General features: G+C 38.5%; 58 protein-coding genes (1 of these 58 running past the window's edge). 26 read left to right on the forward strand and 32 right to left on the reverse strand.

Annotated elements, in window-relative coordinates; genetic code table 11:
- A partial coding sequence (locus ACXITR_RS05830) for a zinc ribbon domain-containing protein (protein ID WP_457996293.1) occupies positions 1 to 381 on the forward strand: 381 nt, incomplete at its 5' end.
- Between the two features lie 38 nt (positions 382 to 419).
- Here ACXITR_RS05830 and ACXITR_RS05835 read toward each other — a convergent pair.
- Positions 420 to 1,409 (reverse strand): NAD(P)/FAD-dependent oxidoreductase, encoded by a 990-nt coding sequence (locus ACXITR_RS05835; RefSeq protein WP_457996294.1) that lies wholly within the window; start codon positions 1,407 to 1,409, stop codon positions 420 to 422.
- A 193-nt stretch (positions 1,410 to 1,602) separates the two neighbouring features.
- Between ACXITR_RS05835 and ACXITR_RS05840 the strand changes: the two genes are divergently transcribed.
- Entirely contained in the window at positions 1,603 to 2,184 is a 582-nt protein-coding gene (locus ACXITR_RS05840) for a thioredoxin family protein (protein ID WP_457996295.1), read from the forward strand.
- A gap of 83 nt (positions 2,185 to 2,267) precedes the next feature.
- On the opposite strand, the gene ACXITR_RS05845 is transcribed toward ACXITR_RS05840, so the two are convergent.
- From ACXITR_RS05845 to ACXITR_RS05905, 13 genes are all read right to left on the reverse strand, one after another.
- Positions 2,268 to 2,912 (reverse strand): response regulator transcription factor, encoded by a 645-nt coding sequence (locus tag ACXITR_RS05845; protein WP_457996296.1) that lies wholly within the window; start codon positions 2,910 to 2,912, stop codon positions 2,268 to 2,270.
- 15 nt (positions 2,913 to 2,927) lie between these two features.
- On the reverse strand, positions 2,928 to 3,497 hold the full coding sequence (locus ACXITR_RS05850) for a DUF2854 domain-containing protein (RefSeq protein ID WP_457996297.1): 570 nt from the start codon (positions 3,495 to 3,497) through the stop codon (positions 2,928 to 2,930).
- A gap of 178 nt (positions 3,498 to 3,675) precedes the next feature.
- Complete coding sequence (gene psaD, locus ACXITR_RS05855; protein WP_457996298.1) at positions 3,676 to 4,110, reverse strand: photosystem I reaction center subunit II; 435 nt, start codon at positions 4,108 to 4,110, stop codon at positions 3,676 to 3,678.
- A 149-nt stretch (positions 4,111 to 4,259) separates the two neighbouring features.
- Positions 4,260 to 4,880: an imidazole glycerol phosphate synthase subunit HisH gene (hisH, locus tag ACXITR_RS05860; protein ID WP_457996299.1), complete on the reverse strand. Its 621-nt coding sequence runs from the start codon at positions 4,878 to 4,880 to the stop codon at positions 4,260 to 4,262.
- Positions 4,881 to 4,989: 109 nt separating this feature from the next.
- Positions 4,990 to 6,285: an adenylosuccinate lyase gene (purB, locus tag ACXITR_RS05865; protein WP_457996300.1), complete on the reverse strand. Its 1,296-nt coding sequence runs from the start codon at positions 6,283 to 6,285 to the stop codon at positions 4,990 to 4,992.
- A 231-nt stretch (positions 6,286 to 6,516) separates the two neighbouring features.
- Positions 6,517 to 6,798 (reverse strand): hypothetical protein, encoded by a 282-nt coding sequence (locus ACXITR_RS05870; protein ID WP_457996301.1) that lies wholly within the window; start codon positions 6,796 to 6,798, stop codon positions 6,517 to 6,519.
- Positions 6,788 to 7,084: a BrnT family toxin gene (locus ACXITR_RS05875; protein ID WP_457996302.1), complete on the reverse strand. Its 297-nt coding sequence runs from the start codon at positions 7,082 to 7,084 to the stop codon at positions 6,788 to 6,790. Before ACXITR_RS05875 ends, ACXITR_RS05870 begins: the two co-directional genes overlap by 11 nt.
- Positions 7,085 to 7,126: 42 nt before the next feature.
- A complete protein-coding gene (locus ACXITR_RS05880) occupies positions 7,127 to 8,257 on the reverse strand; it encodes a quinone-dependent dihydroorotate dehydrogenase (protein ID WP_457996303.1) in 1,131 nt (376 codons plus the stop codon).
- 111 nt (positions 8,258 to 8,368) lie between these two features.
- Positions 8,369 to 9,658 (reverse strand): ArnT family glycosyltransferase, encoded by a 1,290-nt coding sequence (locus ACXITR_RS05885; RefSeq protein WP_457996304.1) that lies wholly within the window; start codon positions 9,656 to 9,658, stop codon positions 8,369 to 8,371.
- A gap of 326 nt (positions 9,659 to 9,984) precedes the next feature.
- Complete coding sequence (gene argS, locus ACXITR_RS05890) at positions 9,985 to 11,733, reverse strand: arginine--tRNA ligase (RefSeq protein ID WP_457996305.1); 1,749 nt, start codon at positions 11,731 to 11,733, stop codon at positions 9,985 to 9,987.
- 113 nt (positions 11,734 to 11,846) lie between these two features.
- Positions 11,847 to 12,038, reverse strand: a complete 192-nt coding sequence (locus ACXITR_RS05895; protein WP_457996306.1) for a hypothetical protein — start codon at positions 12,036 to 12,038, stop codon at positions 11,847 to 11,849.
- A gap of 403 nt (positions 12,039 to 12,441) precedes the next feature.
- Positions 12,442 to 12,798, reverse strand: coding sequence for a dihydroneopterin aldolase (gene folB, locus ACXITR_RS05900; RefSeq protein ID WP_457996307.1), 357 nt, complete (start codon positions 12,796 to 12,798; stop codon positions 12,442 to 12,444).
- Positions 12,799 to 12,904: 106 nt separating this feature from the next.
- Complete coding sequence (locus tag ACXITR_RS05905) at positions 12,905 to 13,192, reverse strand: YggT family protein (protein WP_457996308.1); 288 nt, start codon at positions 13,190 to 13,192, stop codon at positions 12,905 to 12,907.
- A 94-nt stretch (positions 13,193 to 13,286) separates the two neighbouring features.
- Between ACXITR_RS05905 and psbX the strand changes: the two genes are divergently transcribed.
- From psbX to ACXITR_RS05940, 7 genes are all read left to right on the forward strand, one after another.
- Positions 13,287 to 13,403, forward strand: a complete 117-nt coding sequence (gene psbX / locus ACXITR_RS05910) for a photosystem II reaction center X protein (protein ID WP_193799834.1) — start codon at positions 13,287 to 13,289, stop codon at positions 13,401 to 13,403.
- A 212-nt stretch (positions 13,404 to 13,615) separates the two neighbouring features.
- Positions 13,616 to 14,467, forward strand: a complete 852-nt coding sequence (locus tag ACXITR_RS05915) for a Ycf66 family protein (RefSeq protein ID WP_457996447.1) — start codon at positions 13,616 to 13,618, stop codon at positions 14,465 to 14,467.
- Between the two features lie 14 nt (positions 14,468 to 14,481).
- A complete protein-coding gene (locus ACXITR_RS05920) occupies positions 14,482 to 15,021 on the forward strand; it encodes a TolB family protein (RefSeq protein ID WP_457996309.1) in 540 nt (179 codons plus the stop codon).
- Between the two features lie 155 nt (positions 15,022 to 15,176).
- Entirely contained in the window at positions 15,177 to 16,757 is a 1,581-nt protein-coding gene (gene serA, locus ACXITR_RS05925; RefSeq protein WP_457996310.1) for a phosphoglycerate dehydrogenase, read from the forward strand.
- 88 nt (positions 16,758 to 16,845) lie between these two features.
- Entirely contained in the window at positions 16,846 to 17,721 is an 876-nt protein-coding gene (prmA, locus tag ACXITR_RS05930; RefSeq protein WP_457996311.1) for a 50S ribosomal protein L11 methyltransferase, read from the forward strand.
- Positions 17,722 to 17,735: 14 nt separating this feature from the next.
- Positions 17,736 to 18,641, forward strand: coding sequence for a sulfotransferase (locus tag ACXITR_RS05935; protein ID WP_457996312.1), 906 nt, complete (start codon positions 17,736 to 17,738; stop codon positions 18,639 to 18,641).
- Between the two features lie 21 nt (positions 18,642 to 18,662).
- On the forward strand, positions 18,663 to 18,821 hold the full coding sequence (locus ACXITR_RS05940) for a 50S ribosomal protein L11 methyltransferase (protein ID WP_457996313.1): 159 nt from the start codon (positions 18,663 to 18,665) through the stop codon (positions 18,819 to 18,821).
- 13 nt (positions 18,822 to 18,834) lie between these two features.
- On the opposite strand, the gene ACXITR_RS05945 is transcribed toward ACXITR_RS05940, so the two are convergent.
- The 4 genes from ACXITR_RS05945 to thrS form a co-directional block, all read right to left on the reverse strand.
- Positions 18,835 to 19,782: an NAD-dependent epimerase/dehydratase family protein gene (locus ACXITR_RS05945; protein ID WP_457996314.1), complete on the reverse strand. Its 948-nt coding sequence runs from the start codon at positions 19,780 to 19,782 to the stop codon at positions 18,835 to 18,837.
- Between the two features lie 57 nt (positions 19,783 to 19,839).
- Positions 19,840 to 20,706 carry a shikimate dehydrogenase gene (locus ACXITR_RS05950; RefSeq protein WP_457996315.1) on the reverse strand — a complete coding sequence of 289 codons (867 nt, stop codon included), beginning with the start codon at positions 20,704 to 20,706 and terminating at the stop codon, positions 19,840 to 19,842.
- 90 nt (positions 20,707 to 20,796) lie between these two features.
- Positions 20,797 to 21,666, reverse strand: a complete 870-nt coding sequence (gene pheA, locus ACXITR_RS05955) for a prephenate dehydratase (RefSeq protein ID WP_457996316.1) — start codon at positions 21,664 to 21,666, stop codon at positions 20,797 to 20,799.
- A 192-nt stretch (positions 21,667 to 21,858) separates the two neighbouring features.
- Entirely contained in the window at positions 21,859 to 23,676 is a 1,818-nt protein-coding gene (gene thrS, locus ACXITR_RS05960) for a threonine--tRNA ligase (protein WP_457996317.1), read from the reverse strand.
- A gap of 171 nt (positions 23,677 to 23,847) precedes the next feature.
- Between thrS and ACXITR_RS05965 the strand changes: the two genes are divergently transcribed.
- Positions 23,848 to 25,122 carry a DUF4335 domain-containing protein gene (locus ACXITR_RS05965; protein ID WP_457996318.1) on the forward strand — a complete coding sequence of 425 codons (1,275 nt, stop codon included), beginning with the start codon at positions 23,848 to 23,850 and terminating at the stop codon, positions 25,120 to 25,122.
- 34 nt (positions 25,123 to 25,156) lie between these two features.
- Positions 25,157 to 26,029: a bile acid:sodium symporter family protein gene (locus ACXITR_RS05970; protein WP_457996319.1), complete on the forward strand. Its 873-nt coding sequence runs from the start codon at positions 25,157 to 25,159 to the stop codon at positions 26,027 to 26,029.
- Between the two features lie 103 nt (positions 26,030 to 26,132).
- Here the strand turns inward: ACXITR_RS05970 and ACXITR_RS05975 are convergent, their stop codons facing one another.
- Positions 26,133 to 27,521, reverse strand: coding sequence for an amidohydrolase family protein (locus ACXITR_RS05975; RefSeq protein WP_457996320.1), 1,389 nt, complete (start codon positions 27,519 to 27,521; stop codon positions 26,133 to 26,135).
- A 191-nt stretch (positions 27,522 to 27,712) separates the two neighbouring features.
- On the opposite strand from ACXITR_RS05975, the gene ACXITR_RS05980 reads away from it, so the two are divergent.
- The 3 genes from ACXITR_RS05980 to ACXITR_RS05990 are packed head-to-tail and all read left to right on the forward strand — an operon-like array spanning position 27,713 to position 30,087.
- Positions 27,713 to 28,753: a hypothetical protein gene (locus ACXITR_RS05980; protein ID WP_457996321.1), complete on the forward strand. Its 1,041-nt coding sequence runs from the start codon at positions 27,713 to 27,715 to the stop codon at positions 28,751 to 28,753.
- A gap of 44 nt (positions 28,754 to 28,797) precedes the next feature.
- The gene (locus tag ACXITR_RS05985; protein WP_457996322.1) at positions 28,798 to 29,643 is read left to right on the forward strand and encodes a mechanosensitive ion channel family protein; all 846 of its coding nucleotides are present in this window, start codon (positions 28,798 to 28,800) and stop codon (positions 29,641 to 29,643) included.
- A gap of 9 nt (positions 29,644 to 29,652) precedes the next feature.
- Positions 29,653 to 30,087, forward strand: a complete 435-nt coding sequence (locus tag ACXITR_RS05990) for a YidH family protein (RefSeq protein ID WP_457996323.1) — start codon at positions 29,653 to 29,655, stop codon at positions 30,085 to 30,087.
- 115 nt (positions 30,088 to 30,202) lie between these two features.
- Here ACXITR_RS05990 and proS read toward each other — a convergent pair whose 3' ends face one another.
- Positions 30,203 to 31,990, reverse strand: coding sequence for a proline--tRNA ligase (gene proS / locus ACXITR_RS05995; protein WP_457996324.1), 1,788 nt, complete (start codon positions 31,988 to 31,990; stop codon positions 30,203 to 30,205).
- Positions 31,991 to 32,755: 765 nt separating this feature from the next.
- Between proS and ACXITR_RS06000 the strand changes: the two genes are divergently transcribed.
- A complete protein-coding gene (locus ACXITR_RS06000) occupies positions 32,756 to 33,136 on the forward strand; it encodes a DUF7682 family zinc-binding protein (protein ID WP_457996325.1) in 381 nt (126 codons plus the stop codon).
- A gap of 67 nt (positions 33,137 to 33,203) precedes the next feature.
- On the opposite strand, the gene ACXITR_RS06005 is transcribed toward ACXITR_RS06000, so the two are convergent.
- A complete protein-coding gene (locus tag ACXITR_RS06005; RefSeq protein WP_457996326.1) occupies positions 33,204 to 34,055 on the reverse strand; it encodes a branched-chain amino acid ABC transporter permease in 852 nt (283 codons plus the stop codon).
- Between the two features lie 208 nt (positions 34,056 to 34,263).
- Between ACXITR_RS06005 and infC the strand changes: the two genes are divergently transcribed.
- Entirely contained in the window at positions 34,264 to 34,803 is a 540-nt protein-coding gene (gene infC, locus ACXITR_RS06010; RefSeq protein ID WP_457996327.1) for a translation initiation factor IF-3, read from the forward strand.
- Between the two features lie 102 nt (positions 34,804 to 34,905).
- Positions 34,906 to 36,147: a bifunctional ornithine acetyltransferase/N-acetylglutamate synthase gene (gene argJ, locus ACXITR_RS06015; RefSeq protein ID WP_457996328.1), complete on the forward strand. Its 1,242-nt coding sequence runs from the start codon at positions 34,906 to 34,908 to the stop codon at positions 36,145 to 36,147.
- Positions 36,148 to 36,210: 63 nt separating this feature from the next.
- Here argJ and ACXITR_RS06020 read toward each other — a convergent pair whose 3' ends face one another.
- Positions 36,211 to 36,924, reverse strand: coding sequence for a DUF2232 domain-containing protein (locus ACXITR_RS06020; RefSeq protein ID WP_457996448.1), 714 nt, complete (start codon positions 36,922 to 36,924; stop codon positions 36,211 to 36,213).
- Positions 36,925 to 37,086: 162 nt separating this feature from the next.
- Here ACXITR_RS06020 and ACXITR_RS06025 point away from each other — a divergent pair, with 162 nt between their 5' ends.
- From ACXITR_RS06025 to ACXITR_RS06045, 5 genes are all read left to right on the forward strand, one after another.
- Positions 37,087 to 37,860 carry a M15 family metallopeptidase gene (locus tag ACXITR_RS06025; protein WP_457996329.1) on the forward strand — a complete coding sequence of 258 codons (774 nt, stop codon included), beginning with the start codon at positions 37,087 to 37,089 and terminating at the stop codon, positions 37,858 to 37,860.
- Positions 37,861 to 37,912: 52 nt separating this feature from the next.
- Positions 37,913 to 38,962 (forward strand): glycosyltransferase family 4 protein, encoded by a 1,050-nt coding sequence (locus tag ACXITR_RS06030; protein ID WP_457996330.1) that lies wholly within the window; start codon positions 37,913 to 37,915, stop codon positions 38,960 to 38,962.
- A 70-nt stretch (positions 38,963 to 39,032) separates the two neighbouring features.
- Positions 39,033 to 40,328, forward strand: coding sequence for a glycosyltransferase (locus ACXITR_RS06035; RefSeq protein WP_457996331.1), 1,296 nt, complete (start codon positions 39,033 to 39,035; stop codon positions 40,326 to 40,328).
- Positions 40,329 to 40,455: 127 nt separating this feature from the next.
- Positions 40,456 to 41,085, forward strand: a complete 630-nt coding sequence (locus ACXITR_RS06040) for a DedA family protein (RefSeq protein WP_457996332.1) — start codon at positions 40,456 to 40,458, stop codon at positions 41,083 to 41,085.
- Positions 41,086 to 41,173: 88 nt separating this feature from the next.
- On the forward strand, positions 41,174 to 42,199 hold the full coding sequence (locus tag ACXITR_RS06045) for an ABC transporter permease (RefSeq protein WP_457996333.1): 1,026 nt from the start codon (positions 41,174 to 41,176) through the stop codon (positions 42,197 to 42,199).
- A 46-nt stretch (positions 42,200 to 42,245) separates the two neighbouring features.
- Here ACXITR_RS06045 and ACXITR_RS06050 read toward each other — a convergent pair whose 3' ends face one another.
- Positions 42,246 to 43,427 carry a TRC40/GET3/ArsA family transport-energizing ATPase gene (locus ACXITR_RS06050; protein WP_457996334.1) on the reverse strand — a complete coding sequence of 394 codons (1,182 nt, stop codon included), beginning with the start codon at positions 43,425 to 43,427 and terminating at the stop codon, positions 42,246 to 42,248.
- A gap of 207 nt (positions 43,428 to 43,634) precedes the next feature.
- Between ACXITR_RS06050 and ACXITR_RS06055 the strand changes: the two genes are divergently transcribed.
- Positions 43,635 to 43,940 (forward strand): hypothetical protein, encoded by a 306-nt coding sequence (locus ACXITR_RS06055; protein ID WP_457996335.1) that lies wholly within the window; start codon positions 43,635 to 43,637, stop codon positions 43,938 to 43,940.
- 109 nt (positions 43,941 to 44,049) lie between these two features.
- Here ACXITR_RS06055 and ACXITR_RS06060 read toward each other — a convergent pair whose 3' ends face one another.
- Positions 44,050 to 45,156 carry a site-2 protease family protein gene (locus ACXITR_RS06060; RefSeq protein ID WP_457996336.1) on the reverse strand — a complete coding sequence of 369 codons (1,107 nt, stop codon included), beginning with the start codon at positions 45,154 to 45,156 and terminating at the stop codon, positions 44,050 to 44,052.
- A 395-nt stretch (positions 45,157 to 45,551) separates the two neighbouring features.
- Complete coding sequence (locus ACXITR_RS06065) at positions 45,552 to 46,280, reverse strand: Bax inhibitor-1/YccA family protein (RefSeq protein WP_457996337.1); 729 nt, start codon at positions 46,278 to 46,280, stop codon at positions 45,552 to 45,554.
- A 216-nt stretch (positions 46,281 to 46,496) separates the two neighbouring features.
- On the opposite strand from ACXITR_RS06065, the gene ACXITR_RS06070 reads away from it, so the two are divergent.
- Positions 46,497 to 48,176: an NAD(P)H-quinone oxidoreductase subunit 4 gene (locus ACXITR_RS06070; RefSeq protein WP_457996338.1), complete on the forward strand. Its 1,680-nt coding sequence runs from the start codon at positions 46,497 to 46,499 to the stop codon at positions 48,174 to 48,176.
- A gap of 157 nt (positions 48,177 to 48,333) precedes the next feature.
- Positions 48,334 to 49,206, forward strand: coding sequence for a transporter substrate-binding domain-containing protein (locus ACXITR_RS06075; protein ID WP_457996339.1), 873 nt, complete (start codon positions 48,334 to 48,336; stop codon positions 49,204 to 49,206).
- 407 nt (positions 49,207 to 49,613) lie between these two features.
- Here the strand turns inward: ACXITR_RS06075 and ACXITR_RS06080 are convergent, their stop codons facing one another.
- From ACXITR_RS06080 to ACXITR_RS06095, 4 genes are all read right to left on the reverse strand, one after another.
- Positions 49,614 to 50,168 carry a hypothetical protein gene (locus tag ACXITR_RS06080; protein WP_457996340.1) on the reverse strand — a complete coding sequence of 185 codons (555 nt, stop codon included), beginning with the start codon at positions 50,166 to 50,168 and terminating at the stop codon, positions 49,614 to 49,616.
- 20 nt (positions 50,169 to 50,188) lie between these two features.
- Positions 50,189 to 50,872, reverse strand: a complete 684-nt coding sequence (mtnC, locus tag ACXITR_RS06085) for an acireductone synthase (RefSeq protein ID WP_457996341.1) — start codon at positions 50,870 to 50,872, stop codon at positions 50,189 to 50,191.
- Between the two features lie 70 nt (positions 50,873 to 50,942).
- Complete coding sequence (locus tag ACXITR_RS06090) at positions 50,943 to 51,509, reverse strand: 1,2-dihydroxy-3-keto-5-methylthiopentene dioxygenase (protein WP_457996342.1); 567 nt, start codon at positions 51,507 to 51,509, stop codon at positions 50,943 to 50,945.
- Positions 51,506 to 52,138, reverse strand: a complete 633-nt coding sequence (locus tag ACXITR_RS06095) for a methylthioribulose 1-phosphate dehydratase (RefSeq protein WP_457996343.1) — start codon at positions 52,136 to 52,138, stop codon at positions 51,506 to 51,508. Before ACXITR_RS06095 ends, ACXITR_RS06090 begins: the two co-directional genes overlap by 4 nt.
- A 159-nt stretch (positions 52,139 to 52,297) precedes the next feature.
- Here ACXITR_RS06095 and ACXITR_RS06100 point away from each other — a divergent pair, with 159 nt between their 5' ends.
- Positions 52,298 to 53,236 (forward strand): DNA adenine methylase, encoded by a 939-nt coding sequence (locus ACXITR_RS06100; protein WP_457996344.1) that lies wholly within the window; start codon positions 52,298 to 52,300, stop codon positions 53,234 to 53,236.
- Positions 53,237 to 53,353: 117 nt separating this feature from the next.
- On the opposite strand, the gene ACXITR_RS06105 is transcribed toward ACXITR_RS06100, so the two are convergent.
- From ACXITR_RS06105 to ACXITR_RS06115, 3 genes are all read right to left on the reverse strand, one after another.
- Positions 53,354 to 54,751 carry a ferredoxin:protochlorophyllide reductase (ATP-dependent) subunit N gene (locus tag ACXITR_RS06105; protein WP_457996345.1) on the reverse strand — a complete coding sequence of 466 codons (1,398 nt, stop codon included), beginning with the start codon at positions 54,749 to 54,751 and terminating at the stop codon, positions 53,354 to 53,356.
- A gap of 177 nt (positions 54,752 to 54,928) precedes the next feature.
- On the reverse strand, positions 54,929 to 55,801 hold the full coding sequence (gene bchL, locus ACXITR_RS06110) for a ferredoxin:protochlorophyllide reductase (ATP-dependent) iron-sulfur ATP-binding protein (protein ID WP_457996346.1): 873 nt from the start codon (positions 55,799 to 55,801) through the stop codon (positions 54,929 to 54,931).
- Between the two features lie 658 nt (positions 55,802 to 56,459).
- Positions 56,460 to 57,671, reverse strand: partial view of a diguanylate cyclase gene (locus ACXITR_RS06115; RefSeq protein ID WP_457996347.1) — the 3' portion only. Its footprint extends 198 nt past the window's final position; only the last 1,212 of its 1,410 coding nucleotides appear in the window; its start codon lies beyond the right edge, outside the window — the gene reads right to left on this strand; the stop codon is at positions 56,460 to 56,462.

The raw sequence follows: 57,671 nt of genomic DNA on the forward strand, positions 1-57,671 counted from the left end.
CTTAAACAGAAAATTCGTCAGGTAGCTGAAAAGTTTGGACATATTTTCCTAGAAGTTGACCCCAAATATTCCTCTCAAACTTGTTCTCATTGTGGATTTAAGGACAAGCAAAATAGACACAAGGAAAGTTTTTTGTGTCTATTTTGTAATACCCCTGCTGATGCTGATACCAATGCAGGTATTGTTTTGGCACAGCGTGGTATAGATATACTTGGCATCAGTTTGGATGCCCTACTGGGGGTCGCTCAGGAAGTTACGGGTAAGCCTGAATCAACAGGCTCGATTAGTCGGGATGTATCAGAAGCAGTAGTTTCTGAGCCTACCAACCCTCTGCAACTTGTGTTGCTTGAGTGGATGAACGGTCAAGTAATTGGCTGTTAGAATCCCTATCTTCAGCCGTTAGGCAAAGTTAGGGTACTTCAATTAATATTTTCTATCCATTTTCTAGGCTCACTTTTACGACGAATATTACGCCAAATTTGGGTGGCGGCTAAGGTGCCATCGGCTACGGCTACAGATACTTGATTTAATCCTTTTTTCAAGTCCCCTAGGGCAAAGATGCGATCGTGGCTGGTTTGTGCCATATCATTGGTGATAAGGTTTTCTCCATCCCATTCCAAGCCTTCAATGTCCTTGAGGTAATGATTATGGTAAATAGAACCCATATTGATTAGCCCTGTAGTAGCTTCAATAAATGTACCGTCTTCTAGCTCTACTCCTTGCATTTTATGGTTTTCGCCGACGAAACGGGCGATCGCACCTTCATATAAAGGATAACCATGGTCAGCCAATTTTTGCTTCATTTCATCCCCCACAGTACATAAACCATGGGTCAAAACAGTAATATAGGGAGTAAACCAATTGAGAACAAAAGCCGCATTAATTTGAGATTCCTTCCCAGCAATTAAAACCGCCTTCTGATCCCACATATCAAACCCATCACATATCATACATACATGGAGAGTATAACCAGCATAATCATAAACATTTTGCATATCCTCCAACTGAGGTAAAACATCCATTACCCCAGACGCTGCAATAATATATTTACTACGGAAAACAGGATAAACACTATCTTTTTTACCCACCTTCACCTTCACCGCAAAAGTATCCCCCTCATCCTTCACATCCTCCACATAAGCCCGAAGATGATCAGCCCCCCAGTCAAGGGCTTGTTTTGTACCGTGTTGAATCAAATCCCTACCCGGGGCATCAGGATCAATTCCTAAATAGTTGCGCAAATCCTGCATCCACACCGAGCGCCCCTTACCCTTCTCGATAATCAAACATTTTAGACCATATCTAGCCAAATAAATAGCTGCCGATAAACCCCCCATACCACCACCAACCACAATGGCATCATAAACCGTATCGAGGCGTGATTCGTAATTTTTGCTAGATAATCTCATATTTATAACTCCAAGAATATTGTTTATTTAAGAGACAAAATTTTTAACAAAGACAAGTTATATCCCTATAAAAACATTATATAGTCTATATTTTAACACCGATAAATAGGGCTCAGTTTCCCTTTACCACCAACAAAAAAAATAAAAAATCATGAGATAATGACCACAGTAAACCTATCAAAAATCAGAAATTATGGCACGTACACCCTCCACGATGTTGGAATTAGGCACCAAAGCCCCCGATTTTAGCCTCCCTGACACCGTATCAGGCAAAACAATCTCCTTACAAGACTTTGCCCAGTCCAAAGGCTTACTCGTTATCTTTCTATCCTGTCATTGCCCCTTTGTAAAACACGTTAGGGCAGAATATGCAAGATTAAGTAAAGACTATCTTTCCCAAGGTTTAAGCATCGTTGCCATTAGCCCCAACGACATTGAAAACTACCCCGATGATGCCCCCGAAAAATTAAAAGAAATGGCAGAAGAAGAAGGCTTTAACTTCCCCGTTTGCTACGATGCAACTCAAGAGGTAGCCAAGGCTTACCGTGCCGCCTGTACCCCCGATTATTATCTTTTTGATGGTGACTTAAAATTAGTTTACCGTGGGCAATTAGATGATAGTCGCCCCAGCCTCGATATTCCCGTTAATGGGGTGGATATGCGCAACGCCATCGAAGCCCTCTTATCAGGTAAAGAAATCGACCACAATCAAAAGCCTAGCCTTGGTTGCAATATCAAATGGATAAAAGGTAACGAGCCTGACTATTTCGGCTAAAGAGTAAAATATGGGGCGTTTTCCCTTGCCCCATGGTATATATCCTTAACCATGAGAAATTAAGCTATCTTAGAAAAATGATCCTAAACTAGCTGAGATTGAATCGCCCAACGGGATAACTCTGTACGGTTATGTAACCCTGTTTTATTAAGCATATTCGACACATGACTTTCTATGGTGCGCTGACTTACCCCCAACTCAATGGATATTTCCCGATTCGATAAACCTTGAGAAACCAAACTTACTACCCTCGTTTCTGTGGGGGTTAACTCCACTGATTTTGGTACTTGAATACGTTTCGTATCATTGCCTGCACCATAACTATTAATCAGACGTTGGCTATAATTGAGGGTTGATTTTACCTGTGCTACTAACTCTTCTGGCTCAAACGGTTTTACTAAATATACATCCGCCCCTAGATTTAACCCCTTAATCCTATCTTGGGTTTGGGTTTTGGCTGACAAAAAGATAATCGGTATTTGATTCCACTGAGGATTTTGCCGTATTTCCTCCACAAAGGTATAACCATCCATTTCTGGCATCATCACATCACAAATAATTAAATCGGGGATTTCCTTTTCCAAGATACTAAGGGCTTCCCTTCCCTGACTCGCTATCCAAACTTGATAACCATTAAATTCTAAATAGTCTTTAACCAACAAAATTAAGTTAGGATCATCGTCAATAAGGAGTAGTTTATGGGGGCTAGAATTTTGGGTGTCTTTCATTTTTCTGGGGTGTTGTTAGGCAACTTCAACAGGGCTAGATTGAGATGAGGCAATGAGGGCTAAATCAATTATATTATTATCAAAATTAAGAATTTGAGCGGTGATACCCGGACCAAAAAATTTGGTAATTTTATCTAATTTTTCTTCCCATATTTCCTTGCTAATTAAAGGGGTTTGAAATTGTAAAACTAAAGTGTATCTACCATCGGTTTCTATTTCCTTAATAGTAGTTAAAACCGGTCTTTCTTCATCGGTAGGGCTTAATCCTAAACGCTCTAGGGCATCGTCAAGGTGGGCTTCTTGTCCATAACGATAACGGGTTACATCTTTTCTGAGTTGATTTTGGGTATCGGTGGCTTGGGTTTCTCTGAGGGTAAGAACTTCTTTGGGGGTTTCTTTTGAGAAGGGGATAGGTTTTAATTCGGCTGCTTTGAGGGCGAGTCCTCCTAACAAAAGGGGAATACCATAGAAAAACCCTGCTAAATTTAGGGTAGAGTTTCCTTTTGCATATGCAACAAAGCCTACAGCTGTTAAGATTGAACCAATTATTAAACCAACTAATGCTAGGGGAATTTTACGCAACATAGATTGATGATTACTCTTAAAATAATATTTGATGGGATATTTATTCTCTTTATAATATCAAAATAATCGCCTCGAAAACTCTTACTATTTACAAAGTAATAAAAGAGCGGTATAAAAAAATCCCCTACTCAAAACCGAGAGAGGGGAATTATATTATGGTATTTTGTAAGCCTATTGATTAAACATCATAGGGGTTTTTACCAGAAAACTTGAGAGTTACAGGCTCAGGATTTCTGCCGATATTTCTATCTTTTTTGCCGTGGAATTCGCGCCCTTCATTTACTTTTTCAGGGAATACACCATCAGCGGGGTGGAGATACTGTACTTCACCGTTGGGATAGATGCGGTAAACTTTGTAGTCTTCCATTTTAGGTTTAAATTTGGTGCGTAATTGAGTACCTAGGGCTAAACATTGCTCTTTACGGGCAAAGTAAAATAGGTTTTCTCCTTCATTCATAATGGCAGCGCCACCAGTGGGCATTTCAAATACTTGCTCTTTACTGCTAGTCCAAGTAATAGCGTATTTTTCTTCTCTGTCGGCAGCGGAAAGTAAACCGCCAGTGCTTCCGCCAAATTTAGGCATTTGACCTGTTAATTGGATTGTTTCGCTCATAGAGATATTGCTTTTATAGAAATGACATTTACTATCTAGGCAATGCTATCACTGAGTTAACCCCTATTTACTATGTCTGTTATGAACTGTAACAGTTTGTTACCTTTTGTTATTTTAAAGTTAGGGAACAGGGAATGGGGAATTTCATATCAGCTACCGATTAAGTTAACAAAATTGGAGAGGATTTTTAGACCGTAATCGGAAGATTTTTCGGGGTGAAATTGTACTGCCATAAGGTTTTTCTGGGCGATCGCACTGGTAACTGTTTGACTACCGTGGGTTACTTCCCCCGCAATGACGCTTTTATCGGCAGGATCGACATAAAATGAATGAACAAAGTAAAGATAGGTTTCAGGGGGTAATCCAGCCCACAGAGGATGTTCTGGTTGAGTTTTTGCCATGGTATTCCATCCCATGTGAGGAATGGTTAAATTTGGTTCAGATTGAAAACGGCGCACCTTACCCTTTATCACCCCCAATCCTTCCTCCTTGCCCTCCTCTGAGGATTCAAAAAGGATTTGTAAACCTAAACAAATACCTAAAAATGGTGTTCCAGAGGCGATCGCCCTTTTGAGTGGTTCAACTAAATTCCGCTCCTTTAAATGTTGCATAGCAGGATCAAATGAACCCACCCCCGGCAACACAATCGCCTTGGCTTGGGCTATTATCTCGGCAGAATCGGTTATTTCGGGAATTGCCCCCGCCTTTTCCAAACCCTTGCATACCGAGTGCAAGTTACCCATATCATAGTCAATTACAGCAATTTTCATGGTTTTAGAGAAAAATGATTTTTCCTGATTTGTTCAGAAATCGGGCTAGAAGCCCGAACTATATAGAAACGTATTTATTCCCCCCTTATTAAGGGGGGCTAGGGGGGATCTAAATACCTAGTCTTTCATACACCTGATCAAGGTTTTTCAAATGCTGATTAGGATCAAAACAAGTTTTCAACTCATCTGCTGATAAATGTTTCTGAATATCAGGACTAGATTCGATTAACTTGCGGAAATTACCATCTTGGGTATTCCATGCTTGGTGAGCGCACCCTTGCACAATACGATAAGCATCTTCCCTGCTCATGCCTTTTGCCACTAAAGCCAGTAAAACTTTTTGGCTGAAAATTACCCCACCATATACATTCATATTCCGGAGCATATTTTCAGGATAAACTAACAAGTTTTGAACTAAATTAGTGGTTTCCTTGAGCATAAAGTGGATCAAAATGCAAGTATCAGGTAAAATGACCCTTTCCACAGAACTATGGGAAATATCTCTCTCGTGCCAGAGGGCAACGTTTTCAAGGGCGGCTACCGCATGACCACGGATAATTCTTGCCATCCCTGTAATACGTTCGCTACGGATAGGGTTACGTTTGTGGGGCATAGCAGACGAGCCTTTTTGCCCTTTAGAGAAATATTCCTCTACCTCTAAAACGTCCGTGCGTTGCATATTGCGAATTTCTACGGAAAATCTTTCTAATGAAGCCGCTACAAGGGCAATTTGTTGGACAAATTCAGCGTGTACATCCCTAGAAATTACCTGAGTTGATGCGGTATCAGGTTTGAGTCCTAAAAGGCTACAGGCGATCGCCTCTACCCGTGGTTCAATGTTAGCATAGGTACCCACAGCCCCAGAAATTTGACCCACTGCCACATCTTGACGCAATTTTACTAAACGGTCACGGTTACGGCGCATTTCCGCTAACCATCCAGCTAATTTAAAACCGAAGGTAATAGGTTCAGCATGGATACCATGGGAACGTCCTACCATTACAGTATAACGGTGTTGTTGTGCCTGATAACGAATTGCTTGGATTGTTTCCTCCACTGCCTCTAAAATGAGATCTAAACTAGCAACCATCTGTAAAGCCAAGGCGGTATCTAGCATATCAGAGCTAGTCATACCTAAATGGATATAACGCCCTACATCGCCCACATACTCGTTAACATTGGTTAGAAAAGCGATAACATCGTGGCGCACTTCCGCTTCAATTTCTAATACCCTGTTAACGTCAAAAGCTGCCTTTGCTTTGATTTCTTCTACGGCTTCCTTGGGAATATGGCCTAATTCGGCTTGAGCTTCACATACGGCAATCTCCACCTGTAGCCATGTTTTTAGTCGATAGTTATCAGTCCAAATTTCGCCCATCTCGGGCAATGTATAGCGTTCAATCACTGCAATTCTTTGTTTATCTGCAAATACGACTGTTACATTTTACCTTACTTTGGACAAGGGAAGAATAATTGAGAATTGATAATGAATAATTATCAGGTTTTGTTGTCTCATAGTTACGATGACACATGATTAAAACAATCATACTGATAACTGAGTATTAAAGATGTTGTCACCATCGCCCATTACCTATTCCCCACTTAAACCCATATTTAAACTCAACAACACCAAAAATCAATTGCAAATTTCTGCTAATGCCTCATTAATAACCTTTTCTTCCACTCCTTGACGTTTTAAGCTATCAATTAAGTTCAATAAATTACTTTGTTCTAGTTTTTCTAAATCTTGACGTAATCCTTGCCCTATATAGGCTTTAATTAAAGACTTATACCCTGAGAATCCTAATAAAGGAGCGATGGTTTTTAATTCTTCTACCACATCTTCGGGGATACGAAGAGTAACACTTTCCATGGGGCGATCTTTTTTAAGTCTCTGTTTCAAAGTCTCAATTTTCATAGTAATTACGCTCTTGACGGGTTGCTTGACGGGCGGAAATAATGCGAATCATGTCATCTTCTTGTTGGATATGAACTACAAATAAAAGGTAATTGTGGTTATCCATACCAATAACAGCATCTCTAGTTTCATAATTGCGACTAGCATCAATTACCACTAAAAAAGGATCAAAAAATGCCTCACAAGCTCTTTCAAAGGTAATGCCTTTGTGTTTGATAAAATTTTGCTTGGCTTTTTCTTCATTCCAAATAAAGGTGATACTATTCAGCGTAAATGTACGATCCATTTCATTTAATTATAGTCAAGTTTATATTGACATCGTCAATTATCAATTATCTACGCCAATCGCCTCACTAATATTACTCAGTCCTTTCTGTTGTAACCTTGTTTGTAAACCTGTCAAAATATCCTTGACTACCCAAGGCCCTTCATATACCCAACCGCTATACATTTGTAATAGAGTAGCCCCTGCGGTGATTTTTTCCCACGCATCTTCGGCGTTAAAAATTCCTCCTACTCCAATAATGGGTAATTCTCCTTGGGTTTGTTGATAGATAAAGCGTATTACTTCGGTGGAGCGTTGTTTTAGGGGTAAACCACTGATGCCCCCTGCTTCATCTACTAATAAATTTCCTGTTTCTTTAAGGATTTTAGTGGTGAGTTGCTCTTTTTTGATGGTGGTGTTTGTGGCAACAATGCCCGATAAATTATACTGCCTAGATAGGTCTAAAATGCCTTTTATATCGTCCCAACTTAAATCAGGGGCGATTTTGATTAAAATGGGTTTTTCCCCTTGATTTGCTTCTTGTAGGGTCTTTAAAATGGGTTCTAGCTGTTCCCCCCCCTGCAGCGATCGCAACCCGGGAGTATTCGGAGAGCTAACATTGATTACAAAATAGTCGGCATAAGGGCGTAAAGCCTCAAAACTACCCAAATAATCTTGATGGGCTTCTTCTAGGGGCGTTATCTTCGATTTACACAGATTTATACCCACAGGAATTTTCCTAGGGCTTCTTTCCCACGTTTCTTTTAGTCTAAGGGCGATCGCCTCTGCCCCTTCATTATTTGCCCCCATTCTATTCAATAAAGCCTTATCTCCTTCAATGCGGAACATCCTCGGTAAAGGATTGCCCCCTTGCCCATGGAGGGTTACTGCCCCTAACTCTGCAAAACTAAAGCCAAAACTAGACCAAATTCCAGCACCCACCCCATTTTTATCAAAACCGGGAGCAAGTCCCATGGGATGGTCAAAATTAAGCCCCCACAGGGATTGTTTGAGGGAGGGTACATCTGTACAAAAAGACTTTTCAAATTCCCTAATCGTCCACTTACCCCAAGATTTATGCCGATTATGATCAATGTTCGCCAAAATATCCAAACTTTGTAGATGGGCTTTTTCAGGATTACCTTTCAAGGAGGCGAAGAATAGGGGATAGAGAGGACGGAAAGCGTTAAGCATAATTTAGAGCGGTTTTGCTGCGCAAGTGAGAATACAGATAAATAAATTCTTAGAAAAGTATATTATATTATGGGAAAAGAGTAAAATTCATGGTAGCTTTCTCCTTCTATTTTAATGTAAATTAAACAAGAGAATTAAACTAATATATTTACCCCAAAAAAGAATAAATATAAAGTATTCTTTTTGTTGTTGGATAAGAATAAATGCAGTAAAAAAGCAGATAAAATAAGAGGTTAGGATAGAAAATAATGAGCCATGCCAGTGATTAAACTGTATGAGATAAAATAGGGCAATACCTAAGGTAATAAAACTTAAAACACAGAAAAAATAACCCCATGATGGGGGGTAAGGTATCCATGGGGGTTGTCTAATGGTTTCCCCTAAGATATAGCCAGAGGCGATCGCCATGGGAATATATAATGAAATTAGGTTGGTATAATTGTGGGCAGGGTTGAAAAAAAAGTTAAGAAAAAGAGAGAGAAAAAACCAAATTAAACATAATTTTCCCCAACTATAATTTTTATTTTTAAAAGCATAAATAAACCCAAAACAACCAATGACAATCCAAGAAGAGAATTTACTTAATACATTAACAATAGAATATTGCGAATAATATAATATATCCAAGGTTGGTAATTCAATATCAATCAATGAATAGTTATCTTGTTTTGTATGGAAATATTCTCCGCCATACCACAGCAATGCTGGTATTAGCCCCAGTATGATGCCCAACCAAAAATAGCCAGAGTTTAACAATCTTGGAGTATCGTACCATAAAAAAATAAGGGCGATCGCACTTAAAACTATCGCCACATCCCATCCCACCGTAAGGGAAATAAAAGCAAGACTGATACCCACCCCCAAAGCCCAACGTAAATCACGACGGGAAATGAGAATAGATAGAAAGAAAAAAATCTCACAACATAACCTAACCCCATCAAACATCGCCAAGCGACCATAAAAAATTACAGGGGTCGTTGTAAGATAAACTAAGGCACTAAATAAAGCATAGAAACGAATAGGGAATAACTCCCTACCCAGACAATAAATTAAAGGTACAGATAACGCCGTTAGGGTTGCCCCCACAATACGAGTAGCAAACTCATTAAAACCCCACATATGATATGCCATCGCAGTCAAAATGTGCATCAAAGGAGGTTTTGTGCCATAAATACTCTCCGTATAATGGGGAAATAACCAGTTTAAATTTTTAAAAAAAGATTGATAAATTTCTGTTGAAATCTCCGCAAAGAAATATTCTCTGCCATCATAAAACGGTAAATTACCAAGGTTAACAGTACATAAAAAAAAAGCTCCCAAAAATAAAAAAGAAATTATTACTAACTCTTGTTTATAGTATATCGAGCCAAATTTATAGCGAAATATTCCGCCTAAAAACATCGAAAAATATAAAGATAATTACTAAGAAAAAAATAAAATGATAAAAAATAGATGCTTTTCCAGTGAATAACACCTTTTCCATAACATCTAGCCTAACACAGATCAAATAGTATTTGATTTCAAAACCTGATGGGCATTTCATCACGAAAGGAAAATCAAACAAGGAGTTTCAACCCCTTGCCCGTCCATTATTTGTGCCAATTATTTTAACTAACTAACTATAATTATTTCCGAGACTTAAAAGAAAAACAAAATTATTCCCGATAAAAAAGTAATCTTTAGGTCTTGATTATCCACTCTCCATTATTAATTCTTAATTATAAAATCTACATTCTTTCTAAGACAGAGATTCCTAATAAAGATAAACCTAATTTAATTACCTTAGCCGTTAAATCAGCCAAAATTAAACGAGATAATTTAACATCCTCCTCCGCTTGTAAAATAGGACATTGATCATAAAATTGATTAAACTTCTGACTTAATTCAAATAGATATAAACAAAGTCGATTAGGTAATAAATCCTTTTCTACTTCAGTAATGATGAAATCTAACTGTAAAAGATGTTTTGCTAAGACTAATTCGCTTTCTTCTTGGATAATAATAGGCTGATTAATTTCCAGATTATCTAAATCAATATTGCCCTTACGGCTAACTCCCTGTACCCTCACATAGGCATACAAAAGATAAGGTGCCGTATTACCCTGTAAAGCCAACATTTTGTCAAAACTAAACTTATAATCCGTGGTGCGATTTTGACTTAAATCAGCATATTTTACCGCACTCAAACCCACTACTTTACTAACATGATTAATAAAGGTTTCATCCTCATTTCTTTCCTCACCTTCAAGGCGACTTTCTAAGTCTTTTCTAGCCCGATTAATCGCTTCATCTAATAAATCTTTTAAACGAATAGTTTCTCCAGATCTAGTCTTGATTTTTTTACCATCTTCTGCTAAAACCAACCCAAAAGGAACATGGATTAACTCAACATTTTCGGGAATAAAATTAGCTTTTTTAGCTACTTGAAAGACTTGGGTAAAATGATTACTTTGTCCTGCATCGGTTACATAAACAATTTTAGTGGCCTTATCTTCTTGGATACGGTATTTTAAACAAGCTAAATCCGTAGTTGCATAGTTATAACCCCCGTCAGATTTTTGCACAATTAAGGGTAAGGGATCACCTTGTTTATTAACAAAGTTGTCCAGAAAAACACATTTAGCCCCTTGATCTTCTACTAATAAATTTTGCTGTTGTAAGACATTAATAATTTCAGCTAAAAAAGGATTATAAAAAGATTCTCCTCTTTCAGTTAATTCTATGTCTAAAAGGTTATAAATAATTTGAAATTCTTTCCTAGACTGTTCGCATAAAAGTTGCCATGCTTTAATACTTTCAGGATCTTTACTCTGTAATTTTACGACTTCTTGACGGGCTTCTTCTTTAAATTCTGGATCTTGATCAAACTTTAATTTTGCCTGTTTATATAAAGTAACTAAGTCTCCAATATCCACCGCATTAGCTGTGGTTAATACTTCGGGTTTTTCTTGCCGTAAAAAAGCAATCAACATTCCAAATTGAGTACCCCAATCCCCCACATGATTTAGTCTTAGGACATCATGCCCCCTAAATTCTAAAATTCGAGCGATGCTATCACCAATTATGGTTGAGCGTAAATGCCCCACGTGCATTTCTTTGGCGATATTGGGGCTAGAAAAGTCGATGATGGTTTTACCTTCTGACTTAATTTTTGTTACTCCTAAACGCTCATCCCGATAGGCGGAGGTGATTTTTTGGGCAATGTATTCGGGTTTGATGGTGATGTTGATAAACCCCGGCCCTGCAATTTGCAAAGGTTGACAAAATTCTTCTAAGTTTATATTATCAACTATGCGCTGGGCGATCGCCCTTGGATTCTCTTTCAACTCCTTGGCAAGGGGAAGAGCCACATTACATTGATAATCCCCAAATCGAGGATTAGTAGCAGGAACAACTAAAGGCTCAATCAGGGTGACATCATCCCCAAAGGTTTGTTTAAGAGTAGTGGCAAAAATTTGTCTAAGATTATCAATCATCGGAAATTAAAATAATTTATGTTGGAGCATACTTAATGGCTAATCCACTGTTAATTGTTAATGGTTGATGGTCAATTGTCAATTGTTCGCCAACTCCAACCCCAGCCCGTTAATTAATTTCCAGCCCTAAACTCATCATGGCCAGAAGGTGGATTATGGACTTCTGCAAAAAATTCTTTACTTAAACAGGCTTCCAAAAACTTAATTTTATAAAGATACCAAAAACGACTTGGTTTCCATACTGACTGTTGCACATCATTACAAAACAAGGGTTGATTAAGGTATTGCCACAAAGCAATGCTCATATTCTTAAAACGGTACACCATATAAACCTCCGTTAGACCACAGCAAGGGAACTATTTACACAAAGCTAAAATAACTACTCAACTATTCATGGTTAATAATCAAAAATGGTTTTGATCTTCTGACTATTTTGATTGAACTGTTACCATCCATATTTATGGTACTTAAAATATTTTGTTTGGTTACGGTTGTCTTCAAAAAAATTAATTAATCATCCATGCTCAAAAAAATAGCCTTCTAGCTTACTTAATCAATTTGACCCAATTTCTTATATTTTCGTTCACGGAGAAAAAGAAAGAAAAATAAAGCCAGAGGATGAAATAATGAGCTAGAGGGCGATAGAGCCTAAATATGACCCACAAAAATTGTAGTAATAGTTGACAAATAGGTAAATTTTTGCAAAGACTATTGACTTCTGGTAATATCTATAGTAATTCTTCCACTAAAATCGGGAATGGGAGGAGCTGGTTTGGATAGTTTTACCCTGACTTTAGTAACTAGGTCAATTTTCAACACATCTTCTGCTATGACATCCGCCAATTTCTCTACTAGGGCAAATTTAGCTGTTTTAATAATATGTTGAGTCATACTGATGGCTTGACGATAATCAACGGTTTTTTCGATGTCATCACTCTTTGCGGAGGGGGTTAAATCAACCCACATGGTTAAATCTACTTCAAACCATTGTCCTAATGTTCTTTCCTCGGGAAATAGTCCTGTGTAACCGTAGGCTCGAATACCACTTACTTCGATTGAATCCATTATTTTCTGTTCTTGCTTAATTCAATTTTCTGTAATCTATGATACAAGGTTGAAAAGTAACACGTAACAATTTTTTGTGTTTGATATAAGTCTTTGTCAGGAAACACTATCTCATGGCCATGGTAATAATGCCCTGTTGTCCTAACAAAATTTCCCGTAGTAGGGTAACGATACCTAACCAAACAATGGGGGTAATATCAATACCACCGAGGGGGGGAATAACTTTACGGGTAGGAATCAAAAATGGTTCTGTGGGTAAATACGCTAATTTGTAGGGAAATTTACTAACATCAATATTGGGAAACCATGTCATAACGATCCGAAATATAAACAAAAGGGTCATCACCAATAACAGTATTCCTAATATTATTGTACTAATAATGGCTAAATTCATAGGTTAAGATAGTTTATTTTTGCTTAAATTCCTCTCTATTGTAAGATAAAATGGATAAGACCATATTTTAGAAAATACACAGTATAAAAAGTTTATGACTCCTTCTTTATCTAATTTTCTCTGGAGCTTGGTATGGGGCGGTGCTATTGTTGTAATCCCTGCAACCGTTGGTTTAATCCTCGTTAGCCAAGCTGACAAAATTCGCCGTTAATTAAGGCTATGAGGGGGGTTGAGTTTCAGCCCCTCTTTTTATGATTATACATTTGTGTTCGAGTTAAAATATATTTTGAGGGCTTTGTTTTTTTGATATAAATTAGAAGTTATTTAATCTGACGGGTGAATCTAGTTAAGATAGGAAAAAGATAGCAAAGCATTTTTTTAGTAATGGTTAATTTTATTTTTACATCCCCGAATGTTTTGGGAATGGTCAATTTTGGTCTTAATTCTGCCAGTATTTTAGGTATATTTTTGGCGGTGGCGGGGGGTGGTTTGTATTTGATGCGATCGCTCCGTCCAGAAATTTCGAGGGATCATGACATTTTCTTTGCCGCTGTGGGCCTGTTGTGTGGCGGTATTTTATTGTGGCATGGATGGCGTTTAGATCCTATTTTGCAGTTTAGTCAACTATTGTTGGCAGGGTCAGCGGTATTTTTTGCCATTGAGACAATTCGCCTTCGGGGCGCAACTAATGATCAAGCAAAGCGTACGGGTTCTTATATGGAAGAAGATCGCCCTGTGAGTCGGGTATATCGGGCTGAGTTGGATCAATATGATTCCTATGAGGAAGAAGAGCCTGAGCGGGAAGTTATTCCCCGTCGTCGTCTTGAGGGTAGCCCCGATAGAACTTCTAGTCGTCGCAGTAGTTATGTAGAAGAAGCTCCTCGCCCCCGTAAAACCCGTCGTAGTCCTGATGGCTATGGGGAGGATGATATGCCCCGTTCTCGCCGTCGTCCTGCCTCTGGTAGTCGTGGCTATGAACCTGATTGGGATGATACCCCTGACCATTGGGATGATAATCCACCCCGTCGCAGTAACAGAAGTTCTAGGGGCGATCGCCCTGTGGCACCCCGTGGAGAATCCAGTGGTCGTCCTAGCAGAAGACCCCCTTCCCGTCGCCCTCGCTCCCCCGAAGACATGGTGGCATCCATGGGCAGTGAATATGTGGACTATCAACCCATTGATGGGGAGAATGATGGCTATGGCAATGAGCCAGACAACCAACCTCGTCCCCCTGTCAACAATCGCCCTTCTGGTTCCCCTGATTTTGACTACTAATTAATAATTGTGTTTTGATTAGTCCTTTGAAACTAATTCCTATCTCTCTATTGCTAGGCTCTGCTTTACTTTTGGGCGGTTGTGGTAGCAATAATATCTCCATTACCCCCAATTCCCTCAACAGTCGCTATAACGATGAACAACCTGCCATTAGTGGGGATGGGCGTTGGTTGGCCATGGTATCCAACCGTTATGGTCGTAGGGAAATTCTTTTGTTTGATTTACAACAGCGTTCTTTGGTTGATTTACCCGGACTAAATAAGGATGGTGCGATCGCCGATAGCCCTAGTATTAGTCGCACAGGTCGTTATTTAGTGTATCTTTCCAGCATTCAAGGACGACCAGACATTTTTTTATATGACCGTGCCACCCGTCAAAATCAGCTAATTACCCAGGGTTATCGTAGTTGGCTAAGAAACCCCCGCATCAGTCCTGACGGTCGTTACATCATCTTTGAAACCGCTAGACGAGGACAATGGGATATAGAGGTTATTGATTTAGGACCCAATATCGAATTAGATCAACCCGATGGGTTAATTCCCCAACCCCAGTAAATTTGTGGCTCAATGTACCCCCACAAGATGGGAGCCAAAATGCAGATAAGGACAAGGAATGATGATAATATGACAAAGGCGGTCGGTTGATGATCCATAAAAGTTGATCTCGGGGCGATCGCCCTTAGTACAATTAAAATTATTTATATATTAGTATGGCAAAAGTTCTAGTATCAGACTCTGTCGATGAGGCAGGTATTAAAATTCTCAGTCAAGTAGCCCAAGTTGACATCAAAACAGGATTATCCGAAGACGAATTAACCGCCATCATTCCCCAATATGATGCTTTAATGATTCGCTCAGGTACCAAAGTAACCGAAAAAGTAATTCAAGCGGCCGATAACCTCAAAATTATTGGTAGAGCAGGGGTTGGAGTTGATAACGTCCATGTGCCATCCGCTACCCGTAAAGGAATTGTGGTGGTAAACTCCCCCGAAGGAAACACCATAGCAGCCGCCGAACACGCCTTGGCGATGATGCTCTCATTATCCCGTCACATTCCCGATGCCAATCAGTCCGTAAAAGAAGGAAAATGGGATCGTAAAAGCTATATCGGCTCCGAAGTTTACAAAAAAACCCTTGGGGTAGTAGGTTTAGGAAAAATTGGCTCCCATGTGGCAAAAGTAGGGAAAGCCATGGGGATGAAAATTTTAGCCTATGATCCTTTTATTTCCCAAGAAAGAGCTAATCAACTGGGTTGTACCCTCGTAGATTTAGATATTCTTTTTAGTGAGTCTGATTACATTACCCTCCACATTCCCAAAACCAAGGAAACCGCTAACTTAATTAACGCTGAATCCCTTTCCAAAATGAAGCCCCACGCCAGAATTATCAACTGTGCTAGGGGTGGTATTATCGATGAAGAAGCCCTCTATGAAACCCTAAAGGAAGGTAAAATTGGCGGAGCCGCCCTGGATGTTTTTGCCTCTGAACCCTTAGGAGAATCAAAACTCAGGGAATTAGGCAACAATATTATTTTAACCCCTCACCTAGGAGCATCCACCGCCGAGGCTCAAGTTAACGTTGCCATTGATGTAGCCGAACAAATTAGAGATGTATTACTAGGACTTCCTGCTCGTAGTGCGGTAAACATCCCCGGATTAAACCCCGAAGTGATGGAAAAATTACGTCCTTATATGCGTTTAGCTGAAACCCTCGGTAACTTGGTAGGACAACTAGCGGGCGATCGGGTAGAGAGCTTAAATGTTAAACTCCAAGGAGACTTGGCAGATAATAGCAGTCAACCTTTAGTCACCGCATCTCTCAAAGGTTTGTTATCTAAGGCATTACGGGAAAGGGTTAACTATGTTAACGCCGCCATTGAAGCCAAGGAAAGGGGCATCCACCTAGTGGAAACCAGAGATGCCACCATCAAGGATTATAGTAACTCCATTTACCTCGAAGCCGTTGGCACCAAAGGTACTCACTCCGTCACAGGTGCATTGTTAAATGATGGTGAAATCCGCATTACCAGTATTAACGGTTTTCCCGTAAACGTTCCCCCCAATACCTATATGCTGTTTACCCTCCACCGTGATGTACCTGGTATTATCGGTAAAATCGGCTCTTTGTTGGGTAACTTTAATGTGAACATCGCCAGTATGCAGGTAGGGCGTAAAATTGTCCGTGGTGACGCTGTTATGGTACTTAGTATTGATGATCCTTTACCTGAAGGGGTTTTACCTGAAATCTTTACGGTAGGTGGTGTTACCGATGCTTATACGGTAAGTTTATAAGGTTATTTTCCCAAGGCAGGGGGTTTAAACCCCTTGTTCAACCCCATAAAAACCATAGCCCTTTATTATCAACGATTATTTAAATTATATGAATTCTTCTTGGTGGGAAATTAAAATTAAAAATGTGCCTGATTTAGAAGATACTATTTTTTGGCATCTACAGGAGTTAGGTTGTAAAGGCTCGGCTCTGATTCAGGATGATGGCATCTGGTATGTTAAAGGATATGTACCTAAAATGGATGTTACAGAGTCTCAATTACAGGGTTTAGCCACCACCATTAAGAGTGATTTTGAGGGACAAGAATTTGATTTTTCCTATGAATCCATTGATGATCAAGATTGGAGTAGTAGTTGGAAAGAGCATTGGCAGCCCATGGAAATCGGTCAAAAAATGATTGTTTATCCTGCTTGGATTGATGTTCCCCCTGAGTGCGATCGCCACGTAATTCGTTTAGATCCCTGCTATGCCTTTGGTACAGGGGTTCACCCCACCACCCAACTATGTATGGAAGCCTTGGAGGTAGAGTTACAAAATCAAAATATACCCCTCACCATTGCAGACATCGGTTGTGGTACAGGAATATTATCCCTAACGGCTCGTTTATTAGGAGTTGAAAAAGTTATAGCCACAGATATTGATCCCCTTGCGGTGAGAGCGACTCAGGAAAATATACAATTCAATAATATTGATAATATCCAAGTTTATCAGGGTAGTATTAATAAAGTTCAAGAAATAATTACACAAAAATTTGACGGTATTGTTTGTAATATTTTGGCAGAAATTATCAAAACCATGATTCCTGATATGGGGGATATAATTAAGCCCCAAGGATGGGTAATTTTGAGTGGCATTTTAGTTACCCAAGCTGAGGAAATCAAACAAATTTTAAAAAATAATAGTTGGCATATTACAGGCTATCATTTTAAAGAATATTGGTGTTCTATTGAAGCTCAAAAAAAATAAAACTCTAAGTTATTATGAGAAAAAAAGTCGTATTTATTTTGGGAATTGGAAGGTCTGGTTCTACGATGTTAGACCTAATCTTGGGGAGTAATGAAAATGCTTTTTCCCTAGGTGAAATTTCTAAATTGCCTCAAATGCTAGCAAAGGGTAATACACAAATTGCAAGCTGTACAGAAAGCACTTTTTGGCAAGATAATTTTAGTAAAAAGGAATTAGAACAACTAGCATTAGGAATGAGTGGACATCGTCTTAAGCCTTACTTTCCACTAAAAGCTGAACGTTTTGTAAGGGAGTTATTTGGGATTGACCAAATTTTTAACAATTATAGTCTTTTATTTGAAAAGATAAAAAAAGACGTTTTAATAGATTCTAGTAAGTATGTTTCTTGGATTAACAATCAATTATCTTCAAAAGAATTTAAAACTAATAAAATACAGCCTATTTTAATATACCTAGTCCGTGATGGCAGGGCTGTTGTTAATTCTTATTTGAGAGCTTATCCTAATAATACTATTGAGAATCGTAGTAAAATATGGCTAAAACAATCACAAACAAATATTGATTTTTATCAATCCTTTAAAGGCACAAAAAAATTAATTCGTTATGAAGAACTAGCAAGTAATCCACAACAATGTATTAGTAACGTTTGTAGTTTACTAGGTCTAGCTTATAGTGATGAAATGCTTCAATTCTTTAAACATGAACATCATCATATAGCTGGAAGTAGAGGAACAAATGCACAAATAGTAAAATACAGAAACCAACAACAAGATAACAAAATATTGAAGGATCAGTACTATTCAGAATTAAATTTTGAGATAAAATTGGATTTAAGGTGGAAGACAGAGTTATCTTCCGAAAAATTAGAAACTTTTAATATGGTAACTAATAACTTTAATAAAATTTATGAGTGGAATTAACCATCAACAATTTCTGCTGATATGGGGGATATAATTAAGCCCCAAGGATGGGTAATTTTGAGTGGCATTTTAGTTACCCAAGCGGAGGAAATCAAACAAATTTTAAAAAATAATAGTTGGCATATCACAGGCTATCATTTTAAAGAAAATTGGTGTTCTATTGAAGCTCAAAAAGTCTAACTTTTCCGCCTTTCTATTTAATTGTTATGTCCAAAAGACTATCTAAATTGGGGGCATAAGTAGGTAAAGAAAAGGTGTTCGGGTTTACGGGTTGGGTATAAATAAAATGACGGTAATTAAGACAAAAATAGTCCCAGTCAGCCATCTGAATGCGAAATACCTTGATGAAAATGTTGGCTAACCAGATGGGTAAGGGTATCTGAAAATAAACCTTTTTGTTAACCTTTTTACAAATAATTTTGATTGCCTGACTAGCGGTTAAAGACTCGTTACCCAAAACCAATTTATTATTATAAATAGGGTCTAATTTATCACCATTTTCTACTAGATAACTCACCACTGTGGCGATGTCTTTGCCATGGATAAAGTGAAAACTACCATCAGCATTAAACCAACGAATTAACCCCATCCATTTTTGCACAATGTCTTTTAATCCTCCCGAAAGGTGAGAATAGGGTTTATCATCAGCGCCCCCAAACACCAGGGTAGGATATACGGTTATGATGCGATCGCCCAGTGCCAAATCTGCTAACCTAACAAAACACTGATATTTTGTGCGAATATAGTCCGTACCAATTTCCCCTGCTTCGGGTAATAATTGATTATCACGCCCTAAAATACTCGCCGTGGAAAAGTAAATAATCCGCTGACAATGTTCAGCACTAAGGGCATTTATCAGGTTAATATTAGCTTCTACATTTACCGCATAGGATTCTTTTTCTCCACCCCAACAGGTAGCGGTGAGAATGGCAACGTTAATAGTGCTAAGAATATCTTTATAATCAAGGATATTTTCGAGGTTTCCTTTTAAAATATTGATGCCGGGGCGATAATCATAGTCAAATTTTAGCTTATCAGGATTTCTGACTAAAAAATATAGTTCGTGATTGGTTTCTTTAATCAAGGATTCAGCCATATAATGACCAATACAACCACTAGCCCCAGTAACGAATATACGCATTATAATATTTTTCTTATTTATTTCTCGATAACTCTTGTTTATTGTACAGATATTGGGCTAATTTTTTGGCAAAAAATCGAGTAAAGCATCACGCATCCCATCCACGGGGGCTTTTTCTCCTGTCCAAATTTCAAAACCCACCGCCCCCTGTTGCACTAACATTTCTGTGCCATCGATAATGGTAGCCCCTTGTTTTTGGGCTTGTTGTAATAAAAGGGTAGGACGTGGGGTATAAATCAAATCATAGACGATCGCCCCTTGTTTTAACAAAGAAATTTGTTCATTATCGAGGGGAGATTTCTCGGTATGGGGAGACATCCCAAGGGGAGTAGTATTCACGATTAAATCACTCTGGGGCAAAATATGGCTTAACTCATCCCATGGATGAATGGTTATTTTTGCTTGTAAAAGTTCGTAATCCCAACTACTTTGAAATTCTTTGAGTTTATCAAAATTGCGTCCCACAACTTTTATTTCCTTACATCCTAACTGCGCACAACCGACAATTACTGCCCTAGAAGCGCCACCATTTCCCAAGACAATGGGAGTAACATCTGCCCAATTACGGTTTAAAGCCTTGAGGGGTGCGATAAAGCCATCAATATCGGTATTAGTGCCATGCCATCCATCAAGGGTTTGCCATAGGGTATTCACTGCCCCAATTAGTTTGGCGGTATCGGTGATATGACTTAAAAAAGGCATTACCGCTTGTTTGTGGGGAATTGTCACATTAAATCCTTTTATATCCACTGCCCGAAAGCCATCAAGGGCGGTTTTTATATCTTCACCCAGCACAGGAAAAGGCACATATATATAATCAAGGTTTAAAAGGGCGATCGCCCTATTCTGTATAATAGGGGATAGGGAATGTTCAATAGGATTGCCGATAATACCAAGAATTTTTGTTTTACCTGTAATTTTCATAGTTTTTTTTTCAGATTACTTTATTTTAACAAGGGGGTTAAGCCTCTTGCCTCCGACTCCATTGCCCCTTCTCTTATCTTGCCTTAGAGCTTAAATAGGTAGTTTTTCACACTGGGAATAATCTATATTTACCACATTATAATTACCGAAAATCTTTAATGTTTTTGTAAGAGTTGATAAATCAGATAAAGCAATGTTTACCTCTTTTTTAGACTCTTTTTTCTGTAAATCCATGAAAAACAAATATTCTCCCAAGGAGCGTTTTGTAGGTCTGGACTCAATTCGGGTTAAATTAATATTATTTTCTGCAAAAATTTGTAACGGCTTTACTAATACCCCTGGCTTATTTTTTTCAAAGGAAAAACCAAGGGAAACATAATCTCCATCCTCCCTTTTATCCTTACTCACCACCCAAAAACGAGTGCAATTATCAGGATAATCATTAATGTTCGCTTCCTTGATGGGTAAATCATAGAGTTGGGCTGCCCGTAAAGATGCGATCGCCCCTGAAGTCGGATCATGGTTAACCACCTGTAGGGCTTCCGTGGTGGAATTTGCCGCCACCAATCGAGCTTGGGGAACATTTTTATCAAGCCACTTTTGACATTGGGCAAGGGCTTGGGGATGGGAATAAACGGTTTTAATACCCCCTAACCCGTTACCCCGAGACAAAAAATTATGCACCACAGGCAAAGTCAACCCCTGTTGAATTTGTAAACCATCCAATTCCCACAAAGTATCAAGGGTAATAGAAACAATCCCCTGAATAGAATTTTCCACTGGCACAACCCCCACATCTGCCCTTCCTTCGGACACTGCCAAAAGAGTTTGAGCAATATTGGGATAAGGTACTAACTCCGTATTTATTCCAGTTTCTTCCCTTAAATTTTGGGCATAAATCAAGGTGGCTACTTCCGAATAAGTACCGTTAGGGCCTAAATGGGCAATTAATTTGGTCATAAAAATTAGATCTGTTTAATAAATGCTTTGTTTGGCATAAGGAATAGGCAATGGGCAATGGAAAATATGGAAAGTCATAACCCCTCTCCCGTCAGAGAGGAGCAAAAGTAAGTAGTTTAGAAAATGTAAATAGACACGATGAATTTAAGATAAAGTCACATTCTCCATTATCAATTCTCAATTCTCCATTATTTACTCTATTCCTGCATCACGATTTTTGATCGCCTCCGCCATCCTAGAAACTACCTCATCCACCGATAAAGTGCCTAAATCGCCATTGGCACGGGTACGAATACTGAGAGTATTATTTTCTACCTCATTACCACCAATAACAGCCATAACGGGGATTTTTTCCTTCTCACCATTACGAATCATTTTACCCAGTCTTTCTCCACTGCTATCAACCTCCGCCCTAATTCCTGCTAAGAGCATCTTTTGACATACTTCTTGGGCAAAGGGTAAAAAGTCATCATTAACCGCCATCAAACGGGCTTGAATGGGGGATAGCCACAAGGGAAAATCCCCTGCATATTCTTCGATTAAAATGCCGATAAGACGCTCTAAAGAGCCAAAGGGCGCTCGGTGAATCATGACGGGGCGCTGACGAGAGCCATCGGGGGCGATATATTCGAGGTTAAATCTTTCGGGTAAATTATAGTCCACCTGTACTGTTCCCAATTGCCATTCTCGCTCGAGGGCATCTTGGAAGATAAAGTCTAGTTTTGGACCATAAAAGGCAGCTTCTCCGGGGGCTTCAAAATGTTCCATATCCAATTTTTGGACGGCGTTACGGATCGCACTTTGGGCTTTATCCCATACCTCCTGACTACCGATATATTTATCGGATTCTGGATCTCGGAAACTCAGACGGGCTTTAAAGTTTTTCAACTGTAGGCTCTTGAATACGGATAAAATGAGGTCAACTACGCTGAAAAATTCTGATTCTAGTTGATCAGGGGTAACGAATAAATGGGAGTCATCTACGGTAAAGCCCCTTACCCTTGTGAGTCCGCCTAATTCCCCAGATTGTTCGTAACGGTAAACGGTACCAAATTCCGCTAGGCGCATGGGTAGTTGACGATAGGAGCGTAGTTCGCTTTTATAGATTTGGATGTGAAAAGGGCAGTTCATGGGTTTCATGACAAAACCGATTTCTTTCTCCATTTCCTCGGCGTTGTCGGCCATCATGGGGAACATATCTTCTTTGTAGTTTTGCCAATGTCCCGATATTTTGAATAAATCTACCCTACCGATATGGGGGGTGACGACGGGCAAATAACCCCGTTTCACTTGTTCTTGTTTGAGGAAGTCTTCGAGGGTAGAACGAATTAGGGTGCCTTTGGGAGTCCAGAGGGGTAAACCAGGGCCTACGGGATCTGAGAAAATGAATAAACCTAGTTCTTTTCCTAGTTTACGGTGATCTCTTTTGAGGGCTTCTTCTTTACGGCGTTTATATTCTGCTAGTTGTTCAGGGGTTTCCCATGCCGTGCCGTAGAGTCTTTGGAGTTGTTGGTTGTTGGCATCTCCCCGCCAATATGCCCCTGCGATGGATTCAAGGGCGATCGCCTTGGGGTTGATGTCTCCTGTGGTTTCCACGTGGGGCCCGGCGCACAAATCCCACCATTGATCGGCTAAATGATAGATGGTGATAGGCTCTTCTTTGATGCTATCGAGGATTTCTAGTTTGTAGGGTTCGTTAATTTCTTTGATGCGGTTTTGGGCTTCTTCTCTGGTGACAACTTCCCTGACAACGGGTAGTTTTTTGTTAATAATCTTAATCATCTCTTTTTTGATGGTTTTAAGATCTTTTTCTGTCAAGGCTTCGGGCAAATCGAAGTCATAATAAAATCCGTTTTCTGTCCACGGGCCGATGGTTACTTGAGCGTTAGGATATAATTTTTGTACTGCCATGGCCATAATGTGGGAGGTGGTATGGCGTATTTTTTTTAAATGTTCTGATTCGCTGGTACGGGGTAATTTTATTACTTCTGCTATGGATTGCTCTGCCATAAAAATAAAATATATATTAATTCTCTAAAATACTATTATCCCATTATTTTAACGAGATCTCTGCTTATATTCTTTTTTGAACTATGGACAATGGTGATAATTGCAATTAACCATTGATTTTCTTTTATTATCCATTCTCAATTATCCATTCTCAATTATCCATTATTTATCATGAGTAAAGAGTCTTTATTTAAAAGTTATACCCCCCCCACTTGCACCCTGAGTATTTATAATCCTCCATCTTTTCTTCCTCTCAAGGGACAAAGTTTAGCTCCTGATTATACTTTTGAGTTGAATTTTGATGATCCCAGAATACCTAATGATAATGTAATCTTTCTTAGGGGCGATCGCCCTTACTTGGAAAAAATTAGGGCAAAAATCAATCAATACCTCGATAAATTCTTACAAAACCTCGACTTTGAGGAAAAAGAGCTTAATAATGATGATAGTAGTGATTTTTTAGTGGTGGGAAAAGGTCAACTATATCATTTGATTAAAACAGAGGATAACCAATCCATTACCCTGAGTCATACCCAATTTTTAGACCTTACCAACGCCCTCGAAAATTTTTATCTTGACTTCCGAGAGAGCGAAAATAAAATTTATTCCCCCTTTACTCCTTTTAAAAGTATTGTGGGCATAGGTGCGATCGCCCTTATAATAGTTGGAGGATTTTGGTGGTATAACAGTACCATTGTGACCGAAGAAATTGAAGAGGAAACCGAAACCGCTACGGAAAATACCTTCCCTGAATTTCCTGATGTGTTGCCCCCTACCCCCCTAGATAGAGATACTTTACCCCCCATCTCCTTACCCGATGTACCTGAAAATCTTTTAGGCCGACAACCCTTACCCCCCCCCACAGGAGACATTCCCTTACCCCCTGCTAATTTTCCACCCCCCCCAGCCAACGGAGATAATTCTGCATCGTTACCCCTTCCCCCGTCCAATAACTCTGGAAATTTAACCATGCCAGAAACCCCCCCCCGTGGTGGTAGCAACAATATATCTCCCCCTCCTCCTCCCCCCCAAGATTTAGCCCCCGCCCCCCCACCGATACCCAGATTAGGTTCAAGTCGTCCTAACTTGCCCACCGTACCTCCCTTACAGGCGAGAAATCCCCAAGGAAATAATGGAAATGATGCCCCTGAAAATCGCCCCCAACCCCCAACTCCGTCTCCTCAACAAGAAGTGAAAAACTATTTTGTCAGTAGGTGGCAACCCCCAGAAAATTTAACCCAAAGCATCGAATATCGGCTTTTAATTAATCCCCAAGGCTCCATCACTCGTATTACCCCCGTAGGACAAACCGCAGGATTTTTCATCGATAGAACCCCTCTACCTCTCCAAGGAGAAACAATAGTTTCCCCCCTAACTGGTTCAGAATCGGTCACCATAAGGGTTATTTTTAGTCCAGATGGTAGTGTGAATACTTTTAGGGAATAGAATATAGAGCGATTATTGAAAGATAAAAAAAAAGATGGAAGCAAGTTTTATCACGGAAATATTTTTACCCGTTGCTTTGATTACTATTATGTTAGGCATGGGTTTAACCCTCACTCCTAAAGATTTTCGAAGAGTAGTTATCGAACCTCAAGCCATTTTGACGGGATTATTTTGCCAGTTGATAGTGTTACCTGTTATTGCATTTGTGCTGATGGGATTTTGGAATTTAGCACCGGAGTTTGCCGTGGGTATTATCTTACTTTCTGCCTGTCCGGGAGGACCTACTTCTAATTTATACTCTTATTTGGGTAAGTGTGATACGGCTTTATCTATCAGTTTAACGGCTTTGTCTAGCGTCATTACCATTATTTCTCTGCCTTTTATTGTTAACTATGCCATGGAAACTTTTATGGGCAGTGGTACTTATGTTTCTTTACCCGTATTGCAAACCATTCTACAAATAATTTTCGTTACCCTAATTCCTGTGTCTTTGGGGATGGTTATTCGCAGTTATAAACCTAGTTTTGCCCTCCGCGCTGACAAACCTGTAAAAATTGCTTCTGGTTTATTTATGGCTTTAGTAGTAATGGGAGCGATTTTTGCTGATAGGGAAAATGTGATTCCTTTTGTTCAAGCTACGGGTTTACCAAGTCTTGCCCTGAATGTGATTGCTCTGATAATTAGTTTTTTTATTGCTAAATTGATGGGGTTAAGTTTGAAGCAATGTTCGACTATTTCCATTGAAGCTGGTATGCAAAATGGAACTTTAGCCATTGCGATCGCCACTTCCGCTACACTATTAAACAATCCCCAAATTGCCATACCTCCAGCCATCTACTCTCTAATTATGTTCGGAACAGGGGCGATCGTTAGTTCTATTTTTAGTCGTGTGAATAGTAAAAGCTAAAAAAACTCCCCGTGCCTTGATAGTCGGGGAATTATTAATGTTCGATCCCTAGGGGAAAGTACAGTTTATACATTGGACTTATAATCCATTACCTAGGAATTAATTAACCGAGGGTATTTTTATAAATTTTGCCATCTTTAACAATTACTTTAAATTGATTGGTGTAGTCCGCCATAATGGAAAGATCTTCCAAAGGATTACCATCTACCAAAATTAAATCAGCATAGGCATCCTTTTCAATTACGCCCAATGCACCGCCTTTATAGGGATTACGCTCCCCAGATAGTTTTAATAACTGAGCATTATCGTGGGTAATCAATCTGAGGGCTTCAAAAGGTGTAAACCACTCCCCTAAATTGACAATATCTTGATTTTGTCTTTGATTACGGGGAGGATCAAATAAATAGTCTGTACCCCATGCCAGTTTAACGTTATATTTTTTTGCCCAATTAAAAGCGTTAGTAACTCCTTGAACCACTAAAGCCCTTTTAGCTTTTTGCTCTTCCGTAAAACCGGGGGTTTCTCTATCCTCAAAGGCTTGGGCGCTTAACCAAATATCTTTTTCTGCCAAAATTTTCATGGTGTCTTCATCCAACAGTTGCCCATGTTCGATACATTTTACCCCTGCCTCAATGGCTCTTCTCACCGCTCTAGGAGTGTAGGCATGGACTGTGACATAAGTTCCCCAATCTTCAGCGGCATCCACGGCTGCTTTCATCTCATCAAGGGTATATTGGGTTACATCAATGGGATCATAAATGGATGAAACTCCACCTCCTGCCATAATTTTGATTTGAGATGCTCCGAAGCGCAAATTTTCTCTAGTGGCGGTTAAAACCTCGTCTCTGCCATCGGCGATAAAAGTGGCTCCTAGCTTTTCTCCACGGGATACGGTGCCACCAAAGCGACGGGAGCGTTCATTGAGGGTACGAAAATCACCATGTCCTGATGTTTGGGAAATCATGGCTCCGCTAGGATAAATTCTTGGTCCTGGAATTTGTCCTTGATCAATTTTTCTTTTGAGGGGAAAAACTGGACCTCCTAAGTCTCTGATGGTGGTAAAGCCCCTTAATAGCATTGCTTCGGCTTGGGTTTCGGCTCTGGCAAAAAGGGTTTCTTCGGTAACGTCGGGAGATAACAGTTCGGGAAGGGTACTAGATGTGAGGAGTATATGAACATGGTTGTCAATGAGTCCTGGCATTAAAATGCGACCATTACCATTAATTCTGGTGGGGTTAGCACCCGATGGAGGGTTGATTCTGTTGGTGTTGATTTGTGCAATTTTATTGTCTATAACCAGAACGTTGGATGGGGCGGAAAGTTGTTCTGATTGACCGTTAAAAATACGGACATTTTCAAAGAGGATACTACTTTTTTGGGTTGGGTTTTGAGCGAGAATTGTTGATTGATTTTGGGCGAGGGTTTGTTGTGCTGTGAATGCCAGTAAGACTGTTAATAATAACCCTATAATTATTTTCTGGGGCGATCGCATGGGATCTGGTTCTCCTTTTCGTGTTACATCTTAAGACTACATTTTTTTGTCTCGAGTATCAATTTTGTTACATCATTTTTATAATTTAAAAAAGAATGATTATTATTCTCAAAATATTTTTTGACTTTTTGATTCTTTGTCTTTTAAACTTACGATTATCTATTTAAAATTTGGTGTTAAGGTCAACGGTGATGTTGAAAAAAAGTTTGTTGTTTTGTCCTTGGATTATTATTAATGGTGTAATGGCGATCGCACCTAACGCCCAAGCCTCGGAAATAAGTGTAAATGCTCCACAACTTGATGAAATAGTAACTCAAGAGAGTAGCTATCCTGAACTTGAAATTACGGAAATCAAACCAGATATAAACTTTTTTGAGAAAGAAATTACAAAAGAAAATGAATTGATTAGCCAGAGTGCCTCGGATTTAGCCATGGAGGAAACTAACCCATCTAGCAACTCTTGGCACTTTTTAGTTCAACCCTCTATTTACATACCTTTTACCATTTACGGAGATGTGGGAGCAGGAAGTTTAACAGGGGATTTTAGCCTAGATTCTGGTCAAATCCGAAAAAGTATCAAAGATGATCTCAATTTTGCCTTTTTTGGTAGGATGAAGGCTTGGAATCCCGATTATCGTCTCGGATTTTTTGCTGATTTTGATTATTTATCATTAGATAGTAGAGCTTCCGTAATCCGCAATTTACCTTCCTCGGGGGGAATCCCCGTGACTTTAAACGCCGAAGCAGATAGCACATTATGGTCGTTATCTCTTGGGGGTGCTTACCGTTTTTATGATCCATCCAACGTAAATCCAGAGGGGGTTGAAACAGAATTTGACCTAGGGCGCACAGTTTTTGATGTTTTTGGTGGTATTAATATTACAGGGGTTGATTTAGGATTAAATTTTAGTAGCCCACAGTTCGGAAGAGCAAATTTTAGTGGTAACAAAACCGTAGTATCACCAATTATTGGCGGACGGGCAAGGGTGAATGTTTCTCCTCAGTTAGCATGGGTTAGTGGAGGCTCTTTTTCTGGTTTTGGCATTGAGGGCTTAAAGCAGTGGAATCTGAGCACTGGGGTTGATTGGAAGTTTTCTGATCAAAAAACCTCTTTAGGTTTAGGCTATCGTTTTGGTAATACCCGTTATGAGTCAAGTTTAACTAGGTCAACGGACTTTGAGGTAGATGTAAATCAAAATGGACCCTATGTAAATATTTCTTTCCGCTTTTAAAGAAATGTGGCAATGATGGATTTTTATCTTTATTAGTGAAATTTATGGTGCAGGGAATAGGCAAATATTTGATTTTTGCTCAGTTAGGAGGGGCTGAAAATGTGTCGGATGAATTGGTAACGGAATTTAGCTTCCAGAAGATACTTTATGCTCTTTTAGCTTTATTTATTGCTTATAGTTCAGCTTTTTTAGTCCAAAAAATTGTTAATTGGATTGCGGAAAAAGTTCCTCGTCGTTATCGTCTGTTGACGAAGCAATCGTTACCTTTTTGGAAAGGGCTTATTTTAATTACTACTATTAGTTATTTAGTTAGGCTATTTTTCAATCTTTCTGAATCTAATTTACTCGCTTTGACTGGTAGTATTGCTGTTGCCTTGGGTTTTGCTTTTAAGGATTATATTAGTTCTATCATTGCTGGGGTGGTGGCTTTATTTGAAAATCCCTATCGAGTAGGCGATCGCATCCAAATCGGAGATCATTATGGAGAGGTGGTTAGCTATGGGTTACGGGGCATTCAAATTCAAACCCCCGATGATAATACCGTAACCATACCCCACAATAAGGCATGGACGGAAGCCATATCTAATTCTAATGGGGGTAATTTAGAAGCCCAAGTGGCAACGGAATTTTTCTTTGAACATGATGCAGATCATGAAAAAATTATTAATATTCTCTATCAAGCGGCCTACAGTAGTAAATATACTCAATTAAAATTACCAATTCTCGTATTGATGAGGGAGGAGGAATGGGGTACTAAGTTTAAACTACGCTCTTACCCAATGGATGCAAGGGATGAATTTCCCTATCAAACTGATTTAATTCGCAGGGCAAAAAAGGCTTTCGCCCGTCACAATATTGCATACTTGAAAAGGTTTGCCAATTTAGAATAAAGTTTTTTCATGTCTAAGTTACCCAAAATTGATCGTCAAAGGGAACATCAAGCTAACGAGCGCACATTTTTGGCATGGTTACGCACTTCCATCGCCCTCATTGGTTTTGGTTTTGCCCTCACTCGTTTTGGCATTTTCCTCCAACAGTTAGAAATCTCTTTCACACAGGAAAGTTTTACTAATAATGGCTTCCTTAATTCTGAAAATCTAGGAGTTGCCCTTGTGGTGTTAGGGATATTGGTGATTGGGGTTGCTCTTTACAACTACAACAGGGCTTTTTGGCAAATTGAGAGGGGAGATTATCAGCCTAGTCGTTTTATGGTTTTTATGACGGCTCTTTTGGTGGTCATTGTCGGTTTTCTTAGCTTAGTGGTAATGATTCGGCGTAATCCTCTACCTATATATAATCCCCCTTCTCCACAAAATTATTTAGACAATGAATGATCGTTAAAGTACGAGTAAATGTAGCTTGTTAGTTCATATGCTACAAAACAGATCCTTTTGCGATCGCCTTTAATCTTTAAAGAAAAAAATCCCCCATTTTAGGGGGAATAAAAGTTTAATCCTTAAGGATAGTTGTAACTACATCCTCAATAAGAATATCTTGGGCTTCCTTGGTGGCACGTTTCACAAACTCCACTTTGCCGTCTTTCAATGAACGCCCTGTCACTACTCGATAGGGAATACCCACCAAATCAGCATCTTTGAATTTAACCCCCGCCCTTTCGTTACGGTCATCTAAAAGGGTATCGATACCAGCTTTGTTAAGGTCGTTATATATTTGCTCTGCCACTTTTACCTGTTGTTCATCGCTAACGTTGGGAATGATGACGATGGCTTGGTAGGGGGCGATCGCCCTTGGCCATATGATACCATCCTTATCATAGGATTGCTCTACCGCTGCCTGAGCAAGACGGGATACCCCAATACCATAACAACCCATCACAAAAGGTTCTTCTTTTCCCGCTTCGTTAGTATAGGTTGCCCCCATGGCTTCGGAATATTTTGTGCCTAGTTGAAAAATATGCCCCGCCTCAATACCCCTCGCACTTTGTAGTAACTGTGTAGGATCGTGTAAGCCGCGATCGCCCACCATGGCTTTACGAACATCTACCACCAATGCAGGTAATGTAAACTCCTTACCCCAATTAGCCCCGACGGAATGATAATCCGTTTCATTGCTACCCGTGACAAAGTTTTCTAAATCCTTAACGGTTTCATCCGCCAATCGTAAAAAATTCCCCTCTACTTGCTCAGATTTTGCAATGTAATCATCCCCTAAATCGGGAGCAATGTAACCCAAAGGTAAAGGTTTAGTCGCCCATTTTTGTTGGGCATTTTGATCGGGTACCGTTAAACTAATGATGGTTTTAGCATTATAATTAGGGGCAAGTTTAACCAATTCATTGTTTAATTTAACTTCATTAACATCTTGATCCCCCCTAATACTTACTAAAATTAAAACCGTTTTTCCTGAATCATAAACTGCTTGATAGAGAATATTTTTAACAATATTAGTAGGAGAACATTTTAAAAACTCGCTTACCTTGGCAATGGTTTGAGTATTAGGAGTTTCTTTTTTCTCAAAACTACTAAAAGGAGAAGCTACCCTCTCAGCAGGTAACGAAACCGCCTTTTCCACATTAGCTGCATATTTGCCATCTTCCGTGTATAAAATTTCATCTTCCCCCGCATCCGCCAAAACCATAAATTCTTGAGAACCAGAACCCCCAATCGCCCCAGAGTCAGCTTCCACCGCCCTAAATTTGAGTCCACAACGGGTTAAAATATTACGATAGGCTTTATCCATGTCTGCATAGGTTTCCTTCAGGGATTCAACGCTCGTATGGAAGGAATAACCATCTTTCATGATAAACTCTCGACCACGCATCAAACCAAAACGGGGGCGAATTTCATCCCTAAATTTAGTTTGAATTTGATATAAATGTTGGGGTAGCTGACGATAAGATTTGATCATATCACGGGCGATCGCCGTTATCACCTCCTCATGGGTAGGACCTAAACCTAATTCCCTTTTTTGCCTATCCACCAAAGAAAACATAATTCCTTCCGCCTTGGTGTAAGTATCCCAGCGCCCCGACTCTTGCCACAACTCCGCTGGTTGAATTTGGGGTAATAAACACTCTAACGCCCCCGTTGCGTTCATTTCTTCTCGGACTATCTGGGAAACTTTTTGTAATACACGCCACATTAAAGGCATATAAGCATAAACACCGCTACCGATACGGCGAATAAAACCAGCCCTTAATAATAGCTTATGACTAGGGATTTCAGCCTCTGCAGGGTCTTCTCGTAAAGTAACCCATAACATCTGAGATAAACGCATATTCTAATTGACCATCCATTGACAATGTCTGATTATATCAGAATCATCTCAATTCACTATCAGATTTTTCAGGGGGCAGGAATTCACGTTCCAAATTTACACTATCAATGAAGCCTAAATTAATATTTCATAAAGTTTTATTAAGACAAATTTTAATACTTCGCAACAATAATTGTCTGTTAGTAATCCATTCTAGTATCCTAAAAAAGTGGGGATCAATTCTAAATTAAAGCCTTGGGCGTTTTCAGTTTAATAGTAATTCTGGAAACATTAGAACCACCAAAAAGATAATATCAGACTAAATCCGATCTATAAATTGTACTTTTACTTATCCTCTATGGGCAATGGGCTTGAGTTTATTGTTCATCTTCTTAATTTACTTTTATCTACGGATTTAATATCAGTTAACATAACTAAAAAATAATTACTAAAATTAAAAACATAGTTAGTTAAGGTAAATAAATTTAAAATCAGAGTTTTTATCAATTTGTATTCAATTTTTAATTTATATTCTTAGCTAAGACATTTTAAAATATAGAACAAATTAATAAGAATTTTTGATAAAATACCTTACTAAAAAAATATTAATTTAGGTAAGTTCAAATAAGTTTGTTATAGCTGAATACTTTTGATTTATCTTTTTCATATATCCAAAATTAGCTAATAAAAATAATTAGTTTATTGTATTTTAATTATTAATTTAATTAGCCATTAATCTCGGTTTTAATAATTAATTAAAGTTGTTATATAATCAGGAGAAAAGCAATGTCTAGGAGAAAGAAAAAATTTTCTTGTGGTCATGTCGGATATGGAAGCAAGTGTCATAGATGCGCCCAGAAAGAATCCATCTGGGAAGAAAAAAGAAGGGCAAAAAATGCGTGGCGACAGAGTTTTAATTATGACCCAATAGACTTAACTTCTTTACCTAAAAACGTTGTTCTAAAAGCTAGAGATATTATTTCAAAATTACAAAATAAGACCAGCTACACTCATTTTAGGGGAAAAAGACTAAGACATAATCGCTTCATTATTAGTATCCCCGTAACTAGGCATTATCGTTTAATTTGTCGAGATTGTGGCAGTTTTATCGCTCCAGAAGCGGTGGTATCCCACGAAGATTACAATGTTTGTAAACCGGGAATTTAGCTTTTTCAAAAATTGGTGTTGCTTATTTTGGCTATGCAACATCATTTTATTTATCAATGTATTTTTGTTATTTAAAAATTCCTTGGGGGCGAAATAATAACACCACAATCATAACCACTAAAGCCACCCCTAATTTATATTCTGAACCCACCAGGGGAACACTCATTTCTTGGGCGATACCAATAATTAAACCCCCGGCGATCGCACCATAAGGATTACCAATCCCCCCCAAAATTACCGCCGCAAACATGGGTAAAATCAAAAACCAACCCATCATCGGACGTACCACCGTCACAAGACCGTATAAACCACCCCCAAAAGCCGTTAACACCGCCGTCAAAATCCAAGTAAATAAAATTACCTGTTCCACATTAATCCCCGAAACCCTTGCCAAATCGATATTATCCGCCACCGCTCGCATACCCTTCCCAATTTTTGTATTTTGCAAAATAAAATGTAGAGCAATAATGGCAAGTACCGTTAAAACAATCACCGTAACACGATAGTACGCAACCCTTACCCCCCCAAGATTAAGAGCCTCCACCAATGGCAGGGCATAATTCTGGTTACTTCCACCCCAAATAAATAAAATCCCATTACGTAAAAACAAAGCTAAACCAATGGAAATAATGATCAAACTCGTACTACTAGCTCGTTGATTACGCATCGGTTTCCATAACAGTTGCTCCGTGAGTAGCATCAACCCCGTAATGACGATTACCGCCACCACCATAGAAAGCCAGATATTTACCCCATTAGTATTCACCAGCCAAGTGACATAAGCCCCAGCGGTCAGAAAATCTCCATGGGCAAAATTAGATAGCTTTAAAATTCCCATGGTGAGGGTTAAACCCACTGCCGCCAAGGCAATGATGCTGCCCACGGTCAAGCCATTAAAAAGATTTTGAATTGTTTCCATTTGTTAATTAAATCTTAAATCTTTATTAAAAATTATTGCATTCTGTTTCAGGTTTAAATCTTAGCAGTACAATAGACAAAAAACGACCCACTTCGACAAGGACACACTATAATGATCAGTGTGTTCAGTCAAGTTATAATTGTTCATAAGTAAACCCTTAGTAAGTATAAAAGTTGTATTCGCATATTGGAGAAATTAATCAAAGCCTGTGACCTATAGCAACAACAATAAGAGAAATCAAAGAGATTTACCAAAAATTAACGATAATATTCGCTTTCCTCAAGTTCGTGTCATCGATACCGATGGAGAACAACTAGGCATCCTCGACACTAGAGATGCTAATCGGATTGCGGATGAGAAAGAGTTGGATCTAGTATTGGTTAGCGAAACCTCTGATCCCCCTGTTTGCCGAATTATGGATTATGGTAAATACAAGTTTGAGCAAGAGAAAAAGGCAAGGGCGATCAAGAAAAAGCAACATACTGCTGATCTTAAGGAAGTAAAAATGCGCTACAAAATTGATGAGCATGATTATCAGGTGCGAGTCAGTCAGGCGAAACGTTTTCTCAAATCTGGAGATAAGGTTAAAGCGACTATTAACTTTAGAGGTAGAGAAGCACAACACGTTCACCTTGGACAGGAGTTGTTAGAGCGCATGGCCCTAGATTTGGGGGAAATGGCCGAAATTCAACAAAGACCAAAAAAGGAAGGTCGTAATATGATTATGCTCCTTTCTCCGAAAAAATAATGTTTAAATATTAAAACCCCGGGCAGATTGACAAATTAAGATAAAGTCAACTGTCCATTTCTTTTAATTATCAATTATCCATTTTAAATTATCCATTATCTTATGACTGATTGGCAAGAAATAGAAGGGGGAATAACAGCCCCCAAAGGTTTTAAGGCTTCAGGAATTACCGCTGGTCTAAAAGCCTCTAAAAACCCTGATTTAGCCCTAATATGGTCGGAAACCGAGGCGATCGCCTCAGGGGTATTTACCACATCGGAGGTAAGGGCGGCCTGCGTCGATTATTGTCGCCAAAATTTGCAAAAAAAAGCCAGTGCTAGGGCAATTTTATGTAATGCAGGACAGGCAAACGCCGCTACAGGAGAACAGGGTTGGCAAGATGCCATTACCTCTGCAACCGCTTTGGCAGAAAAATTAAACATCTCCCCCGACTCTATTCTTCTTGCCTCCACGGGGGTAATCGGACAAAGGATAAAAATGGATGTGATGATTGGGGCAATTCCTCAATTAGTAGATGAACTCTCCGAAAACGGAGGGGCAGCAGCAGCCCAAGCCATTATCACCACGGATTTAGTCACCAAGTCCATAGCCCTAGAAACCACCATAGATGGTCGTCCTGTACGCATAGGGGGCATTTCTAAAGGTTCGGGGATGATTCACCCCAACATGGCAACCATGCTTAGTTTTGTAACCTGTGATGCGGCAGTCTCTACCCAGTTATGGCAGGAAATGCTGAAACGGGCAGCAGATAAAAGTTTTAATCAAATTACCGTAGATGGAGATACCAGCACGAACGATAGTTTAATCGCCCTTGCCAATGGGCAGTCTCGGACTCCCGCTATTACCACCATGGACAAAAATGGGCAGAAACTAGAGGCTATGTTAACCGCCGTTTGTCAACACCTCGCCAAGGCCATTGCCCGAGACGGTGAAGGTGCTACCTGTTTGATAGAGGTACAGGTTGAAGGGGCGATCGATGATTCCTCCGCCAACAAAATAGCTAAAACTATTGTGGGTTCATCCCTCGTTAAATCCGCCATTTTCGGGCGAGATCCCAATTGGGGAAGAATTGCCGCCGCCGCTGGAAGGGCAGGGGTACAGTTTAACCAAGATGAATTGATGATTAAACTAGGGGATTTCTTACTAATGGAAAGGGGACAACCTCTCAATTTTGACCGTCAAGCCGCCAGTAATTATCTCAAACAAGCCTCCCAAGGTGAGTATTTGAAAGAAGATACTGTTTTAATCTCCGTATCCGTGGGTAGTGGCTCAGGAAGTGGCATTGCTTGGGGTTGTGACCTCAGTTATGATTACGTTAAAATCAACGCTGAATATACAACTTAGGGTTTAACGCAAAAATAAAATGGTAAGAAAGATGGGCAGAAAAAAATAGCTTTTTATTAATTACTATTCATAGTCTAAAATAATCTTGAGCCATTCTGGAGGGCGAGGAATAGGATTTTTTAATCTATCTAACATTAACAACGCCACTAAATGAACCGTAAAACAATAAATTAAATTGTTAACAAAAACCACAGCTAAGATTAATATTTGGATAATTAAGGGGCTAGGTTGAGAAAGAATGCCTAACTGTAAAAAAATCCAATCTGCCAATCCTGTAATTTGGTTAATAACAAACATCCAAAGGTCTTCTCCTAAAAGGATAGAGAAAAGCCAAAAACGAAAGAAAAAGCCAAAACTACCAATAATTGACCCTGTTAGTAAAGATAAGTACCAATTAGAGCCATTTCGCCACATTCCTCCTAGTTGAATACCCATTAAGCCATAGGGAATAATATACACAACACTACGGGGGGGACCCATTAAAATACTTAGTAATAACCCTGAGACAATGGTGGTCATAATTGATGCCCTTCTACCCCTTCTCATGTAAACGAGGGCTATGGGTAATGGATATAACATCCTCAAAAATGGACCTAAACGAAAATAGTAGTCGATTAACCAAATTAAACTAGCGGTACTAGCTAAAAAGGCACTTTCTACTAAGGCAATGGTTCGGGGACTTACGTTATAGTTTTTTTGGGGTGGTTGATAGGGGGCATAGGTGGGGGTGGTTTCCATAGAATCATCTATTTCATCTACCCAGTTTTGCTCGTCAATATCTAGGGGGGTATCTGAGTTTGGATTAGACAAATGAATATTAGGATCTAAAAATTAGTTTTCTTTTTTTAGAGTATAGCACCAAGTTCATGGAACAATACTTGCCCATGATTTGTCCAATAGTCGATACAATGGGTAAAGAAATCAAAGGTTATTAGGTTTATGGATGAAATCCCCACGGCCCTAAGAGATACAAGTTCTAATTCTAAGGGTAATAAAAAGGTAGATCGCCCCGCATATCAAAAGTATGTAATCTGGTTTATGGGTGGTGTTTTGTTAGTGATCATGGTTTCTTTCTTGATCAATGGTATTACTAACAGCCCTAATTCAGAAACTATCGTGGTGGAGGAAACGGAGATTCAACCTTCTGAAGAAGTGCAGGAGGTGGAAGAAATTATTACTCCTGAAAATATTTTGGGACATATAGCCTATGAGGAAGCACCTTCATCGGAATTGAGGTCTATTAGTGCAGATGGTCGAATTAAACTCAGGGAAAGAGCTGCGGAAAGATTTAATGCCATGGTGAGGGATGCTAGAAATCAGGGGGTGATTTTAATTCCTATTTCAGGATTTAGATCGGTTTCTGAGCAGGAGTTTTTATTTTTTGAAGTAAAAGAGCAAAGAAATCAGGATGCAAGACAACGGGCGGAGGTGAGTGCGCCTCCCGGTCATAGTGAACATCATACGGGTTATGCGGTGGATATTGGCGATGGTAATAACCCTAGTACCAATTTACAGGAAAGTTTTGAGAATACCCCCGCCTATCGGTGGTTAGAGGCAAATGCTTCTCGGTATAGTTTTGAGCTTTCTTTCCCTCGAGATAATTTACAGGGGATTAGTTATGAACCTTGGCACTGGCGTTTTGTGGGCGATCGCCATAGTTTGGAAACATTTTACCGAGCGAGGGAATTAACAACGCCCCTCAATCCAAGATGATGGTACGATTAACTTTAAGTTTAGTTGATGTGGTAAATCATAGTCGGTTTAGATGAATATATTAGTTGTTACAACTCAAGCGCCTTTTATTAGAGGAGGAGCGGAAATCCATGCGGAGTCTTTAGTTACAGCATTACAAGATCATGGACATAGTGCTGAGATTGTTGCTATTCCCTTTGAAGCCTATCCTCCTCAAAGGATACTAGATACTATGTTTGCCTTTCGCCTTCTTGATTTATCTAATGTTTCTGGGAGGAGTATTGATTTGATTATTCCTCTTAAGTTTCCTGCTTACTTTAATGATCATCCCAATAAAGTTGTTTGGTTGTTGCATCAACACAGAGAGTTATATGATCTTTGGGGCAAAAAGTTTGTAGGTTTAATGAATGATCCTGACGCTTGGCAGTTTCGACAAACTATTATTAATGGGGATACTAAGGCGTTGAAAGAGTGTCGTCATATTTTTAGTAATTCCCAGAATGTAGCTAATAGATTGAAAAAATTCAACGGACTTGATTCAACCCCTCTTTATCATCCCCCCAAGAATGCTGATAAGTTTCATTGCGGGAATCCCCAAGGTTATTTTTTCTTTCCCAGTCGGTTAAATTTGGTTAAGAGACAATGGTTGGTCTTAGAGGCGATCGCCCATACTCGTAACCCAGTCAAAGTCTTGTTTGCTGGTTCTTCTGATAATGGCTTATATGAAGATGAACTAAAACAAATGTGCGAAAAGCTAAAAATTAATGATAGAGCTATTTTTGTGGGTCAAATTTCTGAGGCTGAAAAAATTAAATATTATGCTGAGTCCATTGCAGTAATATATCCTCCCCTTGATGAAGATTATGGCTATGTAACCTTGGAGGCTATGTTATCTTCTAAATCTGTTATTACTTGTAGTGATTCTGGAGGCCCCTTAGAGTTCATAACAGATCAAGAAACAGGAGTTATCACAGAATCAAATGCTGTTGCTTTAGCACAAGGAATGGATCAATTATGGGAAAATCATCGTTTAGCTTCTCACTTGGGCAAAAATGCACGAAAACATTATCAAGAATTAGATATTACTTGGACTCATGTAGTTGATAAGTTGATCAATTCTTAACTTGACCCATGGTATATAGATGTAAGCCTCTAAAATCATTTCTGACTCCCCATTTATTCCCTTAAACACGATGAAAATAAACTGGTTTTCCCCTCTACCCCCAGCTCAAACAGATATTGCTAAATATACTTACAGTATAGTTTCTCTTTTACAAAAATCTGCCACCGTAACTATTTGGACAAATCAAGAATATTATGATGAAGAATTAAATGATATTTTTACTGTCCGTTATTATAAACCTGATCATATTTCTTGGTATGAAGTAAATCAAGCAGATTTGAATATTTATCAATTAGGAAATAATTATCTTTTTCATGGAGATATTTGGAAAATAAGCCAACAATGCCCGGGGTTAGTCATTCTTCATGATTATAAGTTGCAGGATTTTTTCTATATGCTATCAGAGGATAAAACAAATTATCTAAATCAAGTTTTTCAGCTTTACGGCAAAAAAGGATTAAAAGATGCTCAAAAATTTTTGGATGGTCTTGTACCCATGGCAACCATGGCGGATAAATACCCCATGACTCCCCTTGCTCTTCAAGGTGGAATCGCCCTTATGACCCACAATAAACAATCCTACCAAAAATTAAGCCAAGAAAATTATTGGATGACAGGATATACTCCCCTACCATACCTCGGAGATAACTTAAATCAAATAAATCGCCATAGCACTCAAAGCCCTTATCAAATAATTATGTTTGGCTTCATGGGACAAAATCGTTGTTTAGACTCCGTTTTAAAAGCTCTTGCCATGCTCCCCCGTCGAGAACAATTTAATCTCAACATTTATGGGGAAATGTGGGATCAAAACTATGTCCTTAGACAAATTCAGGAATTAGGTTTAGAAAATATCGTCAGTCTCCATGGGTTTGTTACCGATAAAGAATTAAGTCAGGCTTTAAATAATGCTAGTCTTGCCATTAATCTTCGTAATCCTTCCATGGGAGAAGCCTCTGGCAGTCAACTGCGCCTTTGGAATTATGGCTTACCCAGCATAGTATCTCAAACAGAATGGTATGCAAATTTAGATCCTAAAGCCGTAGCATTTGTACGCCCCCATTACGAAATAGAGGACTTAATAGAACATTTGAACAACTTTTTAGATAACCCTCTAAAGTTTGCACAAATAGGTATGGAAGGGAAAAAAATTCTTCAGCAAAATCACCAATTAGAAATATGTGCCGAAGCAATACTTAACTTTGCTCAACAAGTTATTAAATATCGTTCTACCCATACTATTCACTCTATGGCTACCAGAATCGGTAGGGAATTGAGTTATTTTAATTTACCCCCATCCAACAATATAAACCGCCATAGTGAAATCATCGATTTCATTTGTACATCCATTCCTGAGAAAAAATAATAGTCTTGCTCCATCTCCATGTATCTAAGATAAATAAGGGAATAAGGGTCTGTTTATTGCCCTAAAAAGACTCTTGTTGAGTTAAGATTGATTAAGTTATGTATCTGTCAAGTAATCAAAAAGTCTTATGGTTATGGAATTTTTCTCATTAGAGCAAATGCAAGAGTTGGCTCAAGAATATGGTTACTGGGCAGTGTTTGTCGGTATTGCCTTAGAAAATACAGGTATTCCTTTACCGGGGGAAACTATTACTGTAATTGGTGGGTTTTTAGCTGGTAGTGGGGAATTAAATTACTGGTGGGTTTTGTTTAGTGCCATTCTTGGTGCCGTCATCGGAGATAACTGCGGTTATTGGTTAGGGCGCATTGGGGGATGGTCACTTTTTGTTAAGTTTGCCAGAATTTTTCGTCTTCAGGAAACACAATTGGCGATCGCCAAGCATAAATTTAATGAAAATGCTGGAAAAGCTATATTTTTCGGTCGTTTCGTAACCTTATTAAGAATTTTTGCCGGTCCCATTGCAGGAATTACCGAGATGAATTACGGTAAATTTTTATTCTTCAACTTTACAGGTGCCACCGTATGGGCTTCCGTGATTGTCACCCTCTCTTATTTTGTCGGTAGAATAATTCCTTTACCCCAATTAGTAAAACTCATCGCTCAATTTGGTTTAATTGGTTTACTAATGGTCGGTATTTGGATTGCAACTTCTTTGGTCATCAAATATTATCAACAAAGAAAAAGTTTTAATAACTAGGGCTTGATCAAAAAGTGCTTTAATGGGGGGACATCTAAAAATTTCATTCTCCATCATCCTACCCATAGCCATAACCAAAGATTAATCCATGTCCCGTTCAAAATCTTTGCAATACTACATCATTGCCCGTATTTTACTCGCTCCATTAATGTTATGGACTATCGTAACAATCGTCTTTTTACTTTTAAGAGCAACCCCCGGAGACCCCGTAGATGCTATTTTAGGAGGTAGAGCCCCAGAATCAGCAAAACAAGCCCTAAGGGAGCAAATGGGCTTAAATCAACCCCTCTGGCTACAATATTTTAGTTACATTGGGCAGTTATTACGCTTCGATTTAGGTTCATCCATTACCAGCCGTGGCTTAGGGGTAAGAGAAGTTATAAGTCAATACTTCCCCGCCACCGTTGAATTATCTTTGTTTGCCATGGTAGTGGCGATCGCCCTTGGAGTGGGTATAGGACTAATATCCGCCTCAAAACCAAACACAATTTTTGATGTAGCAGGGAGACTATTCGGCATCATCACCTACGCCCTGCCCTTGTTTTGGATGGGTATGGTAATGCAAATTGTTTTCTCCGTCCAACTAAAATGGTTTCCCCTAGGCACCCGTTTTCCCGTGGGTATGACAACCCCCGCAAAAATAACTGGACTATACCTATTGGATAGTCTTTTAACCCTAAACATTAGTCAATTTTTTACAGCCCTTCACTACCTAGCATTACCCTCCCTCACCCTCGGAATTTTAATCAGTGGCATCTTTGAAAGAATAGTCAGGGTAAACCTTAAAAAAACCCTACAATCAGATTATGTAGAAGCCGCTAGGGCAAGGGGCATCCCCGAAAGTCGTATTCTCTTTGCCCACGCCTTTAAAAATGCCCTAATACCAGTTATTACCGTCATGGGTTTAACCTTTGCTGCCCTACTAGGGGGGGCTGTACTCACCGAAGTTACCTTTTCTTGGCCCGGTTTAGGCAACAGACTATACGAAGCCATATCCCAAAGAGACTATCCCACCGTACAAGGAATAATGGTTTTTTTCGGTCTTATCGTCGTTATAGCTAGTATAGCCATCGATCTGATTAACGCTTATATTGACCCTAGAATTAGGTATTAAAATACGGGGTAGGTGGGCAATACCCACCAAAATAAATCCTAGCTACCTAAGAAACACTAGCAAACTTAATCTTGAGATAATCATCCTCAATCTTTGCCCCCGAAGGTTGTAAAGCAGCCAACGCTTGAGGTAATACCAAATTACGACGGTGATTACCAATTCTTACATTCAACTCATCCCCTGTTTTATTGAGTTTAATTTGCTCCTTGGGAATACCGGGTAAATACAACTCTAAACTATAATTAGAATCCTCTTGAATCACCCTAATGGTATTTTCCTCATAATACACCTGACTAGGATCTTCATCCTTATACAAAGTATCCTTCAAACGCTCTAACGCTGCCAAACCGCACATCTCCTCAGAAAATAAAGGCACTTCCTTCACCGGTAGAGGATGGAAATTTTCATGGATTTCCTGTTTATAAACCGATTGATTTTCCTTCCATCTTTGGAAAAAAGGATCATCAACTTGCTCAGGTATAATTCTATTAGCTATGACTAAATCCACAGAAACACCATAAAGACTCAGATAAGCATGGGCTCTCAAAGACTCCTTGATAACCATTTTTTCAGGATTTGTCACCAAGCGTACCGAAGTTTGAGTATTATCTGTTAAAACCTTTTCCAACGCCTCTATTTGCTGATAAAACTCATAGGGGGCATCCATCACCTCATTCGTAGGCAAAGAAAAACCTGTAATGGGCTTGAAAAAAGGCTCAAATAAAGGGCGTAAAGTGGCTGACATACTTTGTAAAGGCTTATAAAACCTTCTCATGTACCACCCCCCAACTTCAGGAAGACTAAGGAGTCTTAGGGCGGTACCAGTAGGGGCAGAATCAATGATTAAAACATCAAATTCCCCTTCATCATAATGACGCTTCATTCTTACTAAACCGAAAATTTCATCCATTCCCGGCAAAATAGCTAACTCTTCGGCCTGTACACCATCCAAGCCCCGTGCTTGTAGTACTTCTGTAATGTACTTTTTAACAGCGCCCCAGTTACCCTCTAATTCCATCAGAGCATCTAATTCTGCTCCCCAGAGGTTTTCTTTTACTTTTTTGGGTTCATGACCTAATTCTAAATCAAAACTGTCTGCTAGGGAATGGGCAGGATCTGTACTTAATACCAAAGTTTTGTATCCCAACTCAGCGCACCTTAAGCCAGTGGCAGCAGCAACGGAAGTTTTTCCCACTCCGCCCTTTCCTGTCATTAAAATTACTCGCATTTTTTATACCTAACTATATTTTTTATGGATGGAGATATTATTATTTCTATTCTCTTAGAATATAACGTTTTGTAACGAAGTTGTGGGGTGTTTCCCGAAATCAATTCCCCCATCGAGGGATACATTAAGTTAAATATTCTCAAAAAAACTAGATAAATATCAGCTCAACTGATTATCATTAACAATGGGATAATAATATTAACAGGAATGGAAAATCAAGAACTAAAACATCACGAACTACAAGACAAAATAGATTCTATCAACAAACAAATAAATGAATTAGCAGAAAGCTGTGAGGGAGACTGCTTAAAAATATTACACGTTTTAAGAGAATTAGAAGCAACCCATCGTGGGGTAAATGATAATTTTTTGTCCCCTGCCCTACCTACTAATCGTCACCGTCTCTATCTTTTAGTACGTCACATGGAAGAAACGGGGGGATGGCCTTACATTCCTCGCATGAGGTTAAGAAGTTTGTGCGAAAAGCTTTTACAGGAGGATGAGGAGGAGTAAATTTCCTTGCTCACTTTTAAAAAAAGTACACTCCTCCCATGGATGAGGGGTGTAGAAAACTTGACCCCCCGTAGTGCCAATTTATGATGTTTTTGTGTCTTATCCGCCGTTACTTTTGAGATTGTAGAAGTTTAGTAATTCCTTTTTTCTCAATTAAACCAAGTAAAGTACCGTCTTCTTTGACTACGGTTAATTCTGACTCTTTTTGTTGTTCGAGCATTTTTACAACTTCTAAGAGAGTTTCTGTATCACTAACGGTTTTTACATTTTCATGGGATTTCATTAATTCTTTAATGGTGGTTTCACCCCAGAGATGGGTAGAGATGCTTTTTATGTCTTCTACTTCTAATACTCCGACTAAGATATTGTCTTCATTGGTGACAAGAAATCTGCGCCAAGGTTGTTTCCCGATGATGAAATTATTAGCAAATTCTCTCAAAGTTATATTTTCACAAACAATGGGACTATCTTCGGTGATGGCTTCCCCTGCGTTGAAGTGATTTAGTTTATCTTCTAATCTTGCAGATTGGGCAGCATTTCCAGCATTTTGTAATAAAAACCAACCAATTAAAACTGTCCAAAAATTACCAAAGGGAATTACACTTAATGTACCTAATGCACCGATTATAACCGCTGTCCAACCAAAAAACTGTCCGAAACGTCCTGCAAAAATAACGCCTTTTTGGGGATTGCCTGTAATTTTCCAAACGATGGCTTTTAATACGTTACCACCATCAAGGGGCAACCCGGGAATCATATTAAATAGAGCGAGGATAAGGTTGATATACGCCAATAATGATACTACCAAAGATAAAGCTAAAGGTAAGGGGGTAGTGGTTTGAATAACGGTGAAGATGGCAAATAATATTATACTGACTAGGGGTCCTGCGATCGCAACGGCAAATGCACCTTCAGGGGATTTAGATTCTTTTTCTAAGGATGCTAACCCACCAAAAATAAATAGGGTAATGGATTTAACTTCAATTCCTTGGGAAATCGCCACAAAACTATGGCCCAATTCGTGGGCTAATACTGAGGCAAAAAGTAACAAAGACGCAAATAACCCCACAAGCCAAGGAAGTATCCCCGGAAGTTGAGTCGTAAAAGCTAGTTGCCCTCCATAGGTAAGAGTCATCAAGCCCAATACCAAAAACCATGAGGGGTTAATGTAAAAGGGAATCCCAAATAAATTCCCCACTCTAATGTTATTGTTCATATATAAATATGTCTCCTTCTTTGAGTTAGTAATTTAAATCGTTTTTTTACAAGACGATTATTAAAAATAATATTTACTATTGCTACTACTATAATAAAACACCTTTATAAAAATAAAAACATATTAATAGAACGGTAATCCCTCTAGTGATGTTCGGTTAATGTACACCCATTTTTTTTGTGTAGAGACTCAACAATGAAGCCTATAAACCCCAGAGATTGAACCCATCAAAAATTCTATGGCTAAGGATAAAATAAATAATAATTAAAATTAATCCTAATTAATCTACAGAAACTCTATCCGTAAAACATGAATAAAAAACCCTAAACTCCTATCAAAAAGAATTTAGGGAAGATGAAATTAATGAGACATATTTTTTTTAGATTAATCCCAAATTAGTCACGGCTGTTAATGGCAATAAGTAATCTAAGGATAAATATGAATAAGTTGATGTAGGTTAGGTACATGGATAAAGCAGCGCTAAGGTATTGATCATCCCTATAGGTACGGGGTAGGATGTAAAAATCTACCACAGAAACCCCAGCAAAAAGGAATACTCCAAAACCAGAAATTCCTACCTCCAGCCAACTAGGAGTATATACCCCAAACAGGCTGAAAATTAACTGTCCAACCAACACCACCACTAAACCAATCATTGCCATAGAGACAGTTTTGGTGAGGGCTAAACCATCCTCATCCGATAGGTTTGAGCCGATGTTTCGGGCAGCAATGAAAGTTACACCACAGCCCAAAGCTGCGATCGCAATTCCATTTATTCCTACCCCATCAGTACCCAAAGCAACGAAAACTAGACCACTGAGAGTATAACCAGACAAAAGACTGTACACCGCCAACAAAGGTAAAGCAGTAGAATTGTTAGCCCTCTCCGCAATCCCTCTTACCACAAAAAATAAGATTAACTCAGCAACTAAAGCCACAAAAAAAGTGGTCATGAAAATACCTGGATTTGAGCGAAGTACCCCCAAACCACCATAAGTACCCACCGCCGTTAAAACTAAACCACCGCCCAGATAAGGTAACGCATTGGGGATGACATTAGGCCCTACTAAGGCTTTATTTTGGGCATTTTTAATTGCCCCACGAAAATTACTACTTGTAGCCATATATTTTGTCTCTAAAACCGAAATATTATTACTATACCTATTATATTAATTCAAAATATCTCCCCACAACTTACGGAAAACCGATAACAAAAACTCTAAAAAACTTAACAATTAGTCATCTTCAAAGAAAAGAAAAAAACTTTTTACAAGATTTTACAAAACGTAACAAAACTATGGTATAGTTTATCCACTCAAGAAAATATAGAAAAAGTGTATATGATAGCGGATCAATTCCCTTGGCTCACCGCAATTATAGCCCTCCCCCTAATCGCAGCCTTACCCATCCCCCTCATTCCCGACAAGAAGAGCAAAAGCCTTCGATGGTATGCATTAGGAGTAGGCATAGCAGACTTCGTTTTAATGTGTTACGTTTTTTGGCAACACTACGACATCCACAACTCCAGCCTACAGTTAGTAGAAAGTTATAGCTGGATACCCGAAATAGGCTTAAACTGGGCAGTATCCGTTGATGGCTTATCCATGCCCCTAGTCTTATTAGCAGGGTTTGTTACTACTTTATCAATCTTTTCCGCTTGGCAAGTAGATCGTAAGCCAAAATTATTTTATTTTTTATTATTATTACTTTATTCCGCCCAAATCGGCGTATTTGTTGCCCAAGATATATTATTACTCTTTATTATGTGGGAACTAGAATTAGTTCCCGTTTATCTCCTCGTCTCCATTTGGGGTGGTAAAAAACGTCGCTACGCTGCTACCAAATTTCTACTCTATACCGCCCTTGCATCCATCTTCATTCTCATCGCAGGATTGGGCATGGCATTATACGGTGGAGGAGAAATCACCTTTGATATGGTGCAACTAGGCATTAAAGACTATCCTCTCAGCCTAGAATTACTTCTTTACGGTGGTTTATTAGTTGCCTTCGGCGTAAAATTGGCCGTTTTCCCCCTCCATACATGGCTACCAGATGCCCATGGAGAAGCATCTTCCCCCGTATCAATGATTTTGGCAGGGGTACTATTAAAAATGGGTGGTTATGGCTTAATTCGTCTTAACCTCGGTTTACTCTCCGAAGCCCATGTTTATTATGCTCCTCTCCTTGTTATCCTAGGAGTTGTAAACATTGTCTATGGTGCTTTTGCTTCCTTTGGACAAACCAACATGAAACGCCGTCTAGCCTACTCCTCCGTATCTCACATGGGATTTGTCTTGATTGGTATCGCTTCGTTTACTGATTTAGGTATTAGTGGGGCAATGTTACAAATGTTATCCCATGGACTAATTGCCGCTTTACTATTCTTCCTCGCTGGGGTAACATACGATCGCACTAAGACCATGTACTTAGACGAAATGGGTAATATCGGAAAAGTAATGCCCAAAGTTTTTGCCCTCTTCACCGCAGGTGCCATGGCATCCCTTGCCCTACCCGGGATGAGTGGTTTTGTCAGTGAATTAGCAGTATTTGTGGGTTATAGCAATAGTGATATTTACGGCTCAACTTTCCGCACCGTAACCATCCTCCTAAGTGCTGTGGGTTTAATTTTAACCCCTATTTACCTACTCTCCATGTTAAGACAACTATTTTATAGCTCAGACCAAACTTTAATGTGTAATTTGGGAGTACCTACCAACATAATCAATACAGACGAAGATAATGATGAGCCTGTTTGTTTTGGTAATGATTGTATCTTACCCATGAATGCAAAGTATGAAGATGCTAAACCCAGAGAAATTTTCATCGCTGCCTCTTTCCTTATCCTCATCATTGGAATTGGTTTATATCCTAAGTTAGCGACTCAGTTGTATGACGTGAAAACCGTAGCCATAAATGCCCATGTGACGGAATCTTATCAACAGGTTGCCCTTACTAATCCTCGTTTTGGCAATAAAGTCGTTAAGTCTCCTGATGTAGTGGAAAAAGTCGCTATCAATTAAGTTTTATTGTTAGTTTGTTTTATTTTACCTACAAGCCCTCTCCCCTTAGAGAGGGTTTTTTGTTTTTCAAAGGCCGTTATGATGATATTTCTTGGAGAGATAGAAAAATATAGATAATATAGAGGGTAATCAAACTCAAATTTCTGTATCAGAGAAGATGATAGGGAAAAACATCATAAAGACTATCGCCATTAGCCTATTTTCAGGGATTAATTTGTTTGTTAATTCTGCTATCAAGGCGGAGACGGTATTAGAGAGAATCGAATCACAAGGTTTATTACGGGTTGGTATCAATCCCCATGAAATTCCCTTTAGTTATAGGGATAACAGTGGAGAGTTGCAAGGAATTTGTTTAGACTTAGTGAATCTGATCAAAAAAGAGTTAAGGCAAAGTTTAAATCGTAATATCATTACTACCCATATTTTTAGCTCTAATTTAAGTAATCGTTTTCAAATAGTACAGGATGGGATAGTTGATTTAGAATGTGGGGCGAATAGTATCCGAGAAATAGAAAACTATAATGTATCCTTTTCCCAACCTTTTTTTGTTACAGGTACTCAATTTTTGGTAGCAAGGGATAAAGCAAGACAATTAATTGATGATACTGCCATAGAAGACATCAGAATTGGGGTTTTGAGTGATACCACCACAGAAGAGTATGTCAGACGAAGATTTCCTTCTGCACAAATTAGTTTATATAGAGGTACAAATGGTAGTGCTTTGGGGGTTAGGGCGGTGGAAAATGACAGAATAGATGCTTTTGCCGATGATGGTATCCTTTTATTGGGGGCAGCTACTTCTTTGAATATGTCTTTAACTAGAGATTTTATTTTATTACCTGAAACCCCTGTTACCTGTGAAAGATATGGTTTAATTTTGCCAAAAAATGATCCTGATTGGAAGGAATTAATTGATAGGGTAATCACTTCTAATGAGGAAAAAGAGATTGTCGGGGATTGGTTTGCCGTGGCGGAGAGATTTATGAATAATCGTCCTAATTGCACCACTGTTGACACTCCATCGGGCTGAAGCCACGAGGATTCTTTAGAGGAGATAACTAACAAAAGCTAGTCATTGCTCGGACAACCACATTGTCATACCGTACCGTAGTACCAATACAACAGCAGTTCACAAGGCGGTGTCAATTGCCTCTACACTGTCAGCCAATGCTTTCAGCTTACTTTTGTTTATTGTTTATGCTTTCTCACTCGCTTAATGTCATTCTTTGTGGGGGCTGGGTCTGTAGTGCTATGCACCGACTTCCATTTCGGTAAGTCATCTTTCAACAGGTGTCCCTCCACGGGGTGTTTCACCTACCATTAAGGTCTTAGTGGCATATAATTATCCTACCATATAAAGCCGTCATTCATGACGGGGTATCTACCCAAAATTCTTGATGATTAAGACAATTTTTGGTTTCCATCCCCTAAACAAAACTATCTATAAATTTGTTTCCATGTGCCAACGGTACCACCGCCAATCATAACATCTTGGGTACTTTCATCTTCCCATATCAAGCGTATTCTCATGTTACCTTCTGGGGCATTAGCGAGCGCACTGGCTAACTCATCAGAAACTCTGTTTCCATCATATCGATACACTACACCATGAATAGAAAATAGGATTTGCTGTGGACTGTTACTCACCCAATAATTACGATATACTGGTTCTCTATCCCAATATACTTCCTCTACATACTTATCCTTTTGCCATACCTTACGGGTACGCCTAACGTTACGATAGGATGTTATTTCTTGCTCTCTACGAAAATAACTAAGACGAATATAATCTCTTGTCCAACTGCTTACCGTGGCATGGTTGGAGCTAAAATCTTTGTCATAGACAATGTTACCATCAAAGGGATCGTTGATTACTTGTGACCATGGCACTCGGGAATCTTGATTGATGGGGGATGGCTTGATTTGTGCTTGGGCAGATATAGCACCAAAGGTACTTAATATTAGGGCAAGGGGCAAAATTCTCTTTATCATGTTGTATATTATTTTCCCTATTACAAATTAATGTCATGGAAATTACTAACAATATTATGATGTTTATTTTCTGGTAATTGTTCCTCGTCTCTAATTACCCACACTGTTTCCATTCCTGCTTTGTTAGCGGCAATTATTTCCCCTTCCACATCGGATAAAAATAATATTTCGTCTGGCTTAAATCCCACTTTTTCAGCTATTAATAAATAGGAATCTACTTCTTGTTTATATCCTATATTAGTATCAAAAAATCCCGAAAATAAGTTTAATAAATTACCATAATCAGAGTAGCCAAAAAATAGTTTTTGAGCATAGATAGAACCTGAAGAATAGATATATATAGGGATATTTTCCTGATGCCATTGCGTTAGTTTTTCATAGGCATCGGGATAGAGATGGGCTTGATAATCACCATTTTTATAACCCTTTTCCCAAATCATTCCCTGTAACTCTTTTAGAGGGGTTAATTTGCGATCGCCCTTAATCCACTCCCTTAAAATCTCAGCAATTTGACGAGGTTGACAACCATCTTTTAAACCCTCCAACTCACATACCGCCCTCACTTGCTCATAAACAAGATCATTATTAAAATGTTGAATAAGAAAATTTTCCATTTCTTTATAGGCATAGGGAAACAAGACATCTTTAACAAAAGAAATAGAACTTGTAGTTCCCTCAATATCAGTCAAAATTGCTTTAATCATAAGAAAAACAAAGATTTAAGGTATGGCTTAATGATGAAATAAAGTTATACTCAATTCAGCAAAATTAGATTCAATTTTCAAGACGAGAAAATTTTGAAGCAATATCTGAACCTGTAAAATTAGCCACCCACCCTTCAGGATTATTAAAAAGACGAATAGCAATAAAATTAGGATTAGGCCCCATGTCAAACCAATGGGGAGTATTGGCTGGTACACTGATTAAATCCCCCTTAGTGCATAACACCTCAAACACCTTATCATCGAGGTGTAAACTAAATAAACCCTCCCCCGCCACAAAAAAGCGCACCTCATCCTCACTGTGGGTATGTTCATTTAAAAACTTTTCCCGAAAAGCATCCTTCTGGGGGTTATCACTGGTTAAACTAACCACATCCACCGCCTGATAACCAGCCCCTTGGATTAACCTTTGCACATCTACATCATAACCCTGCAAAACTTCCTCCTGACTAGCCCCTAACTTAATTTCATCCTTAGTCTGCCATTGCTCAAACCTTACCCCCACTTGTTGGAGATGATAGACAATTTTATCTATTTTTTCCGAAGAATTTGTTATTTCCTCACTATCAAAAAGTGTTTGAGTGGGGTTGTTATCATCAAATATCTTTAAGCTAGTCATCTTTTTCCTGTGATTTTAATCATTTCCAATTCACACTCCATTAGATATTCTATCGCTTCCAAGTGTCTAAGGGCGCTGTCCATATCCCTACCCCAAGTATAAACCCCATGTCCTCGAATCAAATAAGCCCAGCAAGGATTACCCTTCTCTAAATATGTGATAACCCCTTGGGCGAGACTAGAAATATCTTGACTGTTATCAAAAATGGGAATAGTAACACTACTTTTATGGGTATTGATACCTGTAAAGGCTTTTTGTAGTTCGTATCCTTCTATTTGCCAATAAGGTTGATTAATTAATCTACTTAATATTGTACTATTAACAGAGTGGGTATGCAGTACAGCACCAATTTCCCTATTCCATTGATATAAAGTAGTGTGTAACAAAGTTTCCGCCGATGGTTTTTTATCATCCACAGGCACACCATCAAAATCCACCACCATAATATCATCGAGGGTTAATCTACCCTTATGCTTTCCCGATACCGTAATCGCACACAAACTATCACTCATCACATGGGAAAAATTACTACTCGTCGCAGGAGTCCATCCCCTACTATTAAGGAAACTAGCCGTTTGAATAATAGCATCACTAGCCCTTTTAAACTCATCTACAGAATATTTATTCAACTTCTTCTCAATGGCAATCAAAATAACTCATATTATTTTATCCAAATTTACCCAATGTAAGGGCAAGGGGTTGATTGAAAACGCAAAGGTAAGGGGCTTAAGCCCCTTGTTTAATTAACATAATATAAAATAAACCAATAAGAACTCGACTGATATTGAATGAAATCAATAAAAATAAAAGATAATAATAAAGCAAAACCTTTCTTAAAATGGGCAGGAGGAAAAACTCAATTATTAGAAACATTTAGAAAGTATTACCCCAAGCCACTACTAGAAAATCAAGAATTTAATTATATAGAGCCTTTTATTGGTGGAGGTGCAGTTTTTTTTGACCTAGTACAAAACTATAATATTCGCCATAGTTATTTATCAGATATTAATCCAGAAATAGTAGTAGTTTATAAAACAATTCAAAAATCCGTTGATCAATTAATAGAACAGTTGACCGAATTATCAGAAGAATATAAATCAAAAAACCTAGAAAAACAAAACAAGTTTTTTTATCTAAAAAGAGATACTTATAACTTAGAAAGAATTGATTTTGATTACTTAAATTTTTCTGAAGCATGGATTAAAAGAGCCACTTTATTTATATTTTTAAATAAAACCTGTTTTAACGGACTATTTAGAACCAACAAAAAAGGAGGCTTTAACGTCCCCCATGGAAAATATAAAAATCCTAAAATTATTGACAAAAATAACCTTCTAAATGTTTGTAATCTTTTACAAAATGTAGATATTGAAATTGCTGACTATACCCAAAGTTTAAAGTATATAAAAAATAACTCTTTTGTTTATTTTGATCCCCCCTATCGTCCTTTGAATAAAACTTCTAATTTTAACTCTTATTCTCAATTCACATTTGATGATAATGAACAAAAAAGACTGGCTAAATATTACCAAAAATTACATGATAGCTATTCAGTTTATCTAATGCTCAGTAATTCAGATCCGAAAAACGAAGATATAAATGACAACTTTTTTGATGAACTTTATCAAAGGTTTAATATTGCTCGTATTTCTGCTACTAGAATGATCAATAGTAAAGGTGATAAAAGGGGAAGTGTTAACGAAATTTTAGTTATCAATTATAATTAGTGATAATTATAAAAAGTAGTTGTATGTTTTATGTTAAAAATTCTCCCAATTACGGAAGAATAAAAGAGGAAAATAGTCATTTTAATTGTAAATGGTGGGCGGTGCCCACCCTACGAATTAATTTTTTACTAACTGATTCCAGCCTAAATCCTTAAGATTATTATTGCGACGTAAAGGGCGAGTTACCAACTCTAAAATATCACGGGCATTGGTAAAACCATGGATTTGAGCAAAGGTGAATTCTACTGACCATTTTGTGCTGATTCCCCGTGCTTCTAAAGGATTAGCGTGTGCCATGCCTGTAATTACTAAATCGGGTTGTAATTTATTGATTCGTTGTAACTGATTGTAGTTATCAGGTTTTTCCACAATAGTAGGCACATCAACCCCCATCTCCTGGCAGGTTTGGGCGAGAAAATCTAGTTCAGCCTTTTGATAACGTTTATCCATGTAGGGGATGCCGACTTCATGAACTTTCATTCCGCATCGGGTGAGGAAACGGGCGAGGGATACTTCTAATAAGTTATCACCCATGAAAAATACTGATTTACCTTTCACTAAATCGACATAGTCTTGTAAGTTTTCCCAGATTTGAGCTTCCCTTTCTTCCAAGCCGTGGGTTTCCACTCCAAGCACAGAACAGATTTTCTCAATCCATGCCCTAGTGCCATCGGGACCAATGGGGAAGGGGGCGCCGATGAGTTTACATTTACGACGACGCATCAAGGTGGTGGCAGTACGACTGAGGAAGGGATTAACCCCTGCAACGTAGTAACCTTCTTCGATGACGGGTAATTCGGTATAGCGTTTGGCAGGTAGCCATCCATCAATTTTTACCCCTTGTTTTTTCAATTCTAGGGTTAAATTGGTAACAACGGGATCTGGTAATGAGCCAAACAATACTAAAGGATGATGTTGTTTATATTCGCTTTCGGTGGCGGTAATTTCTTCTTTTTTCTTACCAAAGTTTAATAGTTTTTGGATGCCGTTGCGTTCTTCTTTTTCTTCGGTGTTAGTTGTTGCTTCTTTGGGGCAACGATTCGCCATGGATGCAAGTACGGTGTCTTCTCCTTGGGTAAAGGCATAGTCTAAACCGTTGGCACGGGCAACCACGATGGGTATGCCGATTTCTGCTTCTAGTTTGGGGGCGATACCTTCTAAGTCCATTTTAATGATTTCTGTGGTGCAGGTACCAATCCACACGATAACGGATGGGTTGCGATCGCGCTTAATTTGTTCACAAAGTCTTCTCAACTCGTTATAATCATTAAGTTGGGCTGAAATATCACCCTCTTCTAACTCCGCCATAGCGTAACGAGGTTCAGCAAAAATCATTACTCCCATGGCATTTTGTAAGAAATAACCACAGGTTTTTGTACCAATAACGAGGAAAAAACTATCTTCTATTTTTTGGTATAACCACGCCACACAACTGATGGGGCAAAAGGTATGATAATTTCCTGTTTCACATTCAAAGTTTAATTCTGGGGTAACGGGTGCTTGTGCTAATGTCATTTTTTATTTATTCCTATTTATAAATGGGCAATGGGGAATAGTAAATTGCCGTGAATATCTGTTTTATGATTAAGTTCGGTATTTTTTTAGTCCCCCAGAATTGGGGGATTTAGGGGACGAAACTCACAATCTTGAAAAATTTAATTATCAATTATCCATTCTCAATTATCAATTAACCTAAACCATCATTAAATCAAGGTCATCAACTTCCTGCTTGGGCGCATCGGCAGGGGGATTGAGGTAATAATCAGAAAGTAAAGTAAATAAATCCCTATCTTGGGCTTCACTGGGTACAACCCCTTCAGGCATGGCTAAAATTTGATCCGCAATATTGAGATAATAATCGCATACATAACTCAAACTAGGATCTTTTTCAGTCATTTCAAACAAGGTTTTTCCCTTAACCCGTGATACTCGTATATCTTCAATGAGGGGTAATACTTCTAAAACGGGCATAGCCACATGGGAAATGTATTTATCAATTAAGTCTCTTTTTGAGGTGCGATTTCCGATTAAACCAGCTAATCTGAGGTTATGGGTGCGCGCTTTTTCTCTGACGGAAGCGGCGATGCGGTTAGCGGCAAATAAGGCATCAAAACCATTGTCCGTAACGATAATACAATAGTCTGCATAGTTAAGGGGCGCTGCAAAACCACCACACACCACATCTCCCAATACATCAAACAAAATTACATCATATTCATCAAAAGCATTTAATTCTTTGAGCAGTTTAACGGTTTCACCTACCACATAACCACCACAACCAGCGCCCGCAGGAGGTCCCCCTGCTTCTACACAGTCCACCCCTGCATAACCTTTATAAATTACATCTTCTGGCCAAATGTCTTCGTAGTGAAAATCTTTTTCTTGGAGGGTGTCAATGATGGTAGGAATTAAAAAGCCTGTGAGGGTAAAGGTACTATCGTGTTTCGGATCGCAACCTATTTGTAATACTTTTTTTCCTCTTTTGGCTAGGGCGGTGGAAATATTACAACTGGTGGTGGATTTACCGATACCGCCTTTTCCGTAAACTGCTAATGTCAATGTCATTTTGTGAAACTCCAGAATTTTGCTCTGTTTGCATTATTGACTAATTTTTGATTTTTAACAGGATGATTGAGATACTAAGTAGGGGTTAAATGACTCTAAGGCTTTATTTATTTAATTTAAATCCTTTCAAATACTTAAAAATATCTTATAAACTTTTAAAAACTATTTTATATTACTTTTATTATTTTAATATAGTAATTAGTAACAAAAGCAAAATATATTTTATAGCAACAAATTTCAAACAAATAAAATACTGGAAGGTCAATTAAATAAAAGGTTGTGGGCTTTTTATAAATGTTGCTCCATACTAAAAGTTGGATTTTGTTTATAATTAATTAAGATTATGGGTCTAAAGTATGAAGTGATAGCCTTTGAGGAAGTTTTGTGGGCGAATGAAGGGAGGTTATGATTGATTTAGTCAAATTGAATGTTAATATTTGCTACGATTTAATTTTTGAACAATAAAAATGCGTATAAATACTCAGACAATCACTAAAATATTAAGAATATTAACGATTACTACTGTTCCTTTATCAATAGTGGTTTACCTGTTGCGAGGGGTAGGATTACTTAGTTTTTTGTATGGATGGATAGTAATTTTGTTAATTTTGATAGCAATGTTTAGTTCTATTTTCTTTTTTATTGAAAAGACCTATTATTAATCGAGAATATTAAAAAAGACTCGATTTCGACCATTTTTTTTTGCTTGATATAAGGCTTTGTCTGCATTGTTGAGTAAGTCTTCAGGGGAATAGCGGTTAGAAGGAATAACTGTAGAGATTCCAAGGCTTAGGGTAATATGCTGACTGATTTCTGATTTTTGATGGGGAAGGTAGGCAGACTCAACTTCTTCTTTAATGGTATTAGCTATGATTACAGCGCCGGGGGATGGGGTGTTGGGTAATATTATGGCAAATTCTTCTCCTCCATATCTGGCTAAAAAATCTGATGACCTTTTTACGATGCTGTCCATGATACTAGCAACTTTTTTTAAACATTCATCCCCTGCTTGATGTCCATAGAAGTCGTTGTAGGGTTTAAAGTAGTCTATGTCACATAATATTAATGATAAGGGTTTTTGAGTGCGATCGCACCTAGACCATTCATTACTAAGACGAAAATCAAAACTTTGTCGATTATAAATTTTGGTTAAACTATCGATGGTAGCTAGTCTATTTAATTTAACTTCGAGATTTTTACGTGCGGTAATATCTCTAATGGTAATGGAAAAACCATCTCCTAATTTCACTGCGGTGACATGAAACCATTGTTTTTTACGATGGTGTAAAAGTTTAATATCTTTTTTGAAAACAGCATTCTTTTCTACCACATCAAGAAGGTATTTTAATAGATTATGTTTTTGTTGCTTTATAAACTCTTTAAAAAATAATTTATCAATTAAATCTTCAGGCTTTAAATTAAAAAATTGAGCCATAATTGGATTTACTAAAGTACATCTAAAATCTTGAATTACCCCTGTTTTATCATTTCTTATGGATTCCAGAGCAGCAATGCCATCAAGGGAAGAATTAAGAATACTAAAAATAAAAGCCCGTGATTGAGATAAAATTACCTCAGCTTCTTTTCTTTGTTTGATTTCTTCTTCTAATTTTTGTTGTTTAATTTGTAGTAATTTTTTATCTTTTTCTAATAGTCTTCTCTGGGTTTGGATAGTTAATTGACTACTAATTCTTGCCAATACTTCTTCTTCTTGAAAGGGTTTTGTAATATAATCTACTGCTCCTATTTCAAAGGCTTTTATTTTATCAAAAACATCATTTAAAGCACTAATAAAAATAACAGGAATATGTTTAGTAATCGGATTGGATTTCAATTTTTGACACACTTCGTAACCGTGCATGGTGGGCAT

The sequence above is a fragment of the Cyanobacterium sp. genome (assembly GCF_054166785.1).

Excerpts from the sequence above, each read along its gene's own strand:
- ACXITR_RS05835 (WP_457996294.1), bottom strand. The coding sequence starts at position 1,409 with ATGAGATTATCTAGCAAAAATTACGAATCACGCCTCGATACGGTTTAT.
- ACXITR_RS05840 (WP_457996295.1), top strand. The coding sequence starts at position 1,603 with ATGGCACGTACACCCTCCACGATGTTGGAATTAGGCACCAAAGCCCCC.
- ACXITR_RS05845 (WP_457996296.1), bottom strand. The coding sequence starts at position 2,912 with ATGAAAGACACCCAAAATTCTAGCCCCCATAAACTACTCCTTATTGAC.
- ACXITR_RS05850 (WP_457996297.1), bottom strand. The coding sequence starts at position 3,497 with ATGTTGCGTAAAATTCCCCTAGCATTAGTTGGTTTAATAATTGGTTCA.
- psaD (WP_457996298.1), bottom strand. The coding sequence starts at position 4,110 with ATGAGCGAAACAATCCAATTAACAGGTCAAATGCCTAAATTTGGCGGA.
- hisH (WP_457996299.1), bottom strand. The coding sequence starts at position 4,880 with ATGAAAATTGCTGTAATTGACTATGATATGGGTAACTTGCACTCGGTA.
- ACXITR_RS05870 (WP_457996301.1), bottom strand. The coding sequence starts at position 6,798 with ATGAAAATTGAGACTTTGAAACAGAGACTTAAAAAAGATCGCCCCATG.
- ACXITR_RS05875 (WP_457996302.1), bottom strand. The coding sequence starts at position 7,084 with ATGGATCGTACATTTACGCTGAATAGTATCACCTTTATTTGGAATGAA.
- ACXITR_RS05880 (WP_457996303.1), bottom strand. The coding sequence starts at position 8,257 with ATGCTTAACGCTTTCCGTCCTCTCTATCCCCTATTCTTCGCCTCCTTG.
- ACXITR_RS05885 (WP_457996304.1), bottom strand. The coding sequence starts at position 9,658 with ATGTTTTTAGGCGGAATATTTCGCTATAAATTTGGCTCGATATACTAT.
- argS (WP_457996305.1), bottom strand. The coding sequence starts at position 11,733 with ATGATTGATAATCTTAGACAAATTTTTGCCACTACTCTTAAACAAACC.
- ACXITR_RS05895 (WP_457996306.1), bottom strand. The coding sequence starts at position 12,038 with ATGAGCATTGCTTTGTGGCAATACCTTAATCAACCCTTGTTTTGTAAT.
- folB (WP_457996307.1), bottom strand. The coding sequence starts at position 12,798 with ATGGATTCAATCGAAGTAAGTGGTATTCGAGCCTACGGTTACACAGGA.
- ACXITR_RS05905 (WP_457996308.1), bottom strand. The coding sequence starts at position 13,192 with ATGAATTTAGCCATTATTAGTACAATAATATTAGGAATACTGTTATTG.
- psbX (WP_193799834.1), top strand. The coding sequence starts at position 13,287 with ATGACTCCTTCTTTATCTAATTTTCTCTGGAGCTTGGTATGGGGCGGT.
- ACXITR_RS05915 (WP_457996447.1), top strand. The coding sequence starts at position 13,616 with ATGGTCAATTTTGGTCTTAATTCTGCCAGTATTTTAGGTATATTTTTG.
- serA (WP_457996310.1), top strand. The coding sequence starts at position 15,177 with ATGGCAAAAGTTCTAGTATCAGACTCTGTCGATGAGGCAGGTATTAAA.
- prmA (WP_457996311.1), top strand. The coding sequence starts at position 16,846 with ATGAATTCTTCTTGGTGGGAAATTAAAATTAAAAATGTGCCTGATTTA.
- ACXITR_RS05935 (WP_457996312.1), top strand. The coding sequence starts at position 17,736 with ATGAGAAAAAAAGTCGTATTTATTTTGGGAATTGGAAGGTCTGGTTCT.
- ACXITR_RS05940 (WP_457996313.1), top strand. The coding sequence starts at position 18,663 with ATGGGGGATATAATTAAGCCCCAAGGATGGGTAATTTTGAGTGGCATT.
- ACXITR_RS05945 (WP_457996314.1), bottom strand. The coding sequence starts at position 19,782 with ATGCGTATATTCGTTACTGGGGCTAGTGGTTGTATTGGTCATTATATG.
- ACXITR_RS05950 (WP_457996315.1), bottom strand. The coding sequence starts at position 20,706 with ATGAAAATTACAGGTAAAACAAAAATTCTTGGTATTATCGGCAATCCT.
- pheA (WP_457996316.1), bottom strand. The coding sequence starts at position 21,666 with ATGACCAAATTAATTGCCCATTTAGGCCCTAACGGTACTTATTCGGAA.
- thrS (WP_457996317.1), bottom strand. The coding sequence starts at position 23,676 with ATGGCAGAGCAATCCATAGCAGAAGTAATAAAATTACCCCGTACCAGC.
- ACXITR_RS05965 (WP_457996318.1), top strand. The coding sequence starts at position 23,848 with ATGAGTAAAGAGTCTTTATTTAAAAGTTATACCCCCCCCACTTGCACC.
- ACXITR_RS05970 (WP_457996319.1), top strand. The coding sequence starts at position 25,157 with ATGGAAGCAAGTTTTATCACGGAAATATTTTTACCCGTTGCTTTGATT.
- ACXITR_RS05975 (WP_457996320.1), bottom strand. The coding sequence starts at position 27,521 with ATGCGATCGCCCCAGAAAATAATTATAGGGTTATTATTAACAGTCTTA.
- ACXITR_RS05980 (WP_457996321.1), top strand. The coding sequence starts at position 27,713 with ATGTTGAAAAAAAGTTTGTTGTTTTGTCCTTGGATTATTATTAATGGT.
- ACXITR_RS05985 (WP_457996322.1), top strand. The coding sequence starts at position 28,798 with ATGGTGCAGGGAATAGGCAAATATTTGATTTTTGCTCAGTTAGGAGGG.
- ACXITR_RS05990 (WP_457996323.1), top strand. The coding sequence starts at position 29,653 with ATGTCTAAGTTACCCAAAATTGATCGTCAAAGGGAACATCAAGCTAAC.
- proS (WP_457996324.1), bottom strand. The coding sequence starts at position 31,990 with ATGCGTTTATCTCAGATGTTATGGGTTACTTTACGAGAAGACCCTGCA.
- ACXITR_RS06000 (WP_457996325.1), top strand. The coding sequence starts at position 32,756 with ATGTCTAGGAGAAAGAAAAAATTTTCTTGTGGTCATGTCGGATATGGA.
- ACXITR_RS06005 (WP_457996326.1), bottom strand. The coding sequence starts at position 34,055 with ATGGAAACAATTCAAAATCTTTTTAATGGCTTGACCGTGGGCAGCATC.
- argJ (WP_457996328.1), top strand. The coding sequence starts at position 34,906 with ATGACTGATTGGCAAGAAATAGAAGGGGGAATAACAGCCCCCAAAGGT.
- ACXITR_RS06025 (WP_457996329.1), top strand. The coding sequence starts at position 37,087 with ATGGATGAAATCCCCACGGCCCTAAGAGATACAAGTTCTAATTCTAAG.
- ACXITR_RS06030 (WP_457996330.1), top strand. The coding sequence starts at position 37,913 with ATGAATATATTAGTTGTTACAACTCAAGCGCCTTTTATTAGAGGAGGA.
- ACXITR_RS06035 (WP_457996331.1), top strand. The coding sequence starts at position 39,033 with ATGAAAATAAACTGGTTTTCCCCTCTACCCCCAGCTCAAACAGATATT.
- ACXITR_RS06040 (WP_457996332.1), top strand. The coding sequence starts at position 40,456 with ATGGTTATGGAATTTTTCTCATTAGAGCAAATGCAAGAGTTGGCTCAA.
- ACXITR_RS06045 (WP_457996333.1), top strand. The coding sequence starts at position 41,174 with ATGTCCCGTTCAAAATCTTTGCAATACTACATCATTGCCCGTATTTTA.
- ACXITR_RS06050 (WP_457996334.1), bottom strand. The coding sequence starts at position 43,427 with ATGCGAGTAATTTTAATGACAGGAAAGGGCGGAGTGGGAAAAACTTCC.
- ACXITR_RS06055 (WP_457996335.1), top strand. The coding sequence starts at position 43,635 with ATGGAAAATCAAGAACTAAAACATCACGAACTACAAGACAAAATAGAT.
- ACXITR_RS06060 (WP_457996336.1), bottom strand. The coding sequence starts at position 45,156 with ATGAACAATAACATTAGAGTGGGGAATTTATTTGGGATTCCCTTTTAC.
- ACXITR_RS06065 (WP_457996337.1), bottom strand. The coding sequence starts at position 46,280 with ATGGCTACAAGTAGTAATTTTCGTGGGGCAATTAAAAATGCCCAAAAT.
- ACXITR_RS06070 (WP_457996338.1), top strand. The coding sequence starts at position 46,497 with ATGATAGCGGATCAATTCCCTTGGCTCACCGCAATTATAGCCCTCCCC.
- ACXITR_RS06075 (WP_457996339.1), top strand. The coding sequence starts at position 48,334 with ATGATAGGGAAAAACATCATAAAGACTATCGCCATTAGCCTATTTTCA.
- ACXITR_RS06080 (WP_457996340.1), bottom strand. The coding sequence starts at position 50,168 with ATGATAAAGAGAATTTTGCCCCTTGCCCTAATATTAAGTACCTTTGGT.
- mtnC (WP_457996341.1), bottom strand. The coding sequence starts at position 50,872 with ATGATTAAAGCAATTTTGACTGATATTGAGGGAACTACAAGTTCTATT.
- ACXITR_RS06090 (WP_457996342.1), bottom strand. The coding sequence starts at position 51,509 with ATGACTAGCTTAAAGATATTTGATGATAACAACCCCACTCAAACACTT.
- ACXITR_RS06100 (WP_457996344.1), top strand. The coding sequence starts at position 52,298 with ATGAAATCAATAAAAATAAAAGATAATAATAAAGCAAAACCTTTCTTA.
- ACXITR_RS06105 (WP_457996345.1), bottom strand. The coding sequence starts at position 54,751 with ATGACATTAGCACAAGCACCCGTTACCCCAGAATTAAACTTTGAATGT.
- bchL (WP_457996346.1), bottom strand. The coding sequence starts at position 55,801 with ATGACATTGACATTAGCAGTTTACGGAAAAGGCGGTATCGGTAAATCC.